51 protein-coding genes and 1 tRNA gene (2 of these 52 only partly in view) are annotated in these 57,275 nt (G+C 59.5%); 25 read left to right on the top strand and 27 right to left on the bottom strand.

All coding sequences use genetic code 11. From position 1 onward, the window contains the following. The 5 genes from trmD to PW792_03985 form a co-directional block, all read right to left on the bottom strand. Positions 1-747: the 5' portion of a tRNA (guanosine(37)-N1)-methyltransferase TrmD gene (trmD, locus tag PW792_03965; GenBank protein MDE1161087.1), read on the bottom strand. 75 nt of this gene lie to the left of the window's left edge; only the first 747 of its 822 coding nucleotides appear in the window; the start codon lies at positions 745-747; the stop codon falls past the left edge of the window. Positions 748-750: 3 nt separating this feature from the next. Further along, the gene (gene rimM, locus PW792_03970) at positions 751-1,344 is read right to left on the bottom strand and encodes a ribosome maturation factor RimM (GenBank protein MDE1161088.1); all 594 of its coding nucleotides are present in this window, start codon (positions 1,342-1,344) and stop codon (positions 751-753) included. A gap of 76 nt (positions 1,345-1,420) precedes the next feature. Next, positions 1,421-1,678: a KH domain-containing protein gene (locus PW792_03975; GenBank protein MDE1161089.1), complete on the bottom strand. Its 258-nt coding sequence runs from the start codon at positions 1,676-1,678 to the stop codon at positions 1,421-1,423. A gap of 325 nt (positions 1,679-2,003) precedes the next feature. After that, positions 2,004-2,264 (bottom strand): 30S ribosomal protein S16, encoded by a 261-nt coding sequence (gene rpsP / locus PW792_03980; protein MDE1161090.1) that lies wholly within the window; start codon positions 2,262-2,264, stop codon positions 2,004-2,006. 185 nt (positions 2,265-2,449) lie between these two features. Further along, positions 2,450-3,358 (bottom strand): alpha/beta hydrolase-fold protein, encoded by a 909-nt coding sequence (locus PW792_03985; GenBank protein ID MDE1161091.1) that lies wholly within the window; start codon positions 3,356-3,358, stop codon positions 2,450-2,452. Positions 3,359-3,591: 233 nt separating this feature from the next. Here PW792_03985 and PW792_03990 point away from each other — a divergent pair, with 233 nt between their 5' ends. From PW792_03990 to cobA, 7 genes are all read left to right on the top strand, one after another. Next, positions 3,592-4,578: a hypothetical protein gene (locus tag PW792_03990; GenBank protein ID MDE1161092.1), complete on the top strand. Its 987-nt coding sequence runs from the start codon at positions 3,592-3,594 to the stop codon at positions 4,576-4,578. 279 nt (positions 4,579-4,857) lie between these two features. Beyond that, positions 4,858-5,223: a hypothetical protein gene (locus PW792_03995; protein ID MDE1161093.1), complete on the top strand. Its 366-nt coding sequence runs from the start codon at positions 4,858-4,860 to the stop codon at positions 5,221-5,223. 209 nt (positions 5,224-5,432) lie between these two features. Continuing rightward, a complete protein-coding gene (locus PW792_04000) occupies positions 5,433-5,765 on the top strand; it encodes a PilZ domain-containing protein (protein ID MDE1161094.1) in 333 nt (110 codons plus the stop codon). Between the two features lie 14 nt (positions 5,766-5,779). Next, the gene (locus PW792_04005; GenBank protein MDE1161095.1) at positions 5,780-6,538 is read left to right on the top strand and encodes a response regulator transcription factor; all 759 of its coding nucleotides are present in this window, start codon (positions 5,780-5,782) and stop codon (positions 6,536-6,538) included. Positions 6,539-6,814: 276 nt separating this feature from the next. Beyond that, positions 6,815-8,548, top strand: a complete 1,734-nt coding sequence (locus PW792_04010; GenBank protein ID MDE1161096.1) for a nitrite/sulfite reductase — start codon at positions 6,815-6,817, stop codon at positions 8,546-8,548. A 9-nt stretch (positions 8,549-8,557) separates the two neighbouring features. Then, on the top strand, positions 8,558-9,238 hold the full coding sequence (locus PW792_04015; protein ID MDE1161097.1) for a bifunctional precorrin-2 dehydrogenase/sirohydrochlorin ferrochelatase: 681 nt from the start codon (positions 8,558-8,560) through the stop codon (positions 9,236-9,238). Continuing rightward, the gene (cobA, locus tag PW792_04020) at positions 9,235-10,035 is read left to right on the top strand and encodes a uroporphyrinogen-III C-methyltransferase (GenBank protein ID MDE1161098.1); all 801 of its coding nucleotides are present in this window, start codon (positions 9,235-9,237) and stop codon (positions 10,033-10,035) included. The genes PW792_04015 and cobA overlap by 4 nt, the downstream gene beginning before the upstream one ends. Positions 10,036-10,392: 357 nt before the next feature. On the opposite strand, the gene PW792_04025 is transcribed toward cobA, so the two are convergent. Beyond that, positions 10,393-12,267 (bottom strand): M61 family peptidase, encoded by a 1,875-nt coding sequence (locus tag PW792_04025; GenBank protein MDE1161099.1) that lies wholly within the window; start codon positions 12,265-12,267, stop codon positions 10,393-10,395. Positions 12,268-12,545: 278 nt separating this feature from the next. Continuing rightward, positions 12,546-13,388 (bottom strand): hypothetical protein, encoded by an 843-nt coding sequence (locus PW792_04030; GenBank protein MDE1161100.1) that lies wholly within the window; start codon positions 13,386-13,388, stop codon positions 12,546-12,548. Positions 13,389-13,513: 125 nt separating this feature from the next. Here PW792_04030 and PW792_04035 point away from each other — a divergent pair, with 125 nt between their 5' ends. From PW792_04035 to PW792_04050, 4 genes are all read left to right on the top strand, one after another. Further along, a complete protein-coding gene (locus PW792_04035) occupies positions 13,514-14,518 on the top strand; it encodes an FAD-dependent oxidoreductase (GenBank protein MDE1161101.1) in 1,005 nt (334 codons plus the stop codon). Between the two features lie 87 nt (positions 14,519-14,605). Then, entirely contained in the window at positions 14,606-15,772 is a 1,167-nt protein-coding gene (locus tag PW792_04040; GenBank protein ID MDE1161102.1) for a citrate synthase, read from the top strand. A gap of 68 nt (positions 15,773-15,840) precedes the next feature. Next, on the top strand, positions 15,841-16,815 hold the full coding sequence (locus PW792_04045) for a hypothetical protein (GenBank protein MDE1161103.1): 975 nt from the start codon (positions 15,841-15,843) through the stop codon (positions 16,813-16,815). A 45-nt stretch (positions 16,816-16,860) separates the two neighbouring features. After that, positions 16,861-18,021, top strand: a complete 1,161-nt coding sequence (locus PW792_04050; GenBank protein ID MDE1161104.1) for a cysteine desulfurase family protein — start codon at positions 16,861-16,863, stop codon at positions 18,019-18,021. Positions 18,022-18,041: 20 nt separating this feature from the next. Here PW792_04050 and PW792_04055 read toward each other — a convergent pair whose 3' ends face one another. Together PW792_04055 and PW792_04060 are read right to left on the bottom strand one after the other, a co-directional pair. After that, on the bottom strand, positions 18,042-18,326 hold the full coding sequence (locus PW792_04055; GenBank protein ID MDE1161105.1) for a CopG family antitoxin: 285 nt from the start codon (positions 18,324-18,326) through the stop codon (positions 18,042-18,044). Positions 18,327-18,621: 295 nt separating this feature from the next. After that, positions 18,622-20,517, bottom strand: a complete 1,896-nt coding sequence (locus tag PW792_04060) for an APC family permease (protein MDE1161106.1) — start codon at positions 20,515-20,517, stop codon at positions 18,622-18,624. Positions 20,518-20,657: 140 nt separating this feature from the next. Here PW792_04060 and PW792_04065 point away from each other — a divergent pair, with 140 nt between their 5' ends. Further along, complete coding sequence (locus PW792_04065) at positions 20,658-21,218, top strand: glutathione peroxidase (protein ID MDE1161107.1); 561 nt, start codon at positions 20,658-20,660, stop codon at positions 21,216-21,218. A gap of 13 nt (positions 21,219-21,231) precedes the next feature. Here the strand turns inward: PW792_04065 and PW792_04070 are convergent, their stop codons facing one another. The 4 genes from PW792_04070 to PW792_04085 all read right to left on the bottom strand — a co-directional run bounded on the left by PW792_04070 (position 21,232) and on the right by PW792_04085 (position 24,891). Continuing rightward, on the bottom strand, positions 21,232-21,813 hold the full coding sequence (locus tag PW792_04070) for a hypothetical protein (GenBank protein ID MDE1161108.1): 582 nt from the start codon (positions 21,811-21,813) through the stop codon (positions 21,232-21,234). A gap of 87 nt (positions 21,814-21,900) precedes the next feature. Continuing rightward, entirely contained in the window at positions 21,901-23,739 is a 1,839-nt protein-coding gene (locus PW792_04075) for a PHP domain-containing protein (protein ID MDE1161109.1), read from the bottom strand. 107 nt (positions 23,740-23,846) lie between these two features. Beyond that, positions 23,847-24,062 carry a cold shock domain-containing protein gene (locus PW792_04080; protein MDE1161110.1) on the bottom strand — a complete coding sequence of 72 codons (216 nt, stop codon included), beginning with the start codon at positions 24,060-24,062 and terminating at the stop codon, positions 23,847-23,849. 166 nt (positions 24,063-24,228) lie between these two features. After that, positions 24,229-24,891, bottom strand: a complete 663-nt coding sequence (locus PW792_04085) for an NUDIX hydrolase (GenBank protein MDE1161111.1) — start codon at positions 24,889-24,891, stop codon at positions 24,229-24,231. Between the two features lie 97 nt (positions 24,892-24,988). On the opposite strand from PW792_04085, the gene bshC reads away from it, so the two are divergent. The 3 genes from bshC (at position 24,989) to PW792_04100 (ending at position 27,307) form a co-directional block, all read left to right on the top strand. Next, complete coding sequence (gene bshC / locus PW792_04090; protein ID MDE1161112.1) at positions 24,989-26,620, top strand: bacillithiol biosynthesis cysteine-adding enzyme BshC; 1,632 nt, start codon at positions 24,989-24,991, stop codon at positions 26,618-26,620. 121 nt (positions 26,621-26,741) lie between these two features. Beyond that, the gene (locus PW792_04095; protein MDE1161113.1) at positions 26,742-26,975 is read left to right on the top strand and encodes a superinfection immunity protein; all 234 of its coding nucleotides are present in this window, start codon (positions 26,742-26,744) and stop codon (positions 26,973-26,975) included. Positions 26,976-26,998: 23 nt separating this feature from the next. Continuing rightward, positions 26,999-27,307 (top strand): hypothetical protein, encoded by a 309-nt coding sequence (locus PW792_04100; GenBank protein ID MDE1161114.1) that lies wholly within the window; start codon positions 26,999-27,001, stop codon positions 27,305-27,307. A gap of 172 nt (positions 27,308-27,479) precedes the next feature. Here PW792_04100 and PW792_04105 read toward each other — a convergent pair whose 3' ends face one another. The 8 genes from PW792_04105 to PW792_04140 all read right to left on the bottom strand — a co-directional run bounded on the left by PW792_04105 (position 27,480) and on the right by PW792_04140 (position 40,669). Next, positions 27,480-28,466 (bottom strand): phospholipase D-like domain-containing protein, encoded by a 987-nt coding sequence (locus PW792_04105; GenBank protein ID MDE1161115.1) that lies wholly within the window; start codon positions 28,464-28,466, stop codon positions 27,480-27,482. Between the two features lie 142 nt (positions 28,467-28,608). Further along, positions 28,609-30,027, bottom strand: a complete 1,419-nt coding sequence (gene zwf / locus PW792_04110; protein MDE1161116.1) for a glucose-6-phosphate dehydrogenase — start codon at positions 30,025-30,027, stop codon at positions 28,609-28,611. Between the two features lie 166 nt (positions 30,028-30,193). Continuing rightward, positions 30,194-31,606 (bottom strand): efflux transporter outer membrane subunit, encoded by a 1,413-nt coding sequence (locus tag PW792_04115; GenBank protein MDE1161117.1) that lies wholly within the window; start codon positions 31,604-31,606, stop codon positions 30,194-30,196. Then, positions 31,606-34,821 (bottom strand): multidrug efflux RND transporter permease subunit, encoded by a 3,216-nt coding sequence (locus PW792_04120; GenBank protein ID MDE1161118.1) that lies wholly within the window; start codon positions 34,819-34,821, stop codon positions 31,606-31,608. The genes PW792_04115 and PW792_04120 overlap by 1 nt, the downstream gene beginning before the upstream one ends. 6 nt (positions 34,822-34,827) lie before the next feature. Next, positions 34,828-36,060 carry an efflux RND transporter periplasmic adaptor subunit gene (locus PW792_04125; GenBank protein ID MDE1161119.1) on the bottom strand — a complete coding sequence of 411 codons (1,233 nt, stop codon included), beginning with the start codon at positions 36,058-36,060 and terminating at the stop codon, positions 34,828-34,830. 316 nt (positions 36,061-36,376) lie between these two features. Then, on the bottom strand, positions 36,377-37,540 hold the full coding sequence (locus tag PW792_04130; GenBank protein MDE1161120.1) for a biotin/lipoyl-binding protein: 1,164 nt from the start codon (positions 37,538-37,540) through the stop codon (positions 36,377-36,379). Next, positions 37,512-39,074: a TolC family protein gene (locus tag PW792_04135; GenBank protein MDE1161121.1), complete on the bottom strand. Its 1,563-nt coding sequence runs from the start codon at positions 39,072-39,074 to the stop codon at positions 37,512-37,514. Before PW792_04135 ends, PW792_04130 begins: the two co-directional genes overlap by 29 nt. Positions 39,075-39,085: 11 nt before the next feature. Next, the gene (locus PW792_04140; protein ID MDE1161122.1) at positions 39,086-40,669 is read right to left on the bottom strand and encodes a DHA2 family efflux MFS transporter permease subunit; all 1,584 of its coding nucleotides are present in this window, start codon (positions 40,667-40,669) and stop codon (positions 39,086-39,088) included. A gap of 83 nt (positions 40,670-40,752) precedes the next feature. On the opposite strand from PW792_04140, the gene PW792_04145 reads away from it, so the two are divergent. The 7 genes from PW792_04145 (at position 40,753) to PW792_04175 (ending at position 46,037) form a co-directional block, all read left to right on the top strand. Continuing rightward, positions 40,753-41,415 carry a TetR/AcrR family transcriptional regulator gene (locus PW792_04145; GenBank protein ID MDE1161123.1) on the top strand — a complete coding sequence of 221 codons (663 nt, stop codon included), beginning with the start codon at positions 40,753-40,755 and terminating at the stop codon, positions 41,413-41,415. 125 nt (positions 41,416-41,540) lie between these two features. Then, positions 41,541-42,080 (top strand): sigma-70 family RNA polymerase sigma factor, encoded by a 540-nt coding sequence (locus tag PW792_04150; GenBank protein MDE1161124.1) that lies wholly within the window; start codon positions 41,541-41,543, stop codon positions 42,078-42,080. After that, on the top strand, positions 42,077-42,838 hold the full coding sequence (locus tag PW792_04155; GenBank protein ID MDE1161125.1) for a zf-HC2 domain-containing protein: 762 nt from the start codon (positions 42,077-42,079) through the stop codon (positions 42,836-42,838). The genes PW792_04150 and PW792_04155 overlap by 4 nt, the downstream gene beginning before the upstream one ends. Before the next feature lie 54 nt (positions 42,839-42,892). Further along, the gene (locus PW792_04160) at positions 42,893-43,534 is read left to right on the top strand and encodes a hypothetical protein (protein MDE1161126.1); all 642 of its coding nucleotides are present in this window, start codon (positions 42,893-42,895) and stop codon (positions 43,532-43,534) included. A gap of 10 nt (positions 43,535-43,544) precedes the next feature. Next, positions 43,545-44,369 carry a cytochrome b/b6 domain-containing protein gene (locus PW792_04165; protein MDE1161127.1) on the top strand — a complete coding sequence of 275 codons (825 nt, stop codon included), beginning with the start codon at positions 43,545-43,547 and terminating at the stop codon, positions 44,367-44,369. After that, positions 44,359-45,228, top strand: a complete 870-nt coding sequence (locus PW792_04170) for a molybdopterin-dependent oxidoreductase (protein ID MDE1161128.1) — start codon at positions 44,359-44,361, stop codon at positions 45,226-45,228. Before PW792_04165 ends, PW792_04170 begins: the two co-directional genes overlap by 11 nt. A 47-nt stretch (positions 45,229-45,275) precedes the next feature. After that, positions 45,276-46,037: an SDR family oxidoreductase gene (locus PW792_04175; protein MDE1161129.1), complete on the top strand. Its 762-nt coding sequence runs from the start codon at positions 45,276-45,278 to the stop codon at positions 46,035-46,037. A gap of 606 nt (positions 46,038-46,643) precedes the next feature. Here the strand turns inward: PW792_04175 and PW792_04180 are convergent. Beyond that, positions 46,644-46,710, bottom strand: a tRNA-Ser gene (locus tag PW792_04180). Between the two features lie 186 nt (positions 46,711-46,896). Here PW792_04180 and PW792_04185 point away from each other — a divergent pair. Beyond that, positions 46,897-48,051 (top strand): site-specific integrase, encoded by a 1,155-nt coding sequence (locus PW792_04185; protein MDE1161130.1) that lies wholly within the window; start codon positions 46,897-46,899, stop codon positions 48,049-48,051. A 26-nt stretch (positions 48,052-48,077) separates the two neighbouring features. Then, positions 48,078-48,524, top strand: coding sequence for a hypothetical protein (locus PW792_04190; protein ID MDE1161131.1), 447 nt, complete (start codon positions 48,078-48,080; stop codon positions 48,522-48,524). A gap of 2,052 nt (positions 48,525-50,576) precedes the next feature. Here the strand turns inward: PW792_04190 and PW792_04195 are convergent. The 4 genes from PW792_04195 to PW792_04210 all read right to left on the bottom strand — a co-directional run bounded on the left by PW792_04195 (position 50,577) and on the right by PW792_04210 (position 55,792). After that, the gene (locus tag PW792_04195) at positions 50,577-52,472 is read right to left on the bottom strand and encodes a DUF262 domain-containing HNH endonuclease family protein (GenBank protein MDE1161132.1); all 1,896 of its coding nucleotides are present in this window, start codon (positions 52,470-52,472) and stop codon (positions 50,577-50,579) included. Positions 52,473-52,791: 319 nt separating this feature from the next. Beyond that, entirely contained in the window at positions 52,792-54,387 is a 1,596-nt protein-coding gene (locus PW792_04200) for a ParB/RepB/Spo0J family partition protein (protein MDE1161133.1), read from the bottom strand. Between the two features lie 86 nt (positions 54,388-54,473). Further along, positions 54,474-54,887, bottom strand: coding sequence for a hypothetical protein (locus tag PW792_04205; GenBank protein MDE1161134.1), 414 nt, complete (start codon positions 54,885-54,887; stop codon positions 54,474-54,476). Continuing rightward, on the bottom strand, positions 54,884-55,792 hold the full coding sequence (locus PW792_04210) for an ArdC family protein (GenBank protein MDE1161135.1): 909 nt from the start codon (positions 55,790-55,792) through the stop codon (positions 54,884-54,886). Before PW792_04210 ends, PW792_04205 begins: the two co-directional genes overlap by 4 nt. A gap of 285 nt (positions 55,793-56,077) precedes the next feature. Between PW792_04210 and PW792_04215 the strand changes: the two genes are divergently transcribed. Then, a complete protein-coding gene (locus tag PW792_04215) occupies positions 56,078-57,013 on the top strand; it encodes a hypothetical protein (protein ID MDE1161136.1) in 936 nt (311 codons plus the stop codon). 72 nt (positions 57,014-57,085) lie between these two features. Here PW792_04215 and arsB read toward each other — a convergent pair whose 3' ends face one another. Then, on the bottom strand, positions 57,086-57,275 hold the 3' portion of the coding sequence (arsB, locus tag PW792_04220) for an ACR3 family arsenite efflux transporter (protein MDE1161137.1). The gene runs 932 nt beyond the window's last position; only the last 190 of its 1,122 coding nucleotides appear in the window; its start codon lies beyond the right edge, outside the window; the stop codon is at positions 57,086-57,088.

Raw genomic sequence — 57,275 nt, forward strand, 5'->3', positions numbered from 1 at the left:
CAGGTCCGGGCGGTTGCGGGCTGTCTTTTCGAGAGCCGCCTCACGCCGCCAGCGGCGAATCACGACGTGATCGCCTCCGGAGAGAGCTTCGGGGATGCTGGCTCCGGCGAGGTTCGCAGGCCGCGTATAGTGCGGATAATCCAGAAGCCCACCTGCACCGTGGGTAGAGCGGGGCACGCCGTCGACGTCGTTGCGCGTGTCTCCGGTATCGCCTTCGCCAAAGCTCTCGTAGCGGTTTGAGTCCTCGTGGCCCAGCACGCCCGGAATCAGCCGGACCGTCGAATCGATTAGGATGGCTGCTGGCAACTCGCCGCCGGTCAGCACGTAGTCGCCGATCGAAAGCTCGCGGTCGCAGAGCAGATCGGTGATGCGTTCGTCCACGCCTTCGTAGCGTCCGCAGATCAGCGTGATGCGTTCCAGCTTCGAAAGCTCACGCGCGATGCCCTGCGTGAACTTTTTGCCCGACGCCGACAGCAGAATCACCGACTCGCGACTGAGGTCACGCTCTGACTTGGGCGTGATGCCAAGCGCGGCTGCGGCTTCCAGGATCGGCTGCGCCTTCAGCACCATGCCTTCGCCGCCACCGAACGGACGGTCGTCCACCGTGCGATGGCGGTCATGCGTAAAGTAGCGAAGGTCGTGGGTGTGCGCCTCGGCCAGGCCGTTGCGCAGCGCGCGTTGCAGCACGCCGTGCGAGAAGATGTCGCGAAAGAAGTTGGGGAAGATCGTGAGAACGTCGAAACGCATGGGCTAGGCCTCCGTAAGGCCCGGAGGCAGGTTCATGCGGATGGTCTTCTCCTCCACGTCGACGCTGTCGATCCAGGCAGCGACCAGCGGTATCAGCAGCGTATCGTGCTCTTCTTCGCCATCATGGAGGGGTTGCACTTCCAGCAGCGGCGCAGCATCACCGAGCCGTGTACGCCCATCGGCGGCGACGGCAAACTGCACATCAACGATCTCGCCCACGAGTTTGCCTGCGTCGAAGAGCGTCGATCCCACGAGATCGCGCACGTACCAGGTGTCGGGCTCGAGCTCTGGCATCTCTTCGGCAGGGATGAAAACCTGCAGGCCGGATAGCGTCTCGGCGTCGTTGATGGACTCGGAGCCGGAGAGCTTCATCACGATGCGTCCGGCGTTGCGTCCGGTGGGGAAGAAGTGCGACTCCAGCTTGCGCGGGCTCGCGAATACGATGGCAGATTCTTCCTTGGCCAGCCAGATTTCGCGGCCCTCGGCAAACATCTCGTCGAGGTCCGTCAGTGGTTCGGCAAGTACTTCACCGCGACGTCCCTGGGGGCGTAGAAGCTCGGCAATCGCAATCCATTTTGTTTCAGCGGTGTCGGTCACAGTATGCAGTGTAAGGAAAAGCCCTCGCAGTATGCGAGGGCTTTGATAGAAGGTCTTCTTTCGAAGGAGGTTACGGTTATTCGGCTGCTGCCGCCATGTCATCAGCTTCAACAATATCCAGCGCATAACGGTGCTGAAGCTTCATGCTGGCTGCGGAAAGGATGGTTCGCAGTGAACGGGCCGTACGACCCTGTTTTCCAATGACTTTGCCTACGTCATTCGGTGAAACGAACAAGCGCAGAACCGTGGCATCGTTTTCTTCGAGCACTTCAATCCGAACCGCGTCGGAGTCATCGACAAGAGCACGAGCAACTTCCGTCATCAATGCTTTCATTTCGTTGACTCCATTCACGTTCGGAGTATCTCCAACTTCACTCACTCAGACACCTCTGAAGGGGATCGCACCCTTTCGCTTCATTTTCCCAAAATGGGAATCTTTTGGCGAACAACAGAAAGTTTTCAGCTTCCCGGGTGCTGCATGTCCGCCGACGATTTCCAGTTTTAGATGCTCAAGCGAGAGGATCGTATGTCTGGTGGGCCCGAGGAGAACAATGCTTTCAAAAAGGAGAATACGCGAGGAAAACGTGAATGGGTGGAACTCTTTGGGCACAAAGGCCGCATTACGAGTCACCACCCATTGATTACGTTCGGAAGTTACTTTAGGCTACAGCGGTTTCAGTTGCCGGAGCTGCAGGCTGGTAGTTCTTCGCCAGCTTGGCAACGATCTCCGACATCTGTGCGCCCTTCTCGGTCCAGTAGGCGAGACGGTCGGTCTTGAGCAGTACTGACGCGGGTTCGGTGCGGGGGTTGTAGGTGCCGACCACTTCGATCGAACGGCCATTGCGGGCACGATCCTTCTCGATTACGACGACGCGATAGTGCGGCTGCTTACGGGCGCCAACGCGCGCCAGGCGGATCATCAACACAGGGAAATTCCTCTCAAAGTACAAAACTTTTGTTGTTCAGGGTGACTGCCGCGCCGTGGAATCAGAGTCAACACGGCGGACGGACGCTATGTTCCGAACGATTTATTATCCCCGATTTTCGGCCTGGAGGCAAGAAAATACGCAATTTTGCGGTGTGTTTCCGCGTGTTTTGAAACGATTTAATGCGCGGGGAAGAGGAACGCCAGCACCTGTCCGAAGCGGTCGGCCCAGGCATCTTCGTTATGAACGGCGTCTGGGAAGCGGGTGTAGGAGAGTTCCTGGCCGGGGAGCCAGCCCCGGGTGGAGAGGCGGCGGGCGAGGACATCGCAGTCGCGGAGGTGGCGCAAACCTTCGGCGGTTCCCATGTCGAGCCAGATGCGGGCGCGAGGCGGGGTGGGTTCGGCGGGAGGGTTGCTCGCGAAGCGGGGGATCGAGAAGCGGCGGGGGGCGCCGATGGTGTGCAGGATGGAGCGGTGGTCCCACCAGACGCTGGGGGAGAGGACGGCGAGTTTGCCGAAGACGTTGGGATACTGCAGGCCAAGGAAGAGAGAGAGCAGGCCGCCGAGGGAGGAGCCGCCGAGCGCGGTGTTGGGTGCGTCGCGGAGGGTGCGGAGGGTGGTGTCAAGGATGGGCTTGAGTTCGTCGACGATCATGCGACCGTAGAGGGGGCCTTCGCCGCCACCGTACTCGGGGTCGCGGGTGGGGGTGTACTCGGCCATGCGGCGGTCGCCGGCATTGTCGACGCCAACGAGGATGATGGGTTCGATGCGGCCTTCGGCGGTAAGGCGGTCGGCGGTGAGGTGCGCGCGCCAGGTGTGGCCGGGCATGTAGCTGGTGCGGCCGTCGAAGAGATTCTGTCCGTCGTGGAGGTAGAAGACAGGGAAGTTGCGTGTGGGGTCGGAGAGATACGCCTCGGGGAGATAGATGCGAACGTCGCGTGTATCGGTGAGGTAGCGTGAGGCGAAGCCGCGAAGGATGCGGTAGCGGGGATTCTCGTCGAGAGCGTACTGATCGGTGTCGGCAGCGTGGTGCGGGCTGTCGAGAGGTGCGCCTTCGAAGGGCAGCGTTCCGAGATTCAATGTATGCAAGGGATTCACTGCAGGGAAGACGCAACCTTGTACCGCGGCGTTGGGTCAGAGTAACAGAGGGAGATGAGGGGGAGGGGGTAGTTCCCGCTTCGGGGCAGGCGGATGGTTGGCCAGGAGAGGGACGCTTCGACGCTGAGGGCGCCAAGGTTCGCGAAGGGATTTGTTGGCAGAGATTTGTTGGTGGCATAGGGCTTCGTCGTTTGTGAGTTCGCCGGGCTTGGAATGAGGTGGGTTTGAAGAAGATTGGTGTTTTGTTTGGGATGGAGAATACGTTTCCTGGAGCGCTGGTCGAGCGGATCAACTCGCTTGCGGCCGATCTTGCCGGGGAAGACATTCGGGCTGAGTTTGTGAAGCTGGGTGCGGTGGAGATGGCGAAGCCCTGTGGCTATGCCGTGATCGTTGACCGTATCTCGCATGACATGCCGTTCTACCGGTCGTATCTGAAGAACGCGGTGTTGACCGGGACGTATGTGATCAACAACCCGTTCTGGTGGAGCGCGGACGATAAGTTTTTCAACTACTGCCTGGCGGAGAAGGCGGGTGTGGCCGTGCCGAGGACGGTGCTGCTGCCGCATAAGGAGTATCCGCCGCAGATGAATGAGCAGTCGGTGAGGAACCTGGAGTATCCGCTGGATTGGGACGCGATCTTTGAGTATGTGAGGTTTCCTGCGTTCCTGAAGCCGCATGACGGCGGGGGATGGCGGGATGTGTTTCCTGTTCATGATCGCGCGGAGTTCTTTGCCGCCTATGACCAGACGCGCGATATGACGATGACGCTGCAGGCGGCGGTGGGTTTCAAGGAGTACTTCCGCTGCTATGTGGTGGGGCGGGAGGATGTGCTGGTGATGCCGTACGATCCTCGTCAGCCGCATGAGAACCGTTACGTGCTTGATCCGCCGGAGTATGACGCGGCGTTGCTGGCGCGGGTGGAGAAAGACGCGCTGACGCTTTGCCGGGCGTTGGGGTATGACCTGAACACGGTGGAGTTTGGCGTGGAAGATGGTGTGCCGTATGCGATCGACTTTATGAACCCGGCTCCGGATGCGGATCGCGATTCGGTGGGGGAGAAGAACTTTGAGTGGATCGTAGAGAAGATGGCGAGGCTGGCGATTCGGAAGGCGGTGGAAGGGCCTCCGGTGGGGGTGTTGCATTGGGAAGCGCTGCTGGCTGGTGGTGGTCGTGGTGAGGTGAAGGGAAAGCCCCGACGCAAAGGGCGCTGAGGGTTTGTGTGGCGGAACGGGTGGGAGTGGCTGTTCGAGCGACAAGCTGGAGCCTCGCTTTGCGAGTGGATGACAATTTTGTACGGGTGGGACTGTGGTGTTGAGAGAGAATGGTGCCTTCGCGGGCTTCTGTTGAGGGGCTGCGCATCGAGTTGAGGGGGGCGCATTGAGTTGCGCACATTGAGGCTCTGCACGTTGAGTTGCTGAGCATTAAGTAGCTCATTTCGTTGCACATTAGGTTGCTGGGCAAGAAGTTGCTGGACAAGAGTTCTTGGGCAGGTGTTTAAGCGGGAGGGTGTTTTGGCCGAAGAGATGGAAGAGGTTGTGACGGAAGGGACGCGAGAGGTCGTTGATCTTGTCGCGTTTGCTCCGGAGGGGAATGTCGTTCTTGGGATGGTGGATACGCTGCCCTGGGGCGATGAGGCGCGGATTCTGGCGCTGCAGGAGCGGGTGAATGTGTACCTGGCGTACTGGGATTCAGGGCAGTTGGCGGCTGATTTTCCGGAGTCGGCGTGGAAGCCGGTAGAGATTCTGCTGTATCTGAGCGTGGAGCCGGATGCCGAGGGAGAAGAGTTTCTGGAGAAGCTGGTGAATGGGGTGAAGCCGCTGGGTGTGGGGTTTCGATGGCAAATGCTGGAGGGATAGAGCTGTTTCGAGGCGAGAAGCGTTTCGTTGTAGTTACTTTGAGCGTTTGTTGCAAAGTGTGAGCGTAGGCTGCTTTCCTGCGTCAAATGAAACAGATTGGTAGGTAGCCGTGGCACAAAACGGGTATGGCTAATCCCCCGGGAGACTACAATAAAGTTACTTTCGGGGTCTGGTAGCGGAGTTTACTGCCGGGCTGGGTAAGGAGCGCTGTGATCGCCACAGATAAGACGAGCAATGAACCGGTTCGCGCTTCCGTACGCTTTCCCCTGCATCTTGCAGTCACGCTGCATACCGAGGAAAGAGATTACGAAGCAACAACGGTAGATGTGTCGGCGAACGGCGTGCTGTTTGCAGGAATGGATCTTCCGCCGGTAGATACGCGTGTGACGTTTCGCATGACAATGCCGGCAGCAGTGATGGGCGGTCGTGAAGACGTCGTTGTGCATTGCGTTGGGCGCATCGTACGTCATAGCAAGGACGATGGAAACGAGACTGCCGCTGCAGTGATCGACGAATACTCTCTGAAGGCTGAGCATGTATGAGCGTTGAAGATGAAATGAAGATCGCGTTGTCGGGCCCGCGCAATGAGGACGGGACAGGCGAGGAGCATGGGATCCGCGTGATCCTAGCGGACTCGCAGGCTATTTACCGCGTAGGTATGCGCAAGATTTTTGCGCTTGAAGACGACATCCGCGTGGTGGCCCAGGCTGAAACGCTGGAGAACCTTTACGCCGCGATGCACCGGTTCCCGTCGGATGTGGTGCTGCTCGAAGGGCAGTTGATTGCGGGCACGATTGATGCGATTCCTCAGCTGGTGAAGCGTGCCCCCGATGCCAAGCTTATTGTGCAGGTGACGGACAACGACGAAGGCAACACGGTGGAGCTTTATCGCCGGGGTGTGCGCGGCGTGGTGCCGCGGTCGATTTCGCCGGACCTGCTGATCAAGTGCGTGCGCAAGATTGCGGCGGGCGAGACGTGGATCGACAACCAGTCGATCTCCTGGGTGATTGATGCGTACCGCGCACAGGCGCAGGCGTTGACGAACCCGAAGACGCAGCCGAAGCTGAGCGAGAAGGAGCTTGCGATCATTGCGTGCATTACGCGCGGGATGAGGAACAAGGAGATTGCTTACCAGATCGGTACAACGGAGCAGGTGATCAAAAACTACCTGCGGAAGGTGTACGACAAGCTGGGTGTGAGCGATCGTCTGGAACTAGCGCTGTACTGCCTGCATCATCAGATTCTGCGCAATGAGACGCAGGCTGCGGAGCTGGCGTATGTGGATCCGGGAATGCCTCTGCGGGCAAAGCTTTAGGGCAGACATTAGACGGGTAGACAGTAGATATTAGAAGTTGTTGTGGGCGCGGCTTTCGCCGCGCCCATTCCTTTGGTGCGAGACCGGGTGTAGTAAACTTGAGCCCATGCATAGCGAACAGTTCAACTCGTGTTGTTCGCGCCTCGGGGATTGAGGCGGTGCTGGCGCATGTTTGTAAAGCGCCGGACAAAGCAAACTCAACCCTGAGCGCCCACGAAAAGTTCGTGGGCCTTTGATTTTTAGCAACAAACTTTTTGCAGTAAACGGAGATACACCTTGGCTGATGGAAACGAGAGCGCAGCGGCGCCCGTAGTGGTGAAGGAAACGAAGGCGCAGAAGGTCGAACGGCTGAAGCGCGAGAAGAACCCGTGGGAGAGCTGGAGCGACGTCGAAGGCTACGCGAAGGCGGGCCGCGAGAGTGTGGCTGCCGAGTGGAGCGGGATGTACTTCAAGTGGTGGGGCATCTACACGCAGGGTGATGGCGTGGGTGTGACCGGCGGCACGGGTGGCGAAGGCAAAGTGAGCGACTACTTCATGATGCGCATCGGCATCGTGAACGGAAAGCTGACAACGTCGCAGATGCGCGAGATCGCCGACATCACGGCGAAGTATGCGCGCGGTATCGCGGACGTGACGACGCGCCAGTGCATCCAGTTGCATTGGCTGACGATTGAGTCGCTGCCGGAGATTGTGGACCGGTTGACGGCGATTGGTCTGTCGCCGAAGGGCGCTTGCGGCGATGTGGTTCGCAACGTGACCGGCTGCCCGCTGGCGGGGATCGACAAGCATGAGCTGCTGGATGCGTCACCGCTGGCGAAGAAGATTTCAGCGGAGCTGACGGGTAATCCTGAGTTCGTGAACCTGCCGCGTAAGTTCAAGGTGACGGTTTCGGGCTGCCCGATCTGGTGCTCGTATCCGGAGATCAACGATGTGGCGCTGACGGCGCTGAAGCGTGTGAAGGACGGCAAGGAAGAGATTGGCTACTCGCTGCGCATTGGCGGTGGTCTGTCGACGGAGCCGCACATCTCGGTGCGCATGAACGCGTTCATCCCGCAGGACAAGGCGTATGAGGCGGTGAAGGCTGTTTGCGAGATCTATCGTGAGCAGGATGTGCTGCGCGAGAACCGTGGACGCGCCCGCATCAAGTACCTCTTCATGAAGCATGGCTGGACGGCAGAGTCGATGCTGGCGGCGATTGAAGAGCGTATGGGGTACAAGTTTGACGCGTGCCCGGAGGGCCCGGCGTCGGGGGATGTGCATCGCGACCATGTGGGCGTGAATCCGCAGAAGGAAGCGGGGCTGAACTCGGTGGGCGTGACGGTGATCAACGGTCGCATGAATCCGCAGCAGATGCTGACGCTGGCGGAGCTGGCGGAGCAGTATGGCTCGGGCGAGTTGCGGACGACGATCGGCCAGAACATGATCCTGGTGAATGTACCGAGCGCGAGCGTGCAGGCTGTGGTCGAAGGCGTGAACGAGTTGGGCTTCCAGGTGGAGCCGACGTCGTTCTTCCGCGGCGCGGTGGCGTGCACGGGCACGGAGTTCTGCAAGCTGGCGATCACGGAGACGAAGGCGTTCAACAAGTGGCTGGTGAGCGAGTTGGAAGAGCGTTTGCCGGAGTTTGATCAGCAGTTCCGCCTGCATGTGACGGGCTGCACGAACTCGTGCGGACAGGGTTGGATTGCGGACATCGGTCTCGAAGGCAAGAAGATGAAGGTGGATGGCGTGATGGTTGACGCGTTCTACTTCATGGTCGGCGGCAGCGTGGGCGGCGAGTATGCCGGCATCGCGCGGCAGATCGGCTACCGCGCTGCGGCGACGGATTGCCCGGAGGCGATTGAGCGCTTGCTGCGTGGCTATCTGAAGGGCCGCGGCGAGGGTGAGTCGTTGCGCAGCTACTTCCGACGGACGAGCGATGATGATTTGCGCGCGCAGTTGAATGGTGCGGAGATCGAAGCGATTGAGCGCGATATGACCAAGGTTGGTACTGGTCACGCGCCGGACGCGTAAGGAATAACGATGAGCCTGTTTCCTATGTTTCTGAAGCTCACGGCAAAGCCCTGCGTCGTTATCGGCGCGGGGAAGATCGCGGAGTCGAAGATTGAAAGCATGTTGCAAGCGGAGGCTTCCGTGCGCGTGATCGCGCCGGAGGCCCTGCCGCGTGTGCAGGAGTGGGCGGAGGCAGGCGAGATCGTCTGGGAGCAGCGGGAGTATCGCGAGGGAGACCTCGACGGCGCGTTTCTGTGTGTTGCAGGAACGGCGACGGCGGAGGTGAATCGCGCGGTGTTTCACGAGGCTTCGGCGAAGGGCGTGTTGTGCAATGCGGTGGATGATCCGCCGTTCTGCGACTTCTACTTCCCGTCGATTGTGAAGCGGGGCGAGTTGCAGATTGCGATCTCTACTGCAGGTGAGTCGCCTGCGTTGGCGATGCGTTTGCGCAAGGAGCTGAATGCGGCGCTGCCGCTGGATCTCGGCGAGTGGCTGATGGAGCTTGGTCGTCTGCGGCGTGAAGTGACGGCCGTGGAGCCGATTGGCGAGCCACGAAAGAATCTGCTGCATGAGCTGGCGAGCCGCGAGGTTTGCGGCTTTGCGGCGTGCCCTTCGCGGGCGCGGGCGCAGCAGCACATGCGCGAGCAAGGGTTTCTGAAGGACGATGGCGGCGATGGGAACCTGGAAGCGCCGGAGGAGTCTGTACTGTGAGGACCTCTGCGCAAAAGGGAGTGGTGTATCTCGTCGGTGCGGGGCCGGGTGATCCGGAGCTGCTGACGGTGAAGGCGCTGCGTTTGCTGGAGACGGCGGATGTGGTGTTTCACGATGACCTGGTGCCGGATGCGGTGTTGGCTCTGGTGAACGAGCGGGCGCTGGTGACGAGTGTGGGCAAGCGTTGCGGGCGGCCTCGGATTACGCAGGCGGGGATTCATCTGTTGCTGGTGGAGTCGGCGCGGGCAGGGCAGAGCGTGGTGCGGCTGAAGTCGGGCGATCCGCTGGTCTTTGGGCGTGCTGGCGAAGAGATTGCCGCGCTGCGGAGTGCAGGGATTGCTTTTGAGGTGGTGCCGGGAGTGACGGCGGCTTTGGCTGCAGGAGCTTCGCTGGCGTTGCCGCTGACTGATCGTAAGAGCGCGTCGAAGCTGGTGTTTGCTACGGGGCATCATGCGGATGGTAAGGACGCTGCGCCGGTGTGGGCGGGGCCTCTGCCTGAGGATGCGACGCTGGTGCTTTACATGCCGGGGCGCGATACCGTGCGGATTGCTTCGGAGTTGCAGGCTGCGGGTGTGGCTGCGGATGTGCCTTGCGCCGCGGTGAGCCATGCGGCGCGGCCGGAGCAGACGTTTGTGGCTTGCCGGTTGGAGGAGCTGGATGCGCTGGTGTGTGGGCCGGCTCCGGTGATGCTGATGGTCGGGCGGGCGATGGAGCCTTTGCTGGCAGCCGAGGGTGAGTCGGTGGTGTCGCCGGTGGAGGAAGTTGTGGCGGCCTTGGGCGAGAAGCGGGAACGCTGACTTTCGCGGCTGTGTGGGGGAGAGCCTCGACGCAGAGGGCGCGAAGGACGCTGAGGGTACGCAAAGGTGTTTGTGGTGTTGTGGTGCCTGTGGCTCGCTGAGAGAAGTGCTTGAACGCGAAGTTCGCTAAGTTTAAGCGCGAAGTACGCGAAGGGATGTCCTGGCTGATGTCATGATGCCCTGACTGTATCGTGATCTCTCTGGCTGATGTTCTGGCTGATAGAGATTGGCTGACAACGCCGGGGTGGCAAAGATAGGCTGACAACGCTAGCGGGCCCGGAGATCATCTCCGGGCCCGCTAGCGTTATTGCTTTTACTGTTTCTTGTCTAACGTCTAATCGTCTAACGTCTGCCGGGTTACCTGGTGGCAGGGGCTTTGGTGAGGGGTGTGGTGATGTCGTCGAGGAGGTCTTTCTTCGAGTCATCACGCACCAGGGAGGGGTAGCGTTCGCCGTCGTGGTAGTCGATGGTGGCGGGGTGGATGAAGCCCTGGCTTTCGATCAGGAGCTGGATCGGAGCCGAGTTGCCCTTGGCCGCATCGATGGCGGAGATCAGCGCGTCAGCGTCGAAGACCTTGCCGTTGACGGCTACGATGCGCTGGCCGGGAGCGAGCTTGGCCTTGTCGGAAGGGCCGCCCCAGCGAACGTCGCCGATGCTGCCGTCCTTCTTGACGGTGAGGCCGACGGAGTACCAGAAGCTGGGACCGCCGCGGAGGCCGGTGAAGCTCTTGTCGGTGGGGTTGGGCTTGTCAGTGAAGACGAGCTTGTAACCGCCGCGCTCGATGCCTGCGAGGTCAGCGTGCGGGTTGATGAGGTCGACGCGGTCGTGGAGGAACTTCGCCCAGTCGTACTTCACCACCTCGTTGAGGTCGGTGATGATCTCTGCGCGGTTGTAAGGGACGATGAGCGGGCCGGTGTTGCCGCCCTTGGCGAGGAAGATCTGCAGGAAGTCGGTGAGGGACTTCTTGTTGTTGGTCATTTCGCGAATGAGGGTGTCGGCGTCGAGCCAGAGGAGCTCGCCTTCCTGGTAGTAGTCCTGTCCGCGACGGTAGTTGGCCCAGGTGGCGTCGCGTCCGCGAAGGATGCTGGCCGCGATGGCGGTGTCGTCGGTGGAGCGCCAGGTGCGGCCGGACTTGTACTCCAGGTTCGCGGCGGACATGGCGAGCATGTCGCGGTACTGCGACTGGTTCTTGAGGCCGGAGCGTGTGGCGAGGACGTTGCCGAGGTACTGCGTCATGCCTTCGTAGACCCAGAGGAGTTCGCCCTGCTGCATTGTGGCGAAGTCAGGCTGGTAGAGCTTGTCGGGGCGGCGATACTTGCCATTCCAGGAGTGAGTGAACTCGTGGGCGAGCAGGTCGGCTTCCATGATCTTCATGACGGGGTTGGCGAAGCCCTTTTCGCCGATGCCGTTGTCGGAGGACTGGCCGTGTTCGAGGCCTTCACCGCCTGCGACGTCCGAGAGCGTGAGCAGGAAGTGGTAGTCGTTGTAGTGGTGCGAGTTGTAGGCGGTGGTGGCTTCGCGGACGAGGTTGGCGATCTCAGAGAGCGTAGCGGGGTTCAGCTTCGAGTCTTCGGGGGAGTCCGAGGCGACGTCGATGAAGTGCGCGGGCTTGACGTCGGGGGCGAGGGCGAACTCGTGGAAGTACTCGCCGGCGAGGACGGGGGAGTCCTCAAGCTGCTCGACGGTGGTGGGCTTGAACTCGATGGTGCCGCCGGGCCTGGTGTTGGGGTCGTAAGGCTTGACGGGTACGAGCGCGGTGCCGACGCCCCAGCCTGCGGGGACGATCACGGTGGGCTGGATGGCGATGTCGCGGACGGGGATGTGCGCGGGGTAGAGCAGGAGCTTTTCCCACTCGAGCATGGCGAGGTGGTCGGAGAGATGGTCGCCTTCGATGCAGTCGAGGTGGGCGTGAACGCTGGTGACTCCGGCGGGAACGTCGACGTGGAACTCGTAGAGATCGGTGTCGTCACGACGCCAGGCGAGGGTCTTGCCGTTGGCGGTAAAGACGACACCGACGATGTTCTGCACGGGGCCGGTGGCGCGGTGGTTGCCGGGGATCCAGGCGGGAGTGGTGAAGGTGTTGGGGCCGGGCTTGACGGGGAGGTCTACCTCGGCGTGATACAGGCGGCGCGGAGCGTCGGTGAAATCAGCCGTGATGCGAATGGGTTGCTGCGCGAAGGCGGGTGCGGCAGCGAGAGCAAGAGAGGCAAAGACAAGCGAGCGGCGTTGCATCGTGGGTGAGGGCTCCTCCGGGAAAACTGCGTTGCGGCAGCGTTACAGACAGGATAGAGCGTAGTGGGCAGAGTGTAGAGGGTAGAGGTGTGTTTTTGTCGTGAGGAGATGGATAGTCCTGACCCTTTGGTTGGCGCTGTGGGATTTGTGGCCGGGTGGAGAGGGCGGGAACGCAGAGAGCGCAGAGTGATTTGTGGCTGTCAGAGGTGTGGAGGGAGGTGAGGGGAAAGGGAAAGGCCACGCTGGTCGCGTGGCCTTTCGGGGGAGCTGGTAAGGAGTTAGGGGACAGCGATGGGGGTGGGAGCGTTCTTCGGCGTGCTGAGGTAGCCGCTGACGACGTTCTTGCTGATGCTGTTGATGACGATCTCGTAGAGAAGAGGTGACTTGCCGGAGTAGAACTGGATGGGCTCGTCGAGGTTCTTGTCCTTCTTCTCGATGTTGTGGTCATCGGAGTAGACGTCGAGAGTGAACTTCGAGCGTTTGGTGTCGACCTTCCGAAGCTTGATCTTGATGGTGCCGACGAGCTTGGGATCAGAGCCCTTCTGCAGGGTGAACTCGTAGTAGTTGCGCTGATTCATGCGGCGGAGCTCTTCGAGTTCGCCGTGGGTGGTGGCGATGAGGCCGCTCATGACACCCTGGTCGCCGACGACGCGGGTGAGCTGCGATTTGGTGTTGGCGAGGTCAGCCTGTGTGGTGGCGACATCATTCTTCACACCGCCGACATCGGTCTTCACGGCTGTTACGTCGCTCTGTACGGCGCCGACCTGCTTCTGCGTGGCGGCCTGTTCGCGAGCGAGTTTCTGCGTGGCGGCAGCGGCGCTCTTCTGGGCGAGCAGAAGCTCGTTAGAGCGGTCGTCAAGCTGCTTCTGCGTGAGTCCCATGGACTGGCCGAGAGCCTGACCCTGCGCCTTGAGGCGTTCGTTGGTGTCTTCGATCTTGTCGTTGAGAGAGCTGTTCTGCGAGACGGCTGCGTCGACCGCCTTGTGCTCATCGGTGAGCTTGTTCTGCAGTACGAGTCCCCAGACCAGCGAGCCGAGGGCGAGCAGGAGAGCCAGGACTGCGACGGGTGCGATCCACCCCGGTGTTCGTTGTTCCACGACGGTTTCACGGATTTCAGGCATGCGATGTTCTCCTTACCGGTTGCCGCGCTCAAGTTCACTTGGAACGAAGAACGCGCGAGTCACATTTTTGGACGTGCGAAACCTACAATGGGACTCGCAGGGGTTGGGACTTGCAAGGGAGTGAGATGCAGAAGAGTTCGCAGATGATGCCTGAGACGGATGTTTTGATTTGCGGCGCAGGGGTCATGGGGCTATCGCTGGCACTGGAGTTGACGCAGCGCGGGATGCGCGTGGCGGTGCTGGAGCAGGCGCAGAGAGGCGAGAGAGCCGCAGGGCAGGCGTCGTGGGCTGCGGCAGGAATGCTGGCGGCGGAAGACCCGCATAATCCGCCTGCGCTGAGTGAGTTGGCACGCTGGAGCAGGTCGCTGTATGACGCTTATTTGCAGCGAATCGAAGAGGTTTCGGGGCTGCAGGTGAGGTACCAGACGGACCGTACGATTCAGTATCTGCAGGATGGTGCGAGCGTGGAGTTGGCGGAGCAGTCGCTGAATCCGCGAGAGTTGATGGCGGCGTTGGAGACTGCGGTGGAGAAAACAGGCATCGACGTTGTGCGTGGCGTGCAGGTGCAACGTGCGGAGACGCTGGCAGGCTCAGTGAAGGTGATAGCAGGGAGCGAGAGCTTTGCAGCGAGGCAGGTGGTGTTTGCTGCGGGGGCGTGGTTTCTCGGGGAGCCTGCGGTTCGCCCGCGCAAGGGGCAGATGATGCGCTTGCGGCTGGCGATGGACGAGGTCCACCGCAGCGCCGGGGTGTATGTAGTGCCGCGGCGTTTTGGGGAGCAGGCAGGGACTGTGCTGGTTGGTGCGACGGTGGAGGATGCGGGCTTCGATACGACGGTGCGCGAGGACGAGTTGCAGCAGTTGCGACGACGCGCAGCGCAGATGGTGCCTGCGGTGGCAGACGCGGAGATTGTGGAGGCGTGGGCAGGGTTGCGTCCGGCGACGGTGGATGGGCTGCCTTTGCTGGGGGAGTTGGAGCCACGGCAGTTTGTCGCGGGCGGGCATTTTCGGAACGGCATTCTGCTGGCGCCTGCAACGGCTAAAGCGATGGCGGATATGCTGGAAGGCAAGCCTGTGGTGGAGATGCTGCAGCGTTTTGCGCCGAGTCTGGTAGTCGCACAGCGTGAGCGATAACCGATCAGGTATAAGTGACAATTATCCGGGTATGCGTCGATAATTTTGGCGTTACGCGGAAACACCGCGCAGGGAGCGTTTTCGATCATGGCAACAGGTGCACCCAAAGGCTTGCAGGATGTAATTGCGAACGAGTCGTCGATTTGTTTCATCGATGGCGCGCAGGGAATTTTGTCGTACCGCGGCATTGATATTCATACGCTTGCGGAGAATTCGACGTTTGAAGAAGTGACGTTTTTGCTTTGGAACGGCGCGTTGCCGACGGCTTCAGAGTTCAACGATTTCTCGCACCAACTGGCGGCTGCACGGCAGTTGCCGGATGACGTGATCGAGTTCCTCCGGATCGTTCCACGTACGGCTTCGCCGATGGAAGTGTTGCGTACAGCCGTTTCTTTGCTGTCGATCTATGACGCGGACGAGAAGAGCGTTCTGCACACGGCGAACGTTCGTAAGAGCTTCCGCCTGACCTCGCAGATCGCGATGATCGTGGCGATGTTCGACCGCATTCGCAAGGGCAAGGAACTGGTGACGCCGGATACCTCGCTGTCGCATGCAGCGAACTTCCTGTGGATGCTGAACGGCGAGAAGCCCAGCGAGACCGCGACGAAGGCGATGGACGTGGCGCTGATTCTGCACGCGGACCACGAGTTGAATGCGTCGACGTTTGCGGCACGCGTGATTGCGGCAACACTGAGCGATCTGCACTCAGCGATTACGGGCGCGATCGGCGCGCTGAAGGGGCCGCTGCACGGTGGAGCGAACGAAGCTGTGATGCACCTGCTCTATGACATTGAGAAGGCTGGCGAAGATCCTGTCGAGCATGTGAAGCACATGCTGGAGAACAAGGAAAAGATCTCGGGCTTTGGCCATCGTGTGTACACGACGGAAGATCCGCGCGCGACGCATCTGCGGCGCATGTCGGAGGACCTGGGCAAGGATGCGAATCCGAAGTGGTACGAGATGTCGCGCAAGATCGAGCTGTTCATCAAGGAACAGAAGAAGTTGAACGCGAATGTGGACTTCTATTCGGCTTCGACGTACACGACGCTGGGCATCGACATCGACCTGTTTACGCCGATTTTTGCGGTGAGCCGCATCTCGGGCTGGTGCGCGCATGTGATCGAGCAGCATGATGATAACCGCCTGATTCGTCCGCGTGCGGATTACACGGGGCCGGCGTATCCGGCGCCGTATACGCCGATGGCGCGCCGCCAGTCGCAAGTGAAGGTATGGCCGCCAAAGCCGAGCGCTTAGGCTGCTGCGACGAAAGTCTACAAAAGAAAGGGCTCCGGAACGTAAAATCGTACGGAGTCCTTTTTGTTTTGCGATTCCTGCTGATTGCCGCGTTATGTTGTCTTTCCGCTGCGCCCCTGTATGCGCAGACGGATACGAAGCTGCCTGCGGATGATCCCGATCTTCCCAGCCTGCTGATGCCTGTGCCGAATGTGCCGGGGATGCGGGCGAGGCTGGCGGGAGTGAATGCGGCGGCGACGTTTACGTCGGTGCATGATTCTTCGTCGGGCTGGTACACGTTGTTTACCCCAGCGGTCTCGTATGCGGTCTCGCCGCATTACTCGTTCGACATGAATATCCCTGTGTACTTTTACCGTCTGGCTGCGGACCAGGTGACGGTAACGGTGCAACCGCAGGCGACGCAGATGGTTACGACGACGAAGCTGCGGGTTCGGCGCGGTGACCTGGGCGATCTGGTTCTGGCAGGGCATGCCCGTTTTCACCGGAACGGCTTTGGGTACATGCTGACGCCGTCGATGACGGTGCCGACGGGCGACGCTGATCATGGGTTGAGCACGGGGCGCGTGACGTTCGACATCGACAACCGGTTTGAGATGCGTTGGGGACGGTTTGGAACGCTGCTGGATCTTGGCGGCGGTGACTCGTCTACGCTTTTCAACCGGCTGGTGACGAAGGACTACACCTCGCTGGGGCCGCTGGCGCACTTTACGGCGGGCTTTGAGGTGCAGATGGCGCGGAAGATCTTCTTTCAATCGGTGGCGTATGAGCAGTTGCCGCTGGGCGATGGAAAGATCTATACGACGTTGTCGCGGCCCGGGTATCCGGACCGCACGGTGGTGTCGGGCAGAAGCGTGAGCGAGGACAACGGTTTTACGTCGGCGGTGGTGGTGCCGCTTTCTTCGCATGTGATGCTGCAGAGCTACTACAACCGGAGTCTGCGTTTGAATCTGGATTCGGTATCGGTGGGGCTGACGTTCTCGTTGCGCTCGAATGGGCGCACGGAGCGCAAGACGTCGAGCCTGGCGAGCGAACTGCTGCGTTAGGTGTCCGGTTGAGCGTTTGATGTGTGGCTCTCGTACGATAGACGTGTGACGCGGATTTATCTGGATGCGAATGCCACGACGCCGGTGGCTCCTGAAGTGCTTGAGGCGATGCTGCCGTACTTTGGCGTGCGTGGGGGGAACCCCAGCGCGGCCCATGCGGCGGGGCAACATGCGCGCTCGGCGGTTGAGCGCGCGCGGGCGCAGGTTGCAGGAATGCTGAACGCGACGGCGAAGGAGATCGTCTTTACGTCGGGTGGGACGGAGAGCGATAACCTGGCGCTGCGTGGGGTGCTGGAACCTTTTCTGGAACGCGGCGAAGCGGCACATCTGGTTACCACGCAGATGGAGCACCATGCGGTGCTGTACTGTGCGGAGGCGTTGGAGAAGCGCGGTGTGGCGGTGACGTATGTGAAGCCGCAGGCGAACGGCGTGGTGGACGCTGATGAGGTGGCTGCGGCGATTCGCCCGGAGACGAAGCTCTTGAGCGTGATGCTGGCGAACAACGAGACCGGAGCGGTGCAGCCGGTGGGCAAGATTGCGCGGCTGGCGAAGGAGCGCGGTGTGCTGGTGCATACCGATGCGGTACAGGCTGCGGGCAAGCTGCCGCTGGATATGGCGGGCGAGTTCAAGAACGTGGATCTGCTGGCGATCTCAGGGCACAAGCTCTATGCGCCGCAGGGTGTAGGTGTGTTGTTTGCCCGCAAGGGCGTGCAGCTTGCGGCGATGCAGCATGGCGGGCCGCAGGAGCGGCAACGGCGTGCGGGGACGGAGAATGTTCCGGGCATCGTGGGAATGGGCAAGGCTGCAGAGATGGCGGCAGCGTGGCTGGCCGGAGATGCGGCTCAGACGCTCGCAGCTCTGCGAGACAAGCTGGAGCAGGGGATCGCTGGCGGCCTGGCGGGTGTGAGCGTGAATGCGGCGGAAGCTCGGCGGGTGGCGAATACGACGAACCTGCGGATCGCCGGAGTGGATGCGGAGTCTCTGCTGATCGCGCTGGATATGCAGGGAGTGGCGGCGAGCTTTGGGTCGGCGTGTATGTCGGGAGCGACGGAGCCTTCGCATGTGCTGATGGCGATGGGGCTGGCGGCGAAGGAGGCTCGCGGGAGTCTGCGGCTGTCGCTGACGAAGTATGCGACCGAAGCGGAGGTAGAAGAAGCCGTGCGAGTGGTGGTGGAGGCGGTGACGAGGCTGCGGACGCTGGGGTAGGGGCTTGTGGTGGTTGAGTCCTATGCTGCGTCAGAGACGCGCAGTGCTTGATGCACTAACTCGGAGAGAAGAGATTCGCTATCGACGCCCTTTTGAGCTGCCCGCTTTTGCAGCAGGGTCAGGTCTTCCTCACCGAGGAGGACGGTAAGGGCATGGGGATCGAGGACGAGGTCATGCTGGGCAAGCAGGCTCGATGCGCTCATCTCCACCTCGTCGAAGTAGTCGGTCAACTGATCGCGATGAGCATCGTACCAATTTGCTTCTTCAGCTTCGCTGGTGAATTCAGGAACCGGTAGTTTCGTCACGTCGTTTCCTCTCTTCGTAGTGCCTGCTGAATTTTTCAGGGGCGGTGTACGCCGTGATCGGCCTTAGAGACCCTGCGCGAATCATGAAGATCAGGCAGAGCTTGCGGTCTGAGGCCGTTGCTCCGACTACCAGATACCGTATCTCACCGTTGACGACTTTTCTACCGGAAAGAAAGCAGAAAGGGTCAAGAAGCATCTCACGCACTTCCGCCGGAGTGACGGCGTGGAGCGCAAGATGCTCGATGTTTCCTTTATCCCAGTTAAAGCGGACGACTCGTGGACTCACGACGGAAGTCTACAGGTACCAGGGGATGTTGACGACGACGATGCGCTGGTTGCCTTTGAGGAGGAGGAGCAGCTTGAGCACCTGTACGCGCTGGTTGTGGAGAAGGTTCTCCCACCAGTGGCGGACGACGAGTTCGGGCAGCAGGACGGCGATCTTGCGGCCGGGGTTCTCGTCCTCGAGCTTCAGGATGTAGTCCATGAGCGGCGAGAGGATGGTGCGGTAGTTGCTGGAGACGTTGATGAGTTCGGGTTCGGTCTGCTTGGCGGCCCGGGTGGGCTCGAGCACCATCTCGTTCCAGACGCAGCCGATGGTGTCGGTCTCGTCGCCGTGGACGTGCACGACCTTGACGGTGTGGCTCATGAGCATGCCGAAGCGCAGGGCCTTCTCGCTGATCTTGTTCCAGCTTGCCATCGGAATGATAACGATGGGTTCTTCCAGGCCGGAGAGGCGCAGCGGGGTGGGGTCAGCGGTTTCGAGGCGGACGCGGCGATAATGGCGCTTGATAGCCACCATGACGCCGATGAGCAGAGGCATCAGGAGCGTCGTGATCCAGGCGCCGGACATGAACTTGGCGAAGAGGACGACGCACAGGGTGATGCCTGTGGCGCAGGCCCCGAGGCCGTTCATGCAGAGCTTGAAGTAGCGGTGCTTGGCGTCCTTCTCCTTGATCCAGTGACGAACCATGCCGGCCTGCGAGAGGGTGAAGGCAAGGAAGGCACCGATGGCGTAGAGCGGGATCAAGCGGTCGGTGACACCGTCAAAGATGATGAGGATGAGCGCGGTGAGGCCCGTGAGGGCGTAGATGCCGTGCGAGAAGAGCAGGCGACGGCCGCGCAGCAGGAAGACGTGAGGCAGGTAGTCCCGCGCGGCGATGGCGCGGGCCATGCGCGGGAAGTCTGCAAAGGCGGTGTTGGCGGAGAACGAGAGCGCCGCGAGCACGCCACCCATGGTGAGGAAGTACATCCAGCCACGGCCGAAGACGGCAGCTACTTCGAGCGAGAGCACGCTCTGGTAGTTGTGCGCGAGGGGGTCCATCGCGGTGACGTGATAGATCTTGGCGACCCAGGAGAGGCCCCAGAGCAGCACGATGAGCATCGAGATGATGCAGGTGAGGGTGGTGTTGGCCTTCTTGGCGCGGGGCTCTTTGAAGGCTGTGACTCCGTTGGAGACAGCTTCCACGCCGGTCATGGCGGCGCAACCGGAGGCGAATGCCTTGAGGATGAGCCAGAGGAGACCGAAGCGTGTGAAGGTAGAGAGCTGCAGCGTTTGCGGCGGCGGGACCTTCACGGGTACGGGGTGTCCGCCTGTGGACCAGTACTGCACCGCTGCCCACGCGATCGTGATGACCAGGGTGGTGACAAAGATGAAGGTCGGCAGCATGAAGGCAAAGCCGGACTCTTTCATCCCGCGCATGTTAACGGTCGCGATGATGACGAGAATCAGCAGACAGAGCAGGAGCTGATAGTGGTGCATTGTCGGGCCGAAGCGGGTTTCATCCGTGGCCGAGACCAGCGCAGTGACGCCGGCGGAGATGCCTACGGCTGCGGTGAGGATGTAGTCGATCATCAGGGCGGCGGCGGCGATGAGACCGGCGGAGTTGCCCAGGTTCTCGGTCGCTACCGTGTAAGAGCCGCCACCGTTGGGGTAAGCGGTGATCGTCTGCCGGTAGGAGAAGTAGATGATCGTGAGCAGGATCAGGATGGCGGAGAAGATCGGCAGCAGGAAGGTGGAGACACCGGCTACGCCGAGCGGCACCAGCAATTGCATGGCGGCTTCGGGGCCGTACGCTGCACTGGTCAGGCCGTCCAGACCAAAGATAGGGATACCGGCCGCTACGCCAATGTGCTCATCGTGCTCGGCACTGGTCGCCAGCGGTTTACCAAAAACAACATCAAAGACACTCATCGGACTAGCGTTTACCTCGACTGCGCGTGAAACGCACCGTGGATAAGAATACGCCTGTCTGTCAATTTGGGAGTGGATTTGTGCGGAAATTCAAGGATTTGCGCAGTGGCTTTGTTGGTGGGTCGAATTAGACTGAGGGAATGTCGACTGTAACGAACATTCCGGTAAAGACGATTGGTGGCGAGGCAAGCTCGCTGGGTGAGTACACAGGCAAGGTGCTGCTGGTGGTGAACGTGGCCTCCAAGTGTGGCTTTACGCCGCAGTACGAAGGCCTGGAGAAGCTCTATAACGAGTTCAAGGACAAGGGCTTTGATGTACTTGGTTTTCCTGCGAACGACTTCGGCGCCCAGGAGCCGGGAACGAATGCGGAGATCGCAGAGTTTTGCTCGCTGAACTTCGGCGTAAGCTTTCCGCTGTTCGAGAAGATCGTGGTGACGGGGGCGGAGAAGCATCCGCTGTACGCTGCGTTGATTGCAGCGCAGCCTGAGTCTATCGGTGACGACGGCTCTCTGCGTGAGAAGCTGGCTGGCTTTGCGGCTTCGAAGGGCATGCCTGCTCCGAACGCCGCGCCGGAGGTGCTGTGGAACTTTGAGAAGTTCCTGATCAGCAAGGACGGCGAGGTTGTGGGACGCTACTGCTCGGTGATCGCTCCGGATGATGCGGTGCTGACATCTGCCATTGAGGCTGAGCTGGCAAAGTAGTTTCTCTGCAGATCTAGGGAATAGGAACGTGTAGCGGGTTCTGATGCGCGAGGTTTAGCGTCAGGTTCGCTGCACGTTTTGCTTTCCACTGCTCGGGCGTCATGTTGGGGAAGAGAAGGATGACCTGGCCTTGCAGCGTCTGGCCGGGAGCGGCTTCGTCTTCGTCCATGAGCGGGTGCGGAAGCAGCGGGTGGAGCGCGGGGAAGGCAAGCTGGACGTTGCTGACGTCGCTGAGCGAGCCGAGGACGGTGGCTGCGATGTGCTCACCGGTGGCGAGGTCGGCGGTGGCTTCCACGCCGACGAAGTAGATCGGCAGGCGGAGCTTGTTGTCGAGCTTCAGCGTGGCGACGACGTAGGTACTGACCTCTCCACCGGAGTTGTCCGGCGAGATGACCTTGATGCCGCTGGAGGGGAAGAGGCTGGTGGTCTGGACCTTCGGGGTGAAGAGCTCGGTGTGCGTGACGGTGAGGTCTGCGGTCTTGCGAGGGTTGAAGAAGTAGACGGCCAGAGCGACGAGCGTGAGAACGATGACTGCGATGATGATCGCCTTGATGGGCGAGCCGGAGCGTTCGGGGGCTAGTTGCAGGTCGGGCATTCTGGGCTTCCTTGGTGATGGACGTACGGGCTAAAGCTGTTCGCGAGGCTGCTGTAGTTGAGCGGCTTCATGGCGGCTTCATGGCGTCTACGGGCGTGGGCGCAGGGAGGCGAGGAAGGCCTCGACCGGCTGCGTGTTGATGAGGTCGGCGGCGGTGAGCCAGGCGCGGCGAAGCTGCACGATGCCGTTGTCGATCTGGTCGAGTTCGTCGACGGAGTGGGCGTCAGTGTTGACGATGATCTTGCAGCCAAGTTCCCTGGCCTGGCGGAGTTGCAGGTCGCTGAGGTCGGAGCGAGCGGGGTTGGAGTTGTGCTCGACGGCGATGCCGTATTTTGCGGCTGCGGTGAGCATCTGCACGACGTCCACCTTGTATGGATCGCGCTTGAGCACCTTGCGGCCGGTGGGGTGGCCGAGGATCTGGATGTAGGGGTTTTCGCAGGCTCGGAGAACTCGCGCGGTGACTTCCTCGGGCGTCTGGTTGAAGCCGGAGTGGACGCTGGCGACGACGATGTCGAGCTGCGCGAGTGTGTCGTCTTCGAGGTCCATGGAGCCGTCGAGGAGGATATCGCACTCGCAGCCGGCGAGGAGGCGGAAGGGGGCAGTGGGCTCCGGGTTCAGCGGCTCACCGGCGTTCTGGCGAGCGTGGAAGCGGTCCCACTGCGGGCCGCGTCTGGCGGCGAACTCTTCGGCGAGGCGGTCGCTTTCGGCGCGGATGCGGGCGGCGTGCGCGAGGGCGCGCTTGTCGTCCATGCCGCCGGTCATGGTGAGGAGCTTCGAGTGGTCGGTGATGGCGATGTACTCGAGGCCGCGAGCGATGGCGGCTTCAGCCATCTCGCGGATAGAGTTCGAGCCGTCGCTTTCGGTGGTGTGCATGTGCAGGTCGCCGCGAATGTCGGAGCGGACGATAAGCTGCGGGAGTGTGTGGCTGGCGGCGGCTTCGAGCTCGCCGCTGTTCTCGCGCATCTCGGGCGCGATGTAGTCGAGGTCGAGCGCGTTGTAAATCTCTTCTTCGCTGGCGGCGGCGATGATCTTGTTGTCTTCGAGGCGCATGAGCGCGTACTCGCTGAGCGTGTAGCCGCGTTTGATGGCTCGCTGACGCAGGGCGACGTTGTGGTGCTTGGAGCCGGTGAAGTACTGCAGCGCGGCGCCGTAGCTGGCGCGCGGCAGGAGGCGGACGTCGACCTGCAGGCCGTTGCGTAGATTGAAGCTGACCTTGTTCTGCCCACGGGCGATGAGCTTGTCGATGAGCGGGAGCGTGGCGACATGCTCGACTGCGGCGGCGACCACGTCCGGCTCGCAGGCCGGGCCGGTGACGAGGAGGTCGAGGTCACCGACGCTTTCCTTGCCGCGGCGCAGGGAGCCTGCGGGAGTGATGGTCTCGATGCCGGGAAATTGACGGATGAGTTCGCTGACGCGCTCGGCGTGGTTGCGGGCGTCGTCGATGCGGAAGCGCGAGGCGTTGCGGCGGTAGTCTTCGATGCCTTTGAGCAGCTTGTCGGTGAACTTCTGGCCCATGCGCGGGAGCGTGAGCAGGTCGCCGCGTTTGGCGGCCTCTTCGAGCTGATCGACGTTCTGGATGCCCATGGCGGAGTGGACGAGGGCGACGGTCTTGGGGCCCATGCCGGGGAGGCGGAGGATCTCGAGCATGGAGGCGCTGTATTTGGTCAGCAACTCGTCGCGCAGGGGCATGGAGCCGGTGGTGACGAGGTCGCGGATGTTGGCGGCCATGCCTTTGCCGATGCCGGGGATCGCGAGCAGCGCCTTGGGATCCGCGTCGGGTGTGACGAGGGTTTCGAGCGGCGTCGTTTGCTGCTCGACGGTCTCGGCGGCACGCCGATAGGAGCGGATGCGGAAGGGATCGGCTGCGTCGATTTCGAGCAGCGAGGCGGTTTCGTCGAGCAGGCGGGCGAGGGTGATGTTATCCATGGCAGGGCAGGCACGGCGGCAAGAGCAGAAGCCCGGCGGCGGCGCATCCTGTGATTGTAGGATGCCCGGGCCGGGCTTCGTTGAGCGTGTCGCTGTTTCGTCGAGGGTCAAGCCTGTTTGAGAATCGTGACGTTGTCAGCCTGTGGTCCTTTGTCTCCCTGAATGATGTCGAACTCTACCTCGTCCCCTTCTTTGAGGCCGCGGTATCCATCCATCTGGATAGAGCTGTAGTGAACGAAGACGTCTGTGCCATCTGGACGTCCCAGGAAGCCGAAGCCTTTTGCGTTGTTGAACCACTTCACGGTGCCTTTGTACTGAGCCATACGGTGCTATCTGTCCCGTCCTGCTTGGTTTGAGTAGCGAATACGTGTCGTGCTCTGCTGGTTTTCGCCGTACTAAAAGAGACGGTGTTTGAGAGAGTTACGGATAGATGAAGAGGCTGCCGTTCGTCAAAGTAATTTTGCTGTGAGTGAAAAATTGTTGGTAACGTTACTTTTTTCGCTTGGCGGGCTGGAGTGAAGCGTAGAGCAGGACACCTATGAGGGTTTTGCCGTCGTGGATTTTGCCCGCATGGATGAGGCGCATGACTTCGCTGAGCGGCGTCATGTGCAGCTCGATCTTCTCGTCTTCCTCGGGAGTGGCCTGGCCGAGCGTGAGGTCTTCGGCGAGCAGGATGTGCATGGCTTCAGAAAGGAAGCCGGGGCTGGCGAAGTACTTGGTGTGAACTGTCCACTTTTTGGCGCGGTAGCCGGTCTCTTCGATGAGTTCGCGTTTGGCGGCAGGGATTAGCTTTTCGCCCTTTTCGATGCGGCCGGCGGGTAGTTCGAGCAGGAACTGGTCGGCAGCGTGGCGGTACTGGCGAATGAGCAGGATGCCGGGGTCTTTGGGATTGGATTTGGTGTCGACGGCGAGGATAACGACGGAGCCGTTGTGGCGGATGACGTCGCGTGTGGCATGGACGCCGCCGGGTTCGGTGACTTCGTCCTGCGTGACCCAGAAGACTCTGCCCTGGTAGACGGTCTTGCTGGCGAGTACTTTGGCTTTGCCGCGCAGCGTTTTTCCGGCAAGCGGCTTGTCGGCAGCGGTGACTTTGGCGGGTTTGCTGGTGGCTTTCTTCGACGGTTTGGCGGCTGTTTTGACGACTTTCGGCATGGCTTCTAACGTACACGAGGCGGGTGGGCCGTGAATTGTTCGCAACGTGATGCTTCGATCTGCATCCAAATATCGTCAAGGTGAGAAACTGTATACGATGAACGCCGAATGCTTCCCTATATCGACGCTGCCAGGAACGAGCGCGCTTTTCCGCGCCTTCTGCGAGGGTGCGCCTGCGGAGGCAGCGGCATCGCTGGCGAAGTGGTACCCGGCTGATCCGTTTCACATGGGCTGGGCGGCGAAGTCGCCGGAGTTGCCCGTGGGGCATCGCGAGGGCCTGGCTGATGTGCTGAAGGCGCAGGCTGAGGCCTTTGGCGCTGGCGTGGCCACGTTCGAAAATATTGAGAAGCTGCGCAAGGGCGCGGCTGCGGTCGTGACCGGGCAGCAGGTGGGCCTGTTTGGCGGACCGTTGCTGACGCTGCTGAAGGCCGCGACGGCTGTTCGCAAGGCCAAGGACGCTACCGAAGCGACAGGTCGCGAGCATGTGCCGGTGTTCTGGCTGGCGAGCGAAGATCATGACCTGGCGGAAGTCGACCAGGTGGCGTTGTTATCGAAGACCGCTGTCGAGAAACTGGAGCTTGGCCTGAAGGCAGAGCGTCCGGTGCCGGTGGGGGGGCTGCCGATTGACGCTGCGGGGACGCTGGACAATCTTCTGGATTACGCTTGCGACCTGTTTGCGTGGGGGCCGTTTGCGGATACGCTGCGCGAGTCCTACGCTGCGGGTGAGACGCTGGCTTCGTCGTTTGGCAAGCTGATGACGCGGGTCTTTGCAGATTTCGGTTTGATTGTGATGGATGCGGCGTCGCGTGAGTTTCATGCCCTGGGCGCGAGTGCTTTGCGCGGCGCGATTGAAGAAGCCGAGGCGCTGGAAGAGGCGTTATTCGCTCGCTCTGCGGAGCTGGAAGCGAAGGGATTTCATGCCCAGGTGCTGGTGTCGAAGGGGCAGTCACTGCTGTTCCTGATCGACGCAGAGACCGGTGCGCGCCAGGCGCTGAAGCGGATGGCGGATGGCGAGTGGAAGGCTGGAGCAAGGACGCTGACGACGGCGGAGCTGCTGGCAGTTCTCGAAGCCGAGCCAGAGCGCATCAGCCCGAATGCTTTGTTGCGTCCGGTGTTTCAGGACACGATTCTGCCGACGGCGGCTTATGTTGGTGGACCGGCTGAGGTCGCGTACTTTGCGCAGTCGGCGGTGGTGTACGAGCGGTTGCTCGGCCGCATTACGCCGGTGCTGCCGCGGTTGTCGGCGACGCTGATCGAGCCTGCGATTGGGCAGGTGATGCAGCAGCACGAGGTTGCCGTGCAGCAGGTGTGGGCCGCGAAGACGGTGGACGAACTCGCGCTGCGGTTAGGTGCGCGTGCGTTGCCGATTGAGGCCAAGCGCAAGCTGGCTGCGGTGGGCAATGCGATGGATACGGAGCTATCTGCGCTGACGGAGTACGCTGAAAGTCTGAGCGCGGAGCTGGGTAAGGCTGCAGGAGTGAGCGCGAGCAAGATGCGGTACCAGATGAATCGTCTGCGGCGAATGGCGGCTCAGTATGAGCTGCAGCGTGAGGCTTCGCTGCGCAAGCATGCGACGGCGATCATGCTGAACATTCTGCCGGATGGGCATTTGCAGGAGCGCTGGCTGGGCGGTGCGTGGTATCTCGCCAAGGATGATGGCTCGCTGGTGCAGTCGCTGGTGGAGCATGCCGGGCTGGAGTGTCCGGGGCATCGGGTGTTGTTTCTGTAAGCAAGTGCAGGCTTGGAGACAAGCAGGTTCGTTACTGCGTTCGGAATGACAAGTTCTTGTGAACAGGATGGATGGAACTTCCTGTGCAGGGCTGCGTATTGCATTGTGTGAGGTGAGCGTTATGCACGCACTATTTGCAATTTGTCTGTTGCCGTTTGGAGCGATCCACTTTCTTCCGACCATCATTGCGCTGCTGCGCGATACGCGGGGCAAGTTTGGCATCTTCATGATCAATCTCTTCTTTGGCTGGACCGTGATTGGCTGGGTGATTGCGTTGTTTCTGGCTCTGCGGAATGAGCCGCGCTGGACGCGGGCTTATGCGTATGCTCCGGCAGGCTACTCGCGTCGGTACTAAAATGTCCTTCGAGGTGTTTTGCGATGGGACTGAGCGACCAGCCGTTTGAAGTGATGTGCCCCGATTGTGGCGGCATGTTGAAGATTGATCCGGTAAGCCGTTCGGTGATCTCGCATACGGCCGCTCCACGCAAGAAGACGTTTGAAGACTTTGGCGCTGCGGCACGAGCGTTGAAGGAGCAGGATGCGCGGCGCGAGTCGCTGTTCGCGCAGTCCGTGAACGCCGAGAAGAACAAGGAAGACCTGATGGCGAAGAAGTTTGCCGAAGCCGTGAAGAAGGCTAAAGAGTCTCCGATGACCGGCAAGCCGCTGCGAGAGTTTGATCTGGATTAGTTCGACCAGGCGTGAAAAGCCCTAACGTGGCGTGCGCAAAGTTTTGCACGCGAAGTACGCGAAGGAGTTACGGCTGTTGGGATGTTGATGCCTTGCTTCGTTGTTGAACATGAAATTGGAAACGGCCGAGGCAATTGCCTTGGCCGTTTTGTTGTTGTTTGCCGGAGCGGTTTTATGCCGTAGGAACCCAGACGGTGGAGTTGGCATAGTCGGTCAGCAGGACGCCGTTGAACTTCGTGACGAGCGCTGAGGTGGCCATGACGATGCCAAGCTCACGGTTCTCTTTGAGCGAGGCGGTGGAGTAGTTTTCTGAGCCACAGAAGACTTTCTGGTCGCCGCTGTAACCTGCGTCGGCGATGGTCACCTTGGCGTGGATGTAGAGCGTAGAAGAGTTGTCCTTGAAGACGTGAACATTAACGCCGGCGGCTGCGAGCGCGTTGAACTCCGAGGCGTAGTCGTTGTCGTCATTGGTCATGATGAGCTTGACGACGACACCGCGTGCTGCGGCCGCTTCAAGGGCCTTGACGATGTCGGAGGCGCTGATCTCTTCGGATTCAACGGTCAGGGTGTATTCGGCGTTGTTGATGATGGCGAGCAGATCGGCATCCGAGTCCGTTGGGGACCAGATGAGCGAGTAGGCCTTGCTCGGTGTCCAGGCGGTGTCGGTGAAGTCTTTGTTGAAGGTGGCTTCAATGGCCGAGACATTGCTGGAGTTGGTGTCGAGCACGCCGAAGTCGCGGGTGTCGGAGTAGTACTCGCTGGTGAGATTTGCGCTGAGGATCAGTGCCGAGGCTTTGTCGACGATGATCGTTTTCTGGTGGGTCGCATGATACGTCGTGTTAGCCCAATGGACGGAGATGCCAGCGGCCGTGAGCGTGTTGTAGGCGGGGGTGTTCTTCGTCTTCTCGAGGTTCTGATCAAGAATGACGCGTACGACGACGCCTTTGGCTTCGAGTGCTATCAGATCGTTGACGGCGGTCGTATCGACGAGCTCGTACATGGTCATGTCGAGCGTTTTGGTGGCGGAGTTGATGTAGGTGTAGACAGGCGTGAAGCCGTCATCGGGGAAGGTGTAGATGGTTTGGGCTTTCGCGGAAACAACGGACAACAACGCCACGAAGGAAGACAGCAGGGCAGTGCGGAACGGCTTGCGTTTCACTAGGGACCTCTTGAACTCTTTTTGAGATTTGGGTCTTGCCTGAATCTGCTCAAAGAGTCGCGGAGGTTCCCGTGGAACCGCAAGTGATTTCTTGAAGCTGCCCTACGGCTTTTGGGGCAGGTGTTATGCCTGCCCCAAAGTCCTAGCGGCTCTTGTTACGCGGAAGAAAATCGAAGTTATCCGGATGTTCGGCCATGGGTTCGGCCCAGCCACCGGGAGGGTCGACGATGCCGTTGGTTTCGACAGGGCCCCAGGTCTGGGGCTGGTACTCGAAGAGCGGCGTATCCATTTTGAGGACCGGATCGACGATACGCCAAGCCTCTTCGACGTAGTCCTGACGAGCGAAGAGCATGGGGTCGCCTGCCATGGCGTCGGTGAGCACGCGCTCGTAGGGGTCAACCTCGTCGGCGCGAGCGTGGCGGCTGGCGAGGAGTTCAACGGATTCACGCGGGTCGCCTGTCTTCTGCGGTGCTACGGCCACGGCAATAGCGACGGCGATCTCCGGGCTGAGGCGGAAGCGGACGTGGTTTTGCGGCGAGCACTGCGGCGTGGCTTCAACGTCCGGCGAAGGACGGAATCGGACGACGATCTCCATGCAGGTGGTGGGCAGGTTTTTGCCCGCGCGGATGTAGAAGGGAACGCCCTTCCAGCGCCAGTTATCGACGCTTAGCTTGAGTGCGGCGAAGGTTTCGACCTTGGAGTCTGCTTTGACACCGGGTTCCTGGCGGTAGCCGACGAACTGTCCACGTACCAAATGGCCTGCTTCAATGGCAGGGATGGCCTTGAGGACCTTCACCTTCTCATCTCGAAGGCTCTCGCTGTCAAAGCGTGCAGGTGGCTCCATGGCGAGGTTGCAGAGCACCTGGAAGACGTGGTTCTGGATGACGTCACGGATGGCTCCGGTAGCGTCGTAGAAGACGCCGCGGCCCTGGATGCCGAAGTTCTCGGCCATGAGGATCTGCACGCTCTCGATATGGTCGCGGTTCCACTGGGACTCGAAGAGCGCGTTGGAGAAGCGGAAGCCGACCATGTTGCTGACGGAGTTCTTCGCGAGGTAGTGGTCGATGCGGAAGATGGCGGATTCGTCGAAGGCCGTGTGCAGGATGCGATTGAGTTCCTGTGCAGACGCGAGGTCATGGCCGAAGGGCTTTTCCACGATGATGCGAGCACCTTCTGCTGAGCCCGACTTTACGAGCTGCTCGACCACCATTTCAAAGAGAACCGGGGGGATGGCGAGGTAGTGTGCAGGATGCTTGGCGTCGCCGAGTTCGCGGCGAACGGCCTGGAAGGTCGCGTCGTCGGAGTAGTCCCCGTCCACATAGCGGAAGAGGCTTTCAAGCTTTGGCCATGCTTCTGCGTCGAGGCCGCCGTGCTTTTCGAGCGAATCCTTCGCGCGGTCCTTGAGCTGGTCGAGCGTCCATCCGGCCTTTGCGACACCGATGACAGGAACGTTCAGCTTGCCGTGCTTCACCATCGCCTGCAGGGCGGGGAAGATCTTCTTATACGCTAGATCGCCGGTTGCTCCGAAAAAGACCAGCGCGTCAGACTGAGCAGTTGCCACAGGTTGTAACCCTCCACTTGTGTGATGCAGGAAGCGGTCCGATGGACTCTCTTCCCTTTACTAGTGTGCAGCAGCAAAAGACGATCGGTGAGAAAGTACATACAAAAAGGCTCCGTGCGATGTGATCGCGACGGAGCCTTTTTTGTATGTTGTTCGAGTTGAAGGTCTACTGCCAGCCGCCGCCAAGAGCAGCGTAAAGCTGCACGAGGGTGAGGGCTTCGGTTTCCTGCAGGGTTGCGAGTTGCAGCTCTGCAGAGAACTCGTTGGAGGAGACGGTGAGCACTTCGAGGTAGCTCGTCGAGCCAGCCTTGTAGCGCATCTGGGCAAGACGCGTGGCGTCGCGTGCCGCGGAGACGAGACGCTCCTGCTGCTCGCGTGCAGCCTTCGACTTGTTGACGGCGATCAGCGCGTTGGAGACATCACGGAAGGCTCCGAGGATCGTCTTCTGGTAGGTGAGGACGAGCTCTTCCTTCTGCTGCTTGGAGAGATCGTACTTGCCACGGATTTGACCACCGGCGAAGATCGGCTGCGTCAGATTGCCGAGACCATAGATGGTCTTGCTGTCTGAGCTGAAGATGTTCGGGAAGGTGTCTCCGCCGAGGCCTGCCGAGCCGCTGATGGCAAGCGAGGGAAAGAACGCCGCACGAGCTACGCCGACGCGAGCGTTGGCTGCGCGGAGGTTGGCTTCTGCCTGCTGGATGTCAGGACGACGCTCAAGCAGTTGCGACGGAATGCCGGTGGGCAGAGCCTGAGGCGGAGGAGCAAGCGCGTCGGGTGCTGTGTGAACAACAGTTCCGGGCGTTTGTCCCAGTAGCAGGCGCATGGCGTTCTCGTTCTGCTGGATCTGCTCTTCAAGCACAGGGATCTGCTCGGTAGCGGTGTAGTAAAGCTGCTCGGCCTGGCGAACATCCGACAGAGGCGAGGAGCCCGCGCTTTCGAGCTTGCGAGTGAGATCGAGGGAGTCCTTGCGGATGCCCGCGGTGTCCGTGGCAATCTTCAACTGCTCGTCGAGCATGCGCAGTTGCAGGTAGCCAGTGACGACCTGCTGCACGAGCGTGACGCGAACGGCACGCTGTGCCCATGTCTGGGCGAGCAGGTCTTCACGAGCAGCCTGGGTCTGCTTGCGGTAGAGACCCCAGAAGTCGGGCGTCCACGATGCCTGCAGGTTGAAGCTGCCGATGACGAGCGGGTTGGCGATGGAGCTGCCGACCGACGAGGGAAGGTCGGCGCCTGCACCTGTTCCACCCGCGCTGAGCGAGGGGAACTGTGCAGCACGGGCGATCTTCACCTGCGATTGATACTCGAGCACGCGTTGCGCTGCGATGCGGAGATCGTAGTTGTTGGCGAGCGCGGTCTTGATGAGTTCCTGCAGCTCGGGCTGCTGGAAGACTTCGGTCCACTTCTGATCGCCGAGAGAGTTAGCGGCCTCGGTGGCGACGGCCGCGTCGTCGGCCCCACGGAAGGCAGGCGGCGCCTGCACCGTGGGGCGCGTGTACTTGGGCCCAAGGCAGCCCGTGAGCGCGAGCGTACTGAACGCAAGCGCTAACGTGTGCCGGGTGACGCGTGTGGTGGGTTGCATTAGGCGTGTCCTCCGGTGGCGTGACCGTCCTGGTTGGGGGTGTCATTCTCGTGGCCTTCAATCACGTGCGTGGAGTCCATGCTGACGTTCTTGCCGCCTCTCTTGAAGTGCAGGCTGAGGTACTCAACCACGGAGAAGGTGACGGGAACCATGAGGATTCCGATGAGCGTTGCCAGCACCATGCCGCCGATCACCACCGTACCAAGGATGCGTCGTGAAACTGCACCCGAGCCGGTTGCTGTCCACAAAGGCAAGCAACCGCAGATGAAGGCGAACGCCGTCATTACGATGGGACGGAAGCGTAGTCTGGCTGCCTCAAGTGCAGACACAGAGATACTCTTGCCCTCTTTGTAGTTGGCCACGGCGAACTCGACGATGAGGATGGCGTTCTTCGCGGAGAGACCGATCAGCATGACGATGCCGATGGTCGCGAAGATGTCGTTCTCATACGACCGAAGCTGCAGTGCGAGGTAACCGCCGAGGATCGCGACCGGTGTGCTGAGCAGAACGCTGAAAGGCAGCGTCCAGCTTTCATACAGCGCGGCGAGAATCAGGAAGACGATAAGGATGGAGAGCGCGAAGACAGCCCATGTGGGAACGCCTTGTGCTGCTTTCTGCTCCTGGTACGTCATGCCCGAGTAGGCGAAGCCCATACCTTCCGGCATGGTCTTGGCGAAGGTCTCTTCGAGAGCCTGGCGGACCTGCCCGGAGCTGTAGCCCGGAGCGCCGGAGATGTTCAACTGCGCAGCGTTGTACTCGTTGAAGCGCATGATGAACTCAGGGCCGTTGGTCTGCCGCGTGTGGACGAGCGAGCCGAGAGGAACCTGGCTGCCGTTCGCACTGCGTACATAGAACTGGCTGATGTTGCCAATCTGCGTACGCGAGCTGCCTTCTGCTTCTACGTAGGTCTGCCACTGGCGACCGAAACGGTTGAAGTAGTTGACCAGGTAGCCGCCCATGAAGGTCTGCATGGTGGTGTAGATGTCAGAGAGGGCAACCTGTTGCTGTGCGGCCTTCTCCTTGTCGACATCGGCGTAGAGCTGCGGAACGGCTGGCAGGTACGACGGGATTGCGGCTGCAATCTCCTTACGTTGCTTGAGTGCGCCGAGGAATGCACCGAGGTTCTTGGCGAGGAACGTTGGATCGTCCGTGCCGGAGGTGTCCTGCAGAACCATCGTCACGCCGCCCGAGGTACCGACACCGGGAATAGCCGGTGGAGGGAAGCTGAAGGCGAGACCATCGCCGTCGCCGCCAAGCTTCTGGCCGACGCTGGCTTGAATAGCCTCGATCTGCTCTTCCTTCGTCTTGCGGTCATCCCAAGGTTTGAGCGAGATGAAGAAGAAGGCGCTGTTCGTGCTCTGCACCTGCGTGAGCAGGCTGAAGCCGTTAACAGCTACGACGCCGCCGATGCCCGGAGTCTGGAGCAAGGCCTTGGTGATCTTCTGCGCAGCAAGATCGGTACGTTGCAGACTCGAGGCATCCGGAAGCTGCAGGGCAGCGAAGAGGTAGCCCTGATCTTCCTGCGGGATGAAGCCGCTGGGCAGCTTGGCCCCGGAGAAGACCGCAATGGCTGCGATGATCGCAAGGGCAAGCATCGCCATACCGGACTTATGGACGAGTACGCTCGAGGTCGAAACGTAGCTTTCCGTTGTGCGGCTGAAGACGCGGTTGAACCAGTTGAAGAAGCGTGTGAGAAGACTTGGCTTGCGGTTCTTGTCCCTTGGCTTCAGCAGCAGGGAAGCGAGCGCGGGGCTGAGCGTCAGCGCGTTGAACGCCGAGATCATGACCGAGATCGCGATGGTGACGGCGAACTGCTGATAGAGGCGACCGGTGATCCCGGGGATGAACGCCGTCGGGATGAACACCGCCGCGAGGATGAGAGCGATGGCCACAACCGGGCCTCCGACCTCTTCCATCGCCTTGATGGTTGCGTCTCGGGGAGTCATGCCCTGTTCGATGTGGTGCTCAACGGCTTCGACCACGATGATGGCGTCATCGACGACGAGACCGATGGCGAGCACGAGGCCGAAGAGCGACAACGTGTTGATCGAGAAGCCGAGAACAGGGAAGAGGATGAACGTACCAATGAGCGACACCGGCACAGCCATCAACGGAATCAGTGTGGCGCGCCAACCCTGCAGGAAGATGTACACGACGAGGATGACGAGTAGGAGCGCGATCACCAGCGTCTCTACGATTTCGTGGATGCCTGCGGTCACGGCCTTGGTCGTGTCCAGCGGAATGTCGTACTTGATGCCTGCGGGGAAGTTCTTCTGCAGTTCATCCATCCGCTTGTGGACAGCGGCAGCAACTTCCACGGCGTTGGAGCCGGGGAGCTGATAGACCGCCATGATGCCGGCCGGAGCGCCGTTGTAGCGGGCCGTCATGTTGTAAGTCTGTGCACCGAGTTCTACGCGAGCAACGTCGCGCAGATGCAGCACCGAGCCGTCCGCATTGGCGCGGATGATGATGTTGCCGAACTCTTCCGCTGTAACGAGACGGCCCTGCGTGCGCACCGTGTAGGTGAACTGCTGGCCGCTGGGTACAGGTTCGCCGCCGATCTGACCGGCGGGGTTTACGTTGTTCTGCGTGGTAACAGCATTGACGATGTCGGTTGCCGTTACGCCGAGCTTGGCAATCTGGTCCGGCTTGATCCAGATACGCATCGCATACTGTCCGCCGAAAACCTGCGTACGGCTGACACCGGGCAGACGAGCAATTTCATCCTGCAAGTTGATGATCGCGTAGTTGGTAAGGAACTGTGCGTCATAGCCGTTATTGGGTGAGTTCACACTGACGAGCATCAGGGGCGAGGTAAGCGCCTTTTGCACGGTCAGGCCCGCGGTGTTCACGATGGCAGGCAACTGCGACTGGGCCTGAGAAACGCGAAGCTGAGCGAGAATCTGGTCGATGTCAGGATCGGTCTTTACGTCGAAGTCGACGTAGAGCGAGGTCTGACCGTTATTGGCGTTGACCGAATCCATGTAGAGCATGTTGTCGACGCCGTTCATCTGCTGCTCGAGCGGCGTGGCGACAGCTTGCTCCAGGGTCTTCGCATCGGCTCCGGGATAGGTCGCCTGCACGAGGATTTCGGGGGGAACAATGTTGGGATACTGCGACGTAGGCAGTTGAACAAGGACAACGCAACCGACGATGACCGTCAGAATTGCGATGACGATGGCCACGATGGGCCGATTGATAAAGAACTTACTCATCGCGGGTTACCTCCCCTGCGCGGTCGAGGCATCGGCCTTGGCAGGCTGTGCCGAAACGGGCATGCCTTCCTTCAGCTTCTGCAACTGGTCAATCGCAACGTGCGTGCCAGACTGAATTCCGCTCTTGATGACCCATCCCTCCTTGGTCTCAGGACCAAGCACCACGGGGACGATGTGCACCTTGTTGTCGGAAGTCAGCGTGTACACCTGCTTTTCGCCCTGGAGATCGTTGACCGCAGCCTGCGGCAGAACGATCGCATCGTGCAGCGTCTCGGTGTTGGCAGAGACGCGACCAAACTGTCCGGGACGAAGCACGTTGCCGGGATTCGGGAAGAGAGCCGCGATACGGATGGCACCGGTCTGCTGGTTCATTCCACGATCGACGAACGCGATGTGACCCTTGTGTGGATAGGTCGAACCATCGGCCAGTACGAGCGAGAGTTCGATGCGGGAGATATCCTTATCGAAGCTCATGCTGTTCTGGCGGGCGCGGCTGGTGAGCGTCAGGTACTCGTTGTCGCTCATCGAGAAGTAAACGCGGATGGGGTCAAGTTGCGAGACCGCCGTCAACGTGGTTTGCGGGCTGACAAGGTTGCCGACCTGAGTGGTTGCCTGGCCTGCAACGCCGCTGATGAGCGAACGAACCTCGGTGAATCCAAGATTCAGCGTCGCCGTCTGCACGGCAGCCTTTGCAGAAGCGATGGATGCCGTGGCGGTCGCAATGTTGGCTTCCGCCGTAGCTAGCTGCTGCTTGTCGTTGTCGAGCTGGCTCTGGGCGATGGCGCGCTGTTCTGCCAGCGGGCTATCGCGATTGACGTTAATTTTCGCCAGTTGTTCGGCTGCCTGCGCTTGTGCGAGCTGCCCCTGTGCCTGTCCAACTTGCCCCTGAGCCTGCGCCAGAGCTGCCTCGAACGGACGACGGTCGATCTGGAAGAGTACCTCGCCCTTGGAGACGACGGAGCCTTCACGATACTTCTGCGCAACCAGATAGCCGGTAACCTGGGGCTGAATCTGTGCGTTTACGTTGCCGTCGAGGGTGCCTACCCATTCGTTCTTCAGAGGGACATCAGAGGGCGCAGCCGTGATGTAGCTGACCGGAAGGCCGCCACCAGGCGCTGCTTTCGGTGCGTCCTTGTTGCATCCTGCCAGGGCAAACGCGGTAACCAGAGCAACGGCAGCTGTGCCGCCGTGCATTCTGCGCGCTGCGGGAAAAGGCTGCGCTGCAAGCAAATACTTCATGAAATCCTCCCAGGTGATCGCTTTCCGCGGCCCTGAATCCATGGGGCGGGGCTATTGACGCAGAATGAAGCGAATCAGAGATGAGACGCCTGGGGGATTGTTCAAGCTTCAAATTATTTCCCTGTAAATTCAGTGCTTCCAGAAGCTTTCGCCGTATTGACAAACGCTCCATGGTCTGTGCAAACAAGGGTTTCTCGGGGAAAACGCTATCTATCATGTAGCGCCTTGGCATCAAGACAGGCTTTTCAGCCCTCATTCTTGGCATCTATGAGTTTTCTATTATCAAAATGTCTTTTCAACTCGCAGGACAAAGCGGTTACCTTCCGAGGTGTCTACGGCGCCGAACTCGTGATAAACGTTCGCGTAGTAAGAGAACCTTCTTTGTTGAATCATCAGTCCTGGCCCGAGGCCGCCGAGGATCTCGGTTCCGGGCTGAGGGTACCCACATGTCATTTGACTCAACGATCATCATGAGTTGCTGGCCCGCACTGACCTTGCCGCCAGATTCGGCGCTGCGTTCTGTGGCGATGCCATCCACCGGAGAATAGATTTTCGTGTACCCGAGGTTGAGAGCTGCCTGATCCATCTCAGCCTTTTGCGATGCGGCATTGGCCTTGCTGGACGTGATCTGCGCCTGCTGAATGGCGACCTGCTGCGGTGCGTTCACCTGGCTTTGGTGGAGCTTCTCGCGCTGTTCCTGCAACTGAGCGTTGCGCTGGTCGACGACTTTCGCAGAGGACCGAAGCGCAGCCTCCTGCTGAGCCACACTAGCCGACTGTGCCCTCGCTGTGGCGAGGTACTGGTCGTAATCCTGCTTGGAGACCTCGTCTCGTTCGAGCAGCCGGGTGTAGCGTTGAAGGTCCTTTTGTGCGCGGTCGTTGTTGGCTTTCGCCTCATCCAACTGTGCCGTGGCGCTGGCCTGATCGTGTTCCGCAGCAGCGAGTGCAGCTGCGGCATTGGCGACTTCCGCTTGTCCGGTGCTCACATTGGTGGTGTTGGTCTGTCGCGTAATCGGCAGGTTCGGATTCTGCACTTCCGTCTGCGCCTGGGCCTGCTGGTAAGAAGCTTCTGCCTTGTTCAGCGACACCTCGTAGTCTTTGGGATCGAGTTCTACAAGGAGGTCGCCTTTGTGCACAGGTTGGTTATCTTCAACATGAACGGTGACGACTGTGCCTTCGACGCGGGACGCGATGGAGTGAAGATGACCGTCGATCTGCGCGTCGTCCGTATCTTCATAATTCCGAGCGTGCAGCCACCAGAGCACACCGCCGATGAGAGCTACAACAGCGACGACCACGGCAATGATCATGATCTTGCGTTTCTTCGCAGGATCAGCCGGTTTGCTCTCGGGCTTGGAGCCATTTTGTCCCTGCTGCTGTTCGCTACGTTGCGGTTGCGGTGCAGCGTTTTCTGACTGCGGGTTCTGAGTGTTTGCGTCCTGATCGGCATGATTACTTCTCCTCCAGAATGCCAGGGGCATCTTTTTCAAGTTCTCCCATCGCCCGCGCAAGACTGAGCTTGGCGACGTTGTGGGAGTAGAGACTGCTGATGAAGTCGCGTTCTGCGGAGGCGAGGGTCTCCGCAGATTGAACGACCTCGACGGAGTCGGTCACACCTTCGGTGAAGCGATCCTGTGATTGCTTCAAGGTGTCGAGCGCCAGCTTGCGGTTGCTCTCGGCGACTTTGACCTGATTGCTGGCGACGTCGAGATCGATGAGGGCGTTGCGAACGTCAAGCTCAACGTTCTGCTCCTGGTCCTGATACTCGGCGCGGCGCTGAGAGAGTGTGGCGGAAGCTTGCGCGATATCAGCGCTGATGCGTCGGCCATCGAAGATGGGAATGCTTACCGAACCGGTCACGCCGAAGACGCCATTTCCAGCATTCGGATTGATCCCTTCGATGCCGTAGTATCCCGATGCAGACGCTGTTGGCAGGCGTTCACTATGCGAGGCCTTGAGCGCTTGTTCGGCAGCCTTCAGTTGCTGCGCGGCTGCTTTCAAATCAGGACGATTCGCCTCTGCTGCCTGTACCGCTGTATCCAGAGATACATTTGTGACCTCGTGATAGGGCAGCGTCTCTACGAGTTTGATCTTGATGCGTAGGGGAACGCCCATCGCGCGTAGCAGCGTCAACTCCTGCTTCTCAAGGTCAGCGCGATTGGAGCTGAGTCGTTGTTGCTCCGTCTGTAGTTCCACCAGGCTGCGCTGTGCATCGATGCGCGCCTTCGTCCCCGCACGATTCTGGGCAGCGGCCTGGTCATAGCTGGCCTGCGCGTAGCGGACCTGCGCCTCCTGCGATTGCACGAGTGCGATGTCCGAGAGTGTTCGGAGGTACTGCGAGGAGATGGCAAGAGTAGTGAGCTCGCGAGCATCGTTCTGACTCAAGGCACTCGCGCGCTCCAGGCTCTTCGCGCTGGCGTAGTTGTCCAGAGCCGTCTTGTCGAAGATCTTCTGCGAGGCTGTGCCGCGCGCGTCGTAGTAGTGAAACGGCCCGATGGTCGAGGGCAAGGACTCACCCAGCGAAGGAATCGTGCTTGCGCCGAGTCCTTCTGCCTTGAGGCTTTCTTTCTCCTCGGTGAAGCTGAAGGACGCATCAACTGCGGGGAGCAACGCACTTAGGGCGAGGAGTCTTTGGGCTCGGACCTGGCTGTCGGTATTCTTCGCCGAGATGGACCCGAGGTTGAACTGCAGACCGCGGCGAATGGCATCGCGCAGCGTCAGTGTCAGCGTGCCGTCCGTCACACTTCGATCGAGCACGCTACCGGCATAGCTTCCGCTGACTTGAACATTGGTGTTCACGGTGTTCGCGCTGGAGTTGCTGCCGCCGCCGATCGCGTTCTGTCCGGTAGAGACGGAGCCTCCGGTAGATTGACGTCCAGAGAGCGGCAGTTGCTGCACACTACTGCGCGATGCGCCGGAAGGTGAGATGGTTTGAGCGGACGCAGTAGCAGCAGCCGCGACCGAGGCGAGCACTACGACGGTGCAGAGCATGGAAGACGTGTTGGATGAACGCATAAAAGTACCCTCTAGTGCGCCGCAGCTTGTGTGCCCTTGGGTGGCCGTGTCATCAGAAGCGCCACGGGAGCCACAAGAATCAGCGCAAAGGCAAGGAAGTGAGTGATGTCGATGTAGGCGAGGAGCTGGGCTTGTGAACGTAACCCGCTCTGGTAATAGCGAGCGAGCGCATGATGCTGCGCGTCCGTGTTGGAGGCGACCGTAGCGTGTGCCTGAGCTGTCATGGCTTGGAAGCGCACACGCCATGCCGGATTCGCCTGCGAAACGTGGTGAGCCAGATAGACCTGATGCCGCTGTCCCCATCGCGCGACGAACGTGGAGACGAACGATGTTCCAAGCGATCCACCCATATTGCGAGCGAGGTTTACAAGGCCGGAGACGTCGTTGCTGTTCTCGCGCTTGGTCCCCACGTAAGCCAGGGTGTTGATGGGCACGAACAGAAAGCCGACGCCAAGCGACTGCAGGAATCGTGCCTTGGCCACCCACGTGAAGCTGACTGCGAGATCCACATGAGCGAGGTAGAACAATCCGGCGCTCAGGCTGAGGAAGCCAAAGATGATGATCTTGCGTGGATCGACCCGAGCGACGAGCGCGCCGGCAATCGGCATCGTCAGCAGAGTCGCTAGACCGCCGGATGATAGAGCCATGCCCGCCAGCTGGGCTGTGTACCCCATCAGTTCCTGCAGAATCTGCGGCAGCATCACAGTCGTTGCATACAGCGTGAATCCGAGCGCAAGCATCATGCAGAACGCAATGGCGAAGCCCTTATTCGCGAAGAGCCGTAAGTCAACGATCGGGCGTTCGCCCTTCTTCGCAACCCACAGCTCCCAGGTGATCATGCAGGCGAAGCCTATGACGGCAAGGATGGCGAAGATCGTGATGAAGTGACTGTTGAACCAGTCGTCCTCCTGCCCCTTGTCGAGGATGACCTCCAGCGAGCCAAAGGCAAGGGCGACGAAGCCGAAGCCGACGTAGTCCATCTTGAATTTGCCGTTGCGGGCGGCCTTCACTTCTTCCTGGATGTGCGGAGGGTCTTCGACGAGGCGGTGCGTCAGGAAGAGCGAGAGGAGAGCTACCGGGACGTTGATGAAGAAAATCCAACGCCAGTCATAGTTGTCGGTGATCCATCCACCAAGCGTCGGTCCGAGGATCGGCGCAGTGACCACGGCGAGCCCGTACACGGCAAAGGCCTGACCGCGTTTTCCCGGCGGGAAGGTATCTGCAAGAATCGACTGTTCGGATGGAGCCAAGCCTCCACCTCCGGCTCCCTGCAGTACGCGGAAGAAGAGCAGCAAGGGGAGAGAAGGGGCGAGGCCGCAGAGAACGGAGCTGATGCCGAAGAGGGCCACACAGCTCATGTAAAACTTCTTTCGCCCGATCAGCGATGCCAGATACGCAGCGATGGGCAGCACAACGGCATTGCTCACGAGATAGGACGTGATGACCCAGGTCGCCTGGTCCTGCGAAGCGCCGAGTGAGCCCGCGATGTGCGGCAGCGCGACATTCGCGATGGAGGTATCGAGTACCTCCATGATCGTCGCCAGCGTGACGGTGAGCGCGATGGCCCAGGGATTGTGTTTGGGTCGGAATGCCATAGTTTCAGTACCAGTCGGTACCGTACTATAGAGTGCGAGAAAGCGAGAAAGGATGCAAGATCTCACGATAAACTTGGAGAAAGATGCCCAGACCCAAATCCACAGGACTGCCCGCCGAAGAAGAAGAGAGCCGACGGGTAGACGCGCTTCTCGACGTCGCCGCTGAAGTTTTCTTCGAAGACGGCTTTCATGGCGCGAGCACGACCAAGATTGCGCAGCGGGCTCACGCGTCGAAACAGAGCTTCTACTCTCGCTTTCCCTCGAAGGAGAAGCTCTTCCTGGCGGTCATCCAACGTCGCATGGAGTCTGGAGCGGAGACCTTTGGTTCTTTCATCTCTGAAGACGCGCCCATTCGCGAGGTTCTGCTCTCCATGGGCAAGTATTTTCTCGATCGCCTCATAGACGAGCGGCACGTCGCTCTGGTTCGGATCGTTTACATGGAGGCAACCCGGTTTCCGGAGATTGCAAAGGCATTTATGTCGTCTGGCCCCGAGCAAGCCGTAGGTCGTCTGGAGAAATATCTGGCTCGACAGACGGCAGAGAAGCGACTTGCTATCGAGGACACGCAGATGGCGGCGCACGACTTTGTCGCTCTCATTAGTGCGGACCTGGTCCAGCGAGCTCTACTGGGACTGCCGCAAAGGCTTACGAAAGCGGGCTTGGAGAAGCGCGCTGCAAGGGGCGTCGACTCGTTCCTGAAACTCTATGGCTTGCCGACTGAGTCCGCCAAAGGTCGTTCGCAGTAGGCGATCCGCCGCGGCGGCCGCCAGGTAATCGGTACCAAGAGAAAAAACATCTCGCCTCGGGATGAATCTACGCGTCGCCAGCCTTATAGAGTTCGTGCGGATGTCTCGCAGAAAGTAGTGACCGTTTGGCTGCGGACCGGGATAGAGCGAAAGAGTTCGAGCGCACGGCGATGGTGCACGCCGCAAGCCTGCAGCGGGTTGCTCGACGGATGACGGGAGATCAGACCTCCGCCGAAGACGCTGTGCAGGAAGCTCTGCTGTCGGCGTGGCGCACGTTTGACCACTTCCAAGACGGCACCAATTGCCGGGCATGGCTCTTCAAGATTCTTCTCAATCATCTTCGCAAAAACTTTACGCGACCATCGCTTGAGATCGTCGATATACCCGAGACCCTCACACTGGACAACGTGGTGCCGATCCGCAGTCGCTATGACGGTTTCTCGGGCAGCGACATCACTGCAGCCATAGATACTCTACCGGCCGAGCGCCGTGTCGTTCTGCTGCTCGCAGCCGTGGAAGGCTTCACGTGTAAGGAGATCGCAGGCTTCCTCGATGTTCCGATCGGAACGGTGATGTCGAGACTGAGCCGAGCGCGCTCGGACCTTCGCCAGCTCCTCTATCCGCAAGCCGCCACGGTCGTTGCACCGAAGAAGGGAAACGCATGACTTGCTCCGATGTGAACTACCTGTTGCCGCTTTATCTTGCGGGAGATCTCGATAGCGCGACCATGGCGCAGGTCGATCGCCATGCAGAAGCGTGTGCGCTCTGCAGCCGATTGGTGGAGGATCACGCATCGCTCGACAGAGCTATCGCTTTCGCGTTGCCGATCGAGAGCGTGGATACGTCTGCCGTGCAGGCGCGCGTGCGCCAGGAGATATACGGTGCACGCACGGTCCCGCGCTTCATTCCTCAGCGATGGATCATGTTTGCGGCAGCGGCGATGCTGCTATGCATGGTGGCGGGTTCGCTCGTCTTCATGAAGGAAGGGCAATTCGCGCGTGCGCGTCTCGACCACGTTGACGAGGTTGTTCTGCATCGGCGCAGTTGGCTCTTCTCAGACAAGCCAGCCATTCAGCGGATGGTCGCAGAGCGTGTCGGTACGTCGGGGAGCGCCGCACAACTCAGCATCCCCGGCTATGAGCTCGTGCACGGCAAGGAATGTTCGATCGCGGGCCGACGGTATGTGCACCTCGAATACGCCAAGGGCACGCAGAGGATCTCTGTCTACTTCTTGAATGAAAAGAACCGAGGTCCCATCTGGAAGCTGTTCGATCCGCGATCTATGAGCATTCAGACGCGCTCCGAAGATGGCTACAACGTCACGGAAGGGGACGCGAACGGACACAGGATTCTGCTGGTAGGAGCGATTTCGCCAGCCGAAGAGCAGTCCATCGTTGGCGCGCACTTGTCCCTGATGGGATGAGGCAGAAGCCTTCTGGTTAGCAACAGTTTCAACCGAACAGGAAAGGGAAGTCTTATGAAGAAGGTATGGGTAGCAGTGTTCTCCGTGATGGCAGCCGCGACAGTGGTCTCAGCGCAAACTCCGCAAGCAAGCAATGTTCGAGGCAAGGTCACGAAAGTGACCGGCTCAACCTTCACGCTGACCACGAACGCGGGTCAGACGCTCAGCGTGAAAGCAAAGCCGGGATTCAAGGTGTACGACCGTCTCCCCTCGGACCTGTCGCATGTAAAGGATGCGGCCTTCGTCGGTGTGACCAGCGTAAAAGGTGCGGACGGCAAAGAGCACGCGACCGAGATCCACATCTTTCCGGAGGAACTGCGCGGACTGGGTGAAGGCAGCCACATGATGGACGGTGTCGCAGGCGCAGCGCATGGAAGCCGCATGAGCAACGGCGCGGTCGCGCAGGCCCACACATCCGTCGCACCCGCCACGCACAGCCGCATGAGCAACGGTGCCATTGCCAAGACAGGAAGCGGCAGTCTTCAGGTGAAGTTCGCCGGTGGATCGACGGACGTCATCGTTCCTCCCGATGTGAAGGTAACGGAGATCAAGGCGGTGCCACACGCCCTCGCTGTAGGGGACGTCGTCTTCGTCGCAGGAAGCAACGGTGCGAATGGAGCCGTGCTCACCGGCGGAGTACTCCTCGTGCATCCGTAAGGACATCAGCATGCAGACGCCAGTCACCGTTCCACGAAATGTTGGAATCTCCGCATCGCAAGTGGCTGCCGTTCGCGTGGAACGGCGCCACAACGCGGTGGTGCGGCTGTCGCACTGGCTCAATGCGTGGATTCTTCTCGGGCTGATGGTGAGTGGCGCAACGATCTACTGGGCATCACCGGTCTACCAGCACGCTCCCGATGCAGCGACTGGAAACACGGACTGGGTCGCCGATGCGGGCGTATGGTTGTGCGCTCATGTGTTTCGCAAGTATCCAGACCCGCCGAACTGGTTCTATAACCACTTCAGTTTCGGGCCCGCGCACTTGGCGGATGGGTTGGCGGTGCATTGGTCGTTGATTTACCTGTTCCTGCTAAACGGTGTTGTGTACGTCTCAGCGTTGCTGTGGGATGGCAGCTTCCGTGCGCTGCTTCCAAGGCGCGGCGCGATAGACGATGCCCTGGCGATGTTCTGGTACTACATCTCCTGGCTGCCGAAGGTTCTATTGCGAAAGGAGCGGCATGAACCTGCAGGGACCTCCAAATACAACGCGCTGCAACGCTTCTCGTACGCGGGTGTGACTGTGATCGGGCTGCTGCTTGTCCTCAGCGGTTGGGCCATTCATAAGCCAACGCAGTTCCACTGGCTCACACGTGCGTTCGGTGGCTTTCAAGGTGCGCGCGAATGGCACCTCTGGTTGATGCTTGCGATGATCGCCTTCATCGTGGTGCACGTCGCGTTGGTAACGCTCGAAGGTTTCAACACCTTTCGAGGCATGGTGACCGGTTGGCGCGTCACGCCAGCCGTGCCGCAGGTGAAGCGCAATGCCGAATGAAGCTATGGTACGTCGCCTGAAAGCGCTCGAAGCGTACGCCGCGCGCCTTCGCGAGCCTGCGGCGAACATCGAGTGGCTCCCTGCACAGGCTCTTCGTCGGGCAACTCGCCGTGACCTGTTGCTCTTTGGCGTGGGTGCCGCTGCTGCTGGCGCCTTATGTCATGCGCTGTTGCCGCCTGGAGCATTATGGAAGTCCAATGATCCGCGGTCGACCGAAGAACACCTGCGGCAAGCGGTCGAGCGCAAGGCTCTTGCCTTCGACGATCGCATTGACCGCTCCCTCTTCTCACCCAGTCGCCTCTCTCCGACATTTCGAAAGAGTGACATCACGGAGCTGAAGAACAACTATGCAGGTGCTACACCCGATCCGTCGTATCTCGCAGACTGGAAGCTGACCGTGGACGGGCTCGCTCGTGGCAGCGAAATTTTCGACCTTGCTCGCCTGGTTCGCGAGTTCGCGGTGCGCGATCAGATCACACGGCTTGTCTGTGTCGAAGGCTGGAATGCCATCGCCTGGTGGAGTGGCGTCCCCTTCGCGCAATTCCTTCAGCACTACCCGGCGGCACCGGGAGCCAAGTGGGCCCGCCTGGAGTCTTCGGTCAACCTCGACGGCAACGGTGCACCTGACCCCTACTTCGTGTCCTTTGACATGGCATCCTTGCTGCATCCGCAGACGTTGCTCGCCACTCATTTCAACGGCGATCCACTTGGCGTGGAGCATGGTGCGCCTTTGCGCCTTGCGAGCCCGGTCAAGCTGGGGCTCAAGAACATCAAAGCAATCACACGTATCCGTTTCAGCTCTGAGCAGCCGGATGATTACTGGCAGGTTCGAGGCTACTCCGGTCTCGATGGCCTCTAAGTAGAGGGCCTCACTCCATTACATCAAACGCAACAGGAGAATGAACGATGATTGAACAGACACTCAAGCCCACGCTTGCGAACAAAGTGGCTCTGGTCACTGGGGGCTCCCGAGGCATTGGTGCCGGGATCGTCCGGAGGCTCGTCAGCGATGGCGCGTCCGTCGCATTCACCTATGCGAACTCGGAACCGCAGGCGAACGATCTGGTCGCGGAACTCCAGGCGTTTGGCGGCAGAGCGAAGGCGATACAAGCAGACAGCGCGTCTGCAACGGATATAGAAAAAGCTGTCTCGATCACGACGGAGGAGTTCGGTGGAGCACTCGACATCTTTGTCAGCAATGCCGGCAAGATGCTGCGGAAGCCGATCACCGAAGTCGAAGTCGACGAGCTGGACGAGATGATTGCGGTGAACATTCGCGCTGCGATGTTGGGCTTCAAGTTTGCAGCGAAAAACATGAACCGCGACGGACGTATCGTCGCCATTGGCAGCGCCTCTGCTCTGCGCACGGGCTTCCCCGGATCAAGCATCTACAGCATGACGAAGTCTGCATTGCTAGGCTTGGTACGGGGAGCCGCCATTGACCTCGCGTCGCGCGGCATCACCGTGAATGTCGTTCAGCCGGGGCCGATTGCCACGGATATGAATGCGCCTGACAAGACGGACATCGAGCGGCTTATAAAACTCGTGCCGCTGGGGCGACTCGGGCAAGACACCGAGGTCGCAAGCCTCGTGGCCTATCTCGCCCGTCCGGAAGCCGCCTTCATCACTGGCTCTAGCTTGAGTGTCGACGGAGGTTTAATCGCGTAGGGAAGTTCATTGCTCTCGGATCAGATTCACGGTCCGCCGAATGTTGGTCTGCCCGGGGAAATTTGTACCAGTCTGAGTGATAGAGGTAGTGAGACGGAGTGGAATAAGCACGTTGAACAGATGAATTCGGCACTGACTTCTCCTGTTCCCGAAGTTAGTATCCCGATGGTGCGGCGTAATAACCGCTTGGATTGGGATGATTACACTCGCATTTGGACTATCGCGGATAGTCGTTACTGGCAGCGATACCACCAGCGAAATTCCTAATCGAAGCATTAGTTATGACTAGATACGAGCAGCGCGCTCCAGTCCGGATTCTGCCAGTAGAAGAGGTGAGGCGGATTCGTGATGAGGTGCGGGAACGAGTGTCGGAACTTATCGAATCCCGAAATCTAGGTGTTGGCCCAACGGGTTGAATGGCAACACGATTTGGTCGACTGCTTGGGTTCGTAGGATGAAGTCGACTGCCGCCTAAAGCACGCACCGAACTGCAGAGAAATGCACAGCTTTTTTCGAAAAAGTATCACCAAGGTATCACCAGGCCAAAAACGCCCTCCGAGATTTTCGGAGGGCGTTTCATAAATCACTGAAAAATAATCTAGTAATTGGTGGCCCGGGCAGGAGTCCAACCTGCGACCTTCGCGTTAGGAGTGCGATCTGGAACCTGCAGGCCAGTGCAACCCCATGCAGTGCGATGCGCATAATATCCAGTGTTTATGCTGTTTTCGTCACTTTAGCTTACGTCCGAACCGCTGCACCGGACTGCATCAGTTTGCCGGTTGCTGTATCACACTTGTATCACACGAAGCCTTAGAATCCAGATAGCGGGGAGATTCGCAGTTCCGCTCGGAGGGTCCTTATGGCCAAGCAGGCAGCATACGTCGAAGGCGTTTATGAGCGCATTCCTGGAAGCGGGATCTGGCACGCCCGATACCGCCAGGACGGTAAGCTCGTCCGAAAGTCTTTCGGTCGCAACCGTGCCGCTGCCGTCGCTTATGTCGAGAAAGCGAGAACCCTGAAGCGGACCGGGGACGGTTGGGTTCCGTCCACCGCGAAGGCGTCACCAAAGACAAAAAGCGAACTCGAAATCAGCGCTTCTACAGTCACACTGGGCGAACTCTGCGACGATTTACTCCGGCATATTCAGAGCAAGCCGGAGGTCTACAAGGACCAGAAGAATCCTCCTTTTCGGATCGGACGAATTAAGAAACACTTCGGACACAGGCCAGCGTCCACAATCCGTCCCTACGAAATCATGGATTGGCTGGAATCTCTTGAGGCAAAGCCAGCGACCCAGAACCGCTACAAGGCGACGTTCTCCAGTGTCTACCGTTTTGGAAAGCAACGGGACAAGGTCAACGTCAACCCCGTCCGCGATGTGAAACAGGCTCCAGTGAACAACGGGATCATTCGCTACCTGAAACCCGAAGAAGAGGTCCGCCTCCGAGCAGTCCTGCAAGCGGATGTCGATGCGTGTGGACCACAGAACGAGAGGCGTCGCTTGCGTCTCCTCCACCGTATCTATGAACTTGATGTTGCGCTTGGCACTGGAATGCGCAAGGGGGAACAGTATGGATTGCGCTGGAGTGATGTCGATCTCAAGGCCCGGGTCATTACACTCCGCGACACGAAGAACAAGTCGAGTCGAACGGTTCCGATGATCGACGATGTCGTCACTGCCTTTGAAGAGTTGAAGAAGCTCTCGCTGTCTCGGAAGGATCGTTCGGTTGAACAACCGAACTCATCCCCAAAAGATGTTGTCTTTGGGATCGGGGATAACAAGAAGTGGTGGGAAAGCGCATTGCGTGAGGCGAAGATAAAGAAGTTGCGGTGGCACGATCTGCGTCACACGTTTTGCTCACGGCTAGCTCAGTCCGGCGCAAGCCTGAAAGTAATTCAGGAAGCCGCGGGTCACAAGACAATCGCGATGTCGGCCCGGTATGCGCACATGGATCACACAACACTGCACAACGCGATGGCGGTACTCAACCGCCGAGCGTCCGCCGCAACGTAGGGATGAGCCGTAACGGTGGAGGATTGATGAAGCTTTATATGATTCGATTGGAAAATGGGAACGCTGCAATCTTGCAGGCTGAGAATGAAGAGGCCGCGATTGAGCAAGCAGGGCTCCGCGTCGATCCTAAAGCATTCGCGAAGGAACAGGGAGTCTCGGATGTCGCAGCCCAACATTTGGAGCTAGTGCGTTCTGGTCTGGGGCCTCAGAACTTCCGGATAAGAGAGTTGAAGGACTTCTTCTGTCTGGTGTCTCTCAGAGACGACGGGAGATTCCAGTTCGCGCTTGAGAGTCAAGAAACGGATGAGGAGTTCTATGAGGACTATCCGGTTCTCTGGTCAGCGGAAGATCCCCTGCTTCAAGAGATCGATCCGTTCCATCCGGAATGGAATAAACGCAGAGAGCCCCTGATCGCGGAGGCCGTGGAGCGAGAGCGAACAAGGCTGCTCGTGGTCGATGCATCAACGAGCTGAGTTCTCGGCTTCCGCCAAACGTTGAAGGCCCCTCAGTGAGGGGCCTTCAGATGGGAAAGGGACTTGTACTCCGAAGAGGACGTGTCCCGTATATGTGTCGGGCTCAACCCTGGAAATATACTAAACGAAGTGATCTCTGCCGTCAATCCCGTTGAGAACTACATCGCCGCGCGGCTCCTTGAGTATCTCAGTTCCAGAACACCTTGGCACCGGATTCTCTGGAACTCGGGCTCAAACCTAGCGTTACGCGAAGTCTTGGAGGCGAGCGAAGCCTTCAGCCAAGGACACCTTTCAGACACTACCGTCCGCGCCGCCGTGCGGGCTGCGCTTCGGATGGTCCGGGACGACCCCGGTTTCGGGGGAACGGCTGAGAGAGCCGCTCTCGCCGACTGCCTCACGATCAACGGCGAACCGAGAGCCGAGATCACTTTCGAGGGACTTGAGTACGAACAGATTCGGCAGTTCCTCAACGACGCTACACCGAACTATCTCGCGCGGTGGGCCGATGCCATGGCTACCCCACAAGCACCTGCCGAAGAGCGCACGTCCCGCGCGATTGCAGCCCATCTCTTGGATCGGGGCTATAACGCCAACTATCTGCATCGATGGTGGACGTATCGCGCCTTCATGCGGACCAGTCGGTTACACGTCCCCTCACGGACATTGTCCGTGAGGCGTCCGAACTGGCAAACAAAACTGAGCAGAACTTTGAAGTGTTAATTCCTTTCCCTTCCGAATTGCAGCCACCTTCGGGACTGCTTGTTCCGCAGGGATGGTGTAGCGCAACGAGAGTGAGCGAATGGATCCATGAAAACGGAGCATCCATGCCTCTCAACTTTCATCAGCAAGGAGGTCTGCTGCTCACGGTACAAGCCCTTGAGCCGGAATCGGCAGTGCAACTCGCTGCGGAGAGGGTCGAGTTATTCACTGCCCGTGTTCTTCTGAGCCTGCGCAAGGATGTGAAGAACTGCGGCATCGCTTGGGTCAAGGGAAAGGCAAAAACATATTCGATTGAGCGACATTTGCGAGGTGTACGCATTGGCGCGATCCATAGGGAGAACCGACTCTGGCTCGAAACGGAAGCTGACCGATATATCGACCCTGCAATCGAGTTGCTTGCCCCGTTGCAGAGTGGGGCCACTACAACTGCGATTGCAGGTGGCTGGGCTGCAATCGAGTCTTTGCTCGGGGAGCCGAAAAGCAAGAAGGCTGACCCTGCTGAGCGGCTGGCAACAATCGTGAGCTGCTCGTTCCCGAGAGCGGAACTGACGGCACTGGCCTACGTTCTACGGGAACGGGACACGACGCTCCGGCAAGCCATTGACGCAGCACCCGAGAACCGAGAGAAGGCTGCCGTCGTTGCCCGCGCAATCATAGGTGGGACATGCCCCATTCCCGCTGGTTGGGCGGACCGCGCTGCGGTGAGTCGAATGGCGGAGTTGCTGAACGCGCCCAAGGAAACCTTGGAAACTATCAGGGACCACGTACATGATGCGTTTGCGCGGATGTACCGTCAGCGGAACTTGATCCTTCACGCTGGCCGGACTAGGGCTATTGCGGTACGTTCTACACTACGAGGCGCCGCACCACTCGTTGGTGCGGGGCTTGATCGGATTACCCACGCTCGATACGTGGATAATATGACTCCAATCCAGTTGGCCGGCCGAGCGCGGACTGCCCTATCCACAGTGAACTCTACACAGCCAGAGCGGTGCGTAACCCTTCTTGGAAACAGTTGATTCGCCTTTGGTGGCCCTGGGTGGTCCTCTTTACTTCCGCGATCTCGCACGCATAATGAAGGAAAGAGGGCAGCGCTCTAACCAATTGAGCTATCTACCCAAGAAGCTTTTCAACAACGTGGATATATTCACATAGAATCGGGCGTTTCGCAGGATTCGCAAATTTCGCACTGTTTCTACCGTTTCGCTGGTTTGGACCCGAATTCGGCTCTCTTTGGAACCGAGCGGACATCACAATTCGCACCAAACCGCCTCACGACAGGTTTGGCATAGCAGAGTTTGGTGTCTCAGAGATCACGAGAAGTTTTTAGGCCTAGCTTGTGTACGCTTTCGAAACCGTATTCTCCAAGCTAGGACGAGCCCAATATTCACAAGCCTTTTCAGCCAGAGCCAGTCCGCGAGCTTGAATTTGCTCTTCACTCCAGACAGTCTGATCCGCAATCATCCTGTTCAGAAGCAAAGCGGAGCGTGCAAATTCTGGCCTCTTGATGGAGAACGGGCCGTGGCTGATCGCAGAGTTGAGGGGCTGCGTCACGAGCGTTAAATTTCCGAGAGAGTTCTTGACGCCTTCTCGCATTCGAATCGCGTCGGTGACGGACTCTCCGCATTTGTGAGTCACGAGAGCGGTGTACACATCCTCGCAGGGCGCCTGGGTGCCATCCGGCAAAGGCCAATTCTCCGCCCACTTACTGGGCATGACATGCTCCACCGTAAACCCGGCTTGGATGGTGATGACATCGTCCTTCGAGGTTCGCAGCGTTTGTTCAAGCGTTTGCAGAATGACTCGCGCTCTTCTCTCCCATCCGGGGCGATAAATCGATTCTGTTACGATTGCGTTCTTAAATTCGTCATCGCTCGGAAAACGTGACGAGTCGCCGGTCTGACTTAGAAGAAACGCCGAAAAATTGTCCGAGCTCCATCCGTTCTCGCGCAAGAACTTGATTGCAGTGAGAAAAAGGTTGTTATATCCCTTTGCTGTCAAGCCGCAATATGCTCGCCTGATGGTGTATGCCTCCAAGGCTTGATACAACCCACGCAGCTCATGCTCCTTGTTTTTCATCTCGATCTCGACGCTCATTACAAGGGGAAACGCTGTGGTCATATCCCAATCGCTCAAGTGCCGGGCGATCAGGCCAAGCGGCTTTTGAGGGTTGGGCAGCTTCAGGCCGCGATAGGCGGGAGCGTAACTAAGCAGCCGGGAAAGCTCTGCGTCAACGGTCGAATAACGGGCTTCCTCCGTGTAAGTGCGATACTCGGGGTAAAGCTTAGTGAGATTGATGGTCTCTGCTCGTTCCGCCGCCAGTACGCTGCCAAGAAATGATTCGATGCGCTTGCGAGTGAGTCGGCCCTGCACTTCTGGCGTGTCCCAGAACGGGTCTTCGAACTCCGACCATTTCTTATCAAATAGGACTTCCGCATTCTCTTTCGTCAGGATTGCGCGCTGAAAGATATCGTTGCGGATCAGGTCCATCGCATTCAGAGGTTTCCCACGTGCATTGAGTGTGGAGAAGATGGTCTGTGCGTCATCCTTGTCGTCGATAGAGATTACGACAATCGAGAAATGGTTGAGTATCGCGGCACTCAATGCCGAGAGTCTGGGCTGCCAACCTTCGCCATCAGCTTCGTCAATGAAGGCTTGAACCGCCTCATAAAAGTAATAGAGGCCAGCGAGGAGCCTTGGGGCCTGATTCGCGATAATCCTGCCGTTTTTGTAATAAAACTGGTAATACTTATCCGTCAATTCAGCGAAGCTCATGATGGTTACGTCGGCGTAAAGACTCCGATCGTACTTGGTAGGCCAGAGCTTATGCTTCTCAACATCGGGATCGTCCGTGAGGTGCAACTTGTCATTGAACAGATGCGCTTCAAGGAAACCGGCGTGTTTGGTCTCGCCACGCTCTGTCGCAGTGCGGAAGAGCGCATTTATGACGAGTTGTATCGTTGTGAGTCGTTGCTGCCCATCAATCACTTGTTTGATAGGAACCTGTCCAAGGTTTGCTTTACCCTCGGACAGAATCAGCGCTCCCATGTAGTGGGAATAATTCCGGGCCGCCCCGCTCAAAATCTCCTCGGTCTTGTCCTGGATATCGGACCACAAGGGCTCCCACTGTTCCTTCCGTTCCCACTCATAGTGGCGCTGATAAACGGGGACACAGAACCGCGCCCGATCTTCTAGTAATTGCCCAATGGGACGAGCTTTCGCTTCCATTTCTAAGAGTGCTCCCTGCACCAAAGCAAAATGTGGACAGCACCAGGACGGTAGACCCGTCCTACATGCTGCCTCAACCAAACAGACTGCAAGTGAAAGGACCCATTTTACAGGAATGGGAGCCGAGTCGGAGACGTCCACAGAAGGGGCAGGTGCAGGAGGAGGAACTTGACTCCTGCCGCGCCGCCGGCGAGCGGGGGCCGGAGCCAGGCGGGATGAGGGTTAAAGGGAGAAACCGAAGCGGTGTCTCCCTGCGCCGCAAAATGCGACTTCAAAACGAAATGGCCGCGGGTTAGCGGCCATCTCCGATGATTCCAGTTCACGCTGCCCTGTTGATTTTGACAGGCACCTTGGGAACGGGGTTGGCTTCCTTCTTTGCCTTGGCCTTGGCCGCGAACTCGGCCTTGACCTTTTGAGCGATGGCGTCGGTTTCGACCTTGTACACGGTGGCTGCTTCGCGCAGGATGCTCGACGCATTCGAGCGGGAGGCCGCCAGCACAATCGTCAACTCCACGACGATGCGTGAAAGCGTGCCTTCTTCGGCGCGACGAAGGTAAGTAGCGAACAGTTTGCCGATGTTCTCGGTATCCTTCGACCGCTTGATGCCGTGCTGCTTGGCGAGGGTTTCGAGACGAGCTTCCCCGACAAGCTCCGCGAGTTGGGTATTGATGAAGAGGAGGTCACGCTTCATCAGGCGTACCGGAACGGCGGCGCTGATGGCGGCGAGAACGCGAAGCCCCGTTGTGTTGCCAATGGCTTCGTCGCGGCGGCGCTTCTCCTGTTCTGCCTTCCAGCGTTCCTCGTCGCGGTCGTTGCGTTGCGGCTTGGGATGATGCACGGGGCAAGCGAGATTCGTGCAGACCTTGCGCAACGTGCCAACCTCGCTTCCGTCCGTGACAATCGCCTCCGTGGTGAACTTGCACGATTTGAACTCAGGCCGTTTCGCCTCGTCCTTGTCAGCAGGTCTCTCGGCGCGAATCTCCGTGTACTTGTTGCGCGGCAACGTGACACTGCCCTCCGGCTGCTGTCCATAGGCTGTGCTGATTTGCACGAGCTTGGGACGTTCGGCGATGGTCTTGGCGACGAACGCCGCGACCTTCGACTGGTAGCAGGTCGGGTCAGTACAGGAATCGAGCTTGCCGCCGATGTCCGAAAACAGGAGCTTGTTATGGCCTGTGCGTTTGGGGCAATCGATGCAGCTTCCTGCCACTGGCACAAGCTGCGCATCCTTCTTATCGAATGGAGCCTCTTTCAGCGCAAGCACGATGTTGGTATCAATCCAGAATTGCAGGTTGCGGACGGGCAGCAGAATCCGCGTCGGCTTCTGCCCACCGTTGTACACCTCCTTATAGCAAGCGGAGAGCGCCTGTTCCTGCTGGTCGGCCTGCAGCTTCGCCAGAAGCAAGGCATGGCCGACACCGATTTCCTCCGCATAGAAAGCTTCGACCACAACGGGCGCAAGCTCCGTGAGCTTGAGGCGCGTGGTCACATACGCGGGACTCTTGCCCATCTTGGCCGCGATCTGCTCGACGGTGTATTTCGGTTCTTCCAAATTCAGAAGCGCACGAAAGCCTTGCGCTTCTTCCATCGGGTGAACGTCCTTGCGTTGCAGGTTTTCAATCAACTGTGCTTCGAGTGCCTGGGCATCGCTCAAGGCCACGATGCGGACGGGAACGGTATCCGCTTCGGCAAGCTGCGCCGCGCGGAAGCGTCGGGCACCTGCCACAATCTCAAAGCCCTGTTCCGTGAGTGGACGCACAAGCAAGGGCGACAACACGCCTTGATTGCGAATGGATGCGGCAAGCTCTTTGAGGGCGGCATCCTCGAAGCGGCGGCGCGGGTTGGTCTTCGACTCCGACAACAACGAAAGCGAAACGTTGCGGTATTCGGTGGCATTGATGATTTGAGTTTGCATGATGGTGTGCTCCTTTCGAGCGGTTGCGAGGGATGGTCACAGAGCGGCACACGTCGGGCAATGGTTCCGCTCCAAGGGAGAGCGGACTAGCCGAGAATGCACTCGTCCGTAAAGGCCACTTCGTAGCCCTGCAAACGCAGGTTGTTGTCCCACGTCTTGGCGAACTTCTCGTGTTGCTCCTGTAGCTGCAACAACGCCACGTAATGGTCGCGGATGATATTCCGGCTCCACTGCTCCACGGCCACATAGTCATTGCGCCAGTAGTACGGAATCAGGTGTGCGCCCCCGGCGAAGCCAAGCTCGAAACACATCTCGGGGTCACGCATGGCGTCGCCGTTCTGTTCGCTGTAGTGCGCGACGGAGAGAGCAGGCAGACCGAGCGGGCCGGACTCGTCCACCGCCTCCATCACAAGCGGAAGATAAGGCGGGTTCTCAATCTTGATGTAGAGGTTGGGACGCCAACCCCCCGCCTTGTGCAGGATGGCGAGTACGGTTTTCATGCCGCCACCTCCGCGAGTTCAGGGGCTTCCCTTGCTGCCGTGTCCTCTTGTTCGTCGTCAGCGGGTGGCTCCAGTGCGGCAAGGATGACAGCGGCAGTCTGCTGAATGACTTCCAAGCTCTCGGCCAGCAAGGATGCATTGCCGTGGTACAGGTGGATGTAATCGGCGGATGCGGAACCCGTCACCAACCCCACGGCTTTTCCCACCACAAAGGCGACTGCCTCCGCTTCGGTTTCGCGCACGGTCTTGGTGGTTGCGGTGCGACGTTCTGCCTTGTGCAGAAGCTCATGCGCCGTCTCGTGTACCAGCGTCGAAAACTCTTCGGCCTTCGATTGCCCGGGAAGGATGGCGATGCGTCCGCCGTAGCTCATGCCAAGTGCGGGGGCGATGTTGGGGTTATAGACAAGCGCGATGCCACGCGAACGAACAAACTTGGCAAGCCGTTCCGAGTTCTCGCCGGGATCGCCGGATATCCCGCGCATCTCCGGCAGGTCTGCGCCTTCGGTCTGCGACACATCGAAAACATAGGCATTGCGGAACCCGACTAAGACCCGCTCGTTCTGCTTAGTGATGTCCTTGTTCGCTTCCTCGTCCTTCTTGCGGCGAACGCCGACGATGGGAGCCAGAATGCGGATGCCTTTCTGTCCGGCCTTCACATTGCGTCCGAGGTTCTTCCACGTCCAGAACCCGGCAACACGCGTTGCGGTCGGCATCTGCCTCGCAATCTCCAGCACATTCCCGAAGGAATAGTTATGAAAGCGGCTCATGGCCGTGAGGTAGTTGGTGAGGACGTCGGAGTGTCCGGCCTCCAACTGCTCAATCAAGAGCTTGACGTTGGCGGCGATGAGTTCCTGTTTGGTGTTGGGCTTCTTGCTGTCGATGGGGGTTGCTGCGGTGGTGGTCATGGTGTCTGCTCCTTTGTCGGCTTTTGCTTTTGCACGTCCGCGTTGAACGCGGCATGTACATGCCGAACGCCACCTGGCGAAGGCGGGGGTAGCAAACGGAAGGTCTTCGAGCGGAGCTTTTTGGGGGGACCGCGTAGCGGGGGAGCCAAAACCCGGAGGGGCGGACGGCCTTGGAGAGCGCGATCGGGGCAGAGCCCCTTAGCGAGGCTTGTCTTCCTTAGCAGCGTGCGCAGCACGCAAAAGACATGAGGGTGGGCGTTGCGGGCAGGAACAGGCCCGCTGGAGATGGGAGCTAAGACGCGGAAGCGCGGCTGCGGCGCGGGAAGAGCCTTCTTCCCGGCAAATGGAACCGTTATCGTGGGAGATATTCAAAGTGAGGGTACGACGATGCGAGTCACGTTCGACACGAACGTCTGGAACAGACTGGTGTTCCCGGAGCGGCATACGTCCAGTCCCAATTACTTTGCCCTGGTCGCTCTCAACGATGCACTTCGCAGTGGACGGATTCGCGGCTTCATCAGCGAAGGCTTCGGGACAGTCGAGGCCATCCAGAAAAGACACCGGGCGAGATTCTACGCGCAAAACGTGCCAAAGACAGAGGTAGGGAGTTCATCGAACGGACCCGGCTTCCACGGGATGGGCATCAACATCCAAGCCAGACACGACCTGCATCCGGGCATCGGGGACGAATTTGAAGAAGAACTACAAGAGGCCTTGACGCTCGGCATCAAGTTACTGTCCACACCGTATATCGGGCTTCCCGTGCCGGATCGCCTGCGGAACAATCCCCACATCTATGCAGAAGAGGTCTTTGCTACGGCGGATTACAACGAGCGGTTTGGCGAAGTCGTCCGGACGATTGTTGACCGGGGCGTGGGCGAGGGCGCACTGATATCGCTCGTCAAAGAATTCACCGCACGTCTAGACGAGCCGAGGCCCGTCACCCTTTCAGATCGTGCCTTAATCTACGGCGTCTACGAGTGGGCTTCGACCGAAGGCCATAACAAGGAGAAGCGGCAGATTGAGAAGGCGTTCGCAGAATCGGCCGATGGCGATCTTGTCGCGGCACACATCGCCTATGGCAATGACTACCTCTGCACGGAAGATCACGGCGGGACGGCCATCTCACGGTCTGTCTTCGATAGGGAACATCGCGCCTGGCTCAAGACACAGTACCGCGTGGAGATTTTGAATGCGCAGCAACTCGCACGGCTCCTATGAGGCGTGAGCCTGCGGTTCGATAGAAATTCTGCGCAACGGTATGCAACGGCAGATCAAAGATGCGGCGCCCGATTAAGGAGCATCTTCCACCGAATGCACTTCGAACCCATCTCCCCCGAGTGCGAAATAGCGCTTGCGCATCCAGAACGCGACGTTCACAAGTCCGATCAGCGCAGGCACTTCAATCAGCGGACCGACGACGCCGACGAATGCCTCGCCTGAGTTCAGGCCAAACACAGCCACCGCAACGGCGATAGCCAAC

The organism is Acidobacteriaceae bacterium, from assembly GCA_028283655.1.
GTDB lineage: Bacteria > Acidobacteriota > Terriglobia > Terriglobales > Acidobacteriaceae > Granulicella.

What these genes read in the sequence shown, in the direction of transcription:
- PW792_03975 (MDE1161089.1), bottom strand. Translation starts at nt 1,678, where the DNA reads ATGAAAGCATTGATGACGGAAGTTGCTCGTGCTCTTGTCGATGACTCC.
- rpsP (MDE1161090.1), bottom strand. Translation starts at nt 2,264, where the DNA reads ATGATCCGCCTGGCGCGCGTTGGCGCCCGTAAGCAGCCGCACTATCGC.
- PW792_04005 (MDE1161095.1), top strand. Translation starts at nt 5,780, where the DNA reads ATGAAGATCGCGTTGTCGGGCCCGCGCAATGAGGACGGGACAGGCGAG.
- PW792_04015 (MDE1161097.1), top strand. Translation starts at nt 8,558, where the DNA reads ATGAGCCTGTTTCCTATGTTTCTGAAGCTCACGGCAAAGCCCTGCGTC.
- PW792_04025 (MDE1161099.1), bottom strand. Translation starts at nt 12,267, where the DNA reads ATGCAACGCCGCTCGCTTGTCTTTGCCTCTCTTGCTCTCGCTGCCGCA.
- PW792_04030 (MDE1161100.1), bottom strand. Translation starts at nt 13,388, where the DNA reads ATGCCTGAAATCCGTGAAACCGTCGTGGAACAACGAACACCGGGGTGG.
- PW792_04035 (MDE1161101.1), top strand. Translation starts at nt 13,514, where the DNA reads ATGCAGAAGAGTTCGCAGATGATGCCTGAGACGGATGTTTTGATTTGC.
- PW792_04040 (MDE1161102.1), top strand. Translation starts at nt 14,606, where the DNA reads ATGGCAACAGGTGCACCCAAAGGCTTGCAGGATGTAATTGCGAACGAG.
- PW792_04060 (MDE1161106.1), bottom strand. Translation starts at nt 20,517, where the DNA reads ATGAGTGTCTTTGATGTTGTTTTTGGTAAACCGCTGGCGACCAGTGCC.
- PW792_04065 (MDE1161107.1), top strand. Translation starts at nt 20,658, where the DNA reads ATGTCGACTGTAACGAACATTCCGGTAAAGACGATTGGTGGCGAGGCA.
- PW792_04070 (MDE1161108.1), bottom strand. Translation starts at nt 21,813, where the DNA reads ATGCCCGACCTGCAACTAGCCCCCGAACGCTCCGGCTCGCCCATCAAG.
- PW792_04075 (MDE1161109.1), bottom strand. Translation starts at nt 23,739, where the DNA reads ATGGATAACATCACCCTCGCCCGCCTGCTCGACGAAACCGCCTCGCTG.
- PW792_04080 (MDE1161110.1), bottom strand. Translation starts at nt 24,062, where the DNA reads ATGGCTCAGTACAAAGGCACCGTGAAGTGGTTCAACAACGCAAAAGGC.
- PW792_04085 (MDE1161111.1), bottom strand. Translation starts at nt 24,891, where the DNA reads ATGCCGAAAGTCGTCAAAACAGCCGCCAAACCGTCGAAGAAAGCCACC.
- bshC (MDE1161112.1), top strand. Translation starts at nt 24,989, where the DNA reads ATGAACGCCGAATGCTTCCCTATATCGACGCTGCCAGGAACGAGCGCG.
- PW792_04095 (MDE1161113.1), top strand. Translation starts at nt 26,742, where the DNA reads ATGCACGCACTATTTGCAATTTGTCTGTTGCCGTTTGGAGCGATCCAC.
- PW792_04100 (MDE1161114.1), top strand. Translation starts at nt 26,999, where the DNA reads ATGGGACTGAGCGACCAGCCGTTTGAAGTGATGTGCCCCGATTGTGGC.
- PW792_04115 (MDE1161117.1), bottom strand. Translation starts at nt 31,606, where the DNA reads ATGCAACCCACCACACGCGTCACCCGGCACACGTTAGCGCTTGCGTTC.
- PW792_04120 (MDE1161118.1), bottom strand. Translation starts at nt 34,821, where the DNA reads ATGAGTAAGTTCTTTATCAATCGGCCCATCGTGGCCATCGTCATCGCA.
- PW792_04125 (MDE1161119.1), bottom strand. Translation starts at nt 36,060, where the DNA reads ATGAAGTATTTGCTTGCAGCGCAGCCTTTTCCCGCAGCGCGCAGAATG.
- PW792_04130 (MDE1161120.1), bottom strand. Translation starts at nt 37,540, where the DNA reads ATGCCCCTGGCATTCTGGAGGAGAAGTAATCATGCCGATCAGGACGCA.
- PW792_04135 (MDE1161121.1), bottom strand. Translation starts at nt 39,074, where the DNA reads ATGCGTTCATCCAACACGTCTTCCATGCTCTGCACCGTCGTAGTGCTC.
- PW792_04140 (MDE1161122.1), bottom strand. Translation starts at nt 40,669, where the DNA reads ATGGCATTCCGACCCAAACACAATCCCTGGGCCATCGCGCTCACCGTC.
- PW792_04145 (MDE1161123.1), top strand. Translation starts at nt 40,753, where the DNA reads ATGCCCAGACCCAAATCCACAGGACTGCCCGCCGAAGAAGAAGAGAGC.
- PW792_04155 (MDE1161125.1), top strand. Translation starts at nt 42,077, where the DNA reads ATGACTTGCTCCGATGTGAACTACCTGTTGCCGCTTTATCTTGCGGGA.
- PW792_04160 (MDE1161126.1), top strand. Translation starts at nt 42,893, where the DNA reads ATGAAGAAGGTATGGGTAGCAGTGTTCTCCGTGATGGCAGCCGCGACA.
- PW792_04165 (MDE1161127.1), top strand. Translation starts at nt 43,545, where the DNA reads ATGCAGACGCCAGTCACCGTTCCACGAAATGTTGGAATCTCCGCATCG.
- PW792_04170 (MDE1161128.1), top strand. Translation starts at nt 44,359, where the DNA reads ATGCCGAATGAAGCTATGGTACGTCGCCTGAAAGCGCTCGAAGCGTAC.
- PW792_04175 (MDE1161129.1), top strand. Translation starts at nt 45,276, where the DNA reads ATGATTGAACAGACACTCAAGCCCACGCTTGCGAACAAAGTGGCTCTG.
- PW792_04185 (MDE1161130.1), top strand. Translation starts at nt 46,897, where the DNA reads ATGGCCAAGCAGGCAGCATACGTCGAAGGCGTTTATGAGCGCATTCCT.
- PW792_04190 (MDE1161131.1), top strand. Translation starts at nt 48,078, where the DNA reads ATGAAGCTTTATATGATTCGATTGGAAAATGGGAACGCTGCAATCTTG.
- PW792_04195 (MDE1161132.1), bottom strand. Translation starts at nt 52,472, where the DNA reads ATGGAAGCGAAAGCTCGTCCCATTGGGCAATTACTAGAAGATCGGGCG.
- PW792_04200 (MDE1161133.1), bottom strand. Translation starts at nt 54,387, where the DNA reads ATGCAAACTCAAATCATCAATGCCACCGAATACCGCAACGTTTCGCTT.
- PW792_04205 (MDE1161134.1), bottom strand. Translation starts at nt 54,887, where the DNA reads ATGAAAACCGTACTCGCCATCCTGCACAAGGCGGGGGGTTGGCGTCCC.
- PW792_04210 (MDE1161135.1), bottom strand. Translation starts at nt 55,792, where the DNA reads ATGACCACCACCGCAGCAACCCCCATCGACAGCAAGAAGCCCAACACC.
- PW792_04215 (MDE1161136.1), top strand. Translation starts at nt 56,078, where the DNA reads ATGGGAGCTAAGACGCGGAAGCGCGGCTGCGGCGCGGGAAGAGCCTTC.